Below are 56,207 nucleotides of genomic sequence, written 5' to 3'. Positions count from 1 at the left end.
GAGGGCTTTCCATCAACAACCCAGTCGACTAGCTGCATAACGTCGGCAAAGACGTGCTGCTCGGGTATATCGCGGTGCGCTCCTGTGATGTTCGGCAGAATCCATTCATTCCCACCAAACCCCGCGCGTGTTCCTCGATCGGGTGCGGAAATCGCGACCTCACGATTTTCGTAATCGAACGGCGTCCCGTTATGCAGTAATCCGGAGATTGTTCCCCGGGTTCCAAAATAAGTCCCGCTGAAGTCGAGGGAATCCCGCAAGCCGCCAGCCGCGGTGCCATAGACAACGGCAAACAGTCCGCGGCCGAAGTCCAGCAGCATGATAGTGTTGTCATCGCATTCGGTCACGATGGTTTTGTCTTTGAAGGTTCGCTCGGGAAGACGAACGGCGGAAAGCGCGGTCACGGCTCGCGCAGGACCGAGAATGCCTGTCAAACCATGCAAAGCGTAGACCGCCATGTCGTAGAGTGGTCCGCCGCCAGGTTTTTTGAAATACCAGCCCGGATCGATTGGCGTCTTTCCCGGCGCATTGTCTCGCTCAGGCTCGTCTTCATGGTAATTCTCGAATGCCGCGCCGCAGATCGCCCAAGCGAGCGTGCCCAGGGTACCATCTTCCACCATCCGCTTGATCGCTTGGTTGTGCGGCCTGAGCATTTCTCCTGGCGAAGCCACGATTCTGAGGTTGCGTTCATTTGCAAGCGCGATCAGTTCATCCGCCTCAGCCGTGCTCACCGTCATCGTCTTGTTGAAGTGAACATGCTTTCCGGCCAGCAGTGCTGCTTTGCCCTGCTCGAAGTGGATGCCAATCGGAGTGGCTAACGTGACTGCGTCGATATCAGCCTCGCTAAGAAATTGTTCATAACTCGTGAAGGCCTGCGCGATGCCAAATTTTTCGGCCGCGCCACGCACTCTCGTTTCAACGGGGTCACACAACGCCGTCAATTCCACTCTATGCGTGATGTCGCGTTGGATCAGATGTGGGATAACCCCTCGAAGGCTGACCGTTCCTACTCCGACGACGCCGATCTTAAGCGGTGTTGTCATTCTCTCTTGCTCCTTGCATACATAGATTGTCGTGGTATCGCATCAAGCTCGTTCGATGCTTACGCGCTTACCCGTTTTCATGGATTCGAGCACAGCTTCTGTCGCAAACAAGGCGCGCTGCGCCTCCGCTACGCTTACGGCGGGAGCACGGCGGGCGTCCAATGATTCGAAGAAATCCGTGAGTTGAGACAGGTAGGCATCCGCGTAGCGTTCGAGGAAGAAATTTAGCGGCCTTGCCGATGCCAGTCCTCGTGAACCGCCGTGCAGCACAAGCGACTCGAGCTTGTTTCCAGCCTGAAGCATGCCCCCCGAACCCAAGACTTCCACACGCTGGTCGTAGCCGTATGTCGACCGGCGACTCTCCGAGATCTGGACGAGCTTACCTGTGGTCGTAGTCAGCACGACCGCCAATGAATCGACATCACCGGCTTCGCCGATGCATGGATCGATAAGACAGCTCCCTGTTGCGAATGCCGTACAAAGATCTTCGCCAAGTAACCAACTGGCCAGGTCCACATCGTGACTGGTCATGTCTCGGACGAGGCCGCCCGATGCACGGACGAAATCGATGGGAGGAGGAGCCACGTCGCGATTAACGATGAACACCTGCTCGGGATTACCGATCTCTCCTGCGTCGATCCGGTTCTTCAGGTCTCGGTATATCGGGTCATACCTTCGCATGAAACCAAGTGCAAAGGGTACGCCTGAAGCCTCGACCACCCGAAGCGAGGACAGCACACGTTCCCGGTCGATGTCGACGGGTTTCTCGCAAAAAATCGCTTTGCCCGCTCGGGCAAGCGTCACAATCAGTTCCGCGTGAGTGTTCGTTGGCGTAGCGATTATGGCAGCCGAAACATCGGTATCAGCGAGTATTTCGTCGAGTGTACCGGGCTGTCCGCCAAAGCTCGCGGTCAGAGCGTTGCAACGATCCGCGTCTACGTCCATCACGTATTTCAGTTCGACTTGGCCCAGTTGCGAGAGCGCTCGGGCATGCACGACGCCGATTCTTCCGGCACCGAGCAACGCAACCTGCCTCTTCGATTCCTTTGCTGTCATCGGCATCATTTCCTAATCTATGGTTCCTTTGCGCGACGCTGCTTGAGCTAGCCGCGCAACTGCAACTGCAACCGCAGCGAGCAACCTTATTCAGTAATGGGCACTTCCTCCAGCACTTCGTCTTGGTAGCCTGGTTCCACTGGTTCCTGATAGCTCACCGAAAACGAGAATGCGCGCACACCTTCGTCGGTCGTCGGCCAGATGCTGTGCGGGACCTTCGGCGGGATGTAGATGAGATCGCCCGGTTTGACCTTTTTGGCCTCCTGTTCGATCTGCACGACAGCCTCGCCGATAAGGATGTAATAGAACTCGTGCGTATCATGTGAATGCGGCGTCGCTCGGGTGTGCGCAGCAATCGTCCACTCTTCGACCGCCTCGAGATAGGTTCCCTGAGTCTGCTCGAATAGCGAGAACTTCGGGAACAGACCCCAGACCTTGACGTTGTCATGCATCGATACCGGGGCTACCGTGTCTTTCGAGCGAATATCCATTTGCTAACTCCTTGTGAGGTTGATTCTTACGTGTTCATTCGGCAGTCCATCCGCCATCTACCATCAACGAACTGCCCGTTACCATGGCGGACGCATCGCTTGCGAGGTAGAGCACCGCGCCCATGACGTCTTCCATCGTCGCCATCCGGCCGAGTTTGATGCGGGCAAGCACGTCCTGTTTAAAGACTTCCGAAGCGAGAAAATCCCGCGTCATCGGCGTTTCGATGAAGGTTGGACATATTGCGTTCACCCGCACGCCGTGCGGCCCCAGTTCAACCGCCATGGCTTTCGTTAGACCCTGAATGGCATGCTTAGAACTGCAATAGACGGTTCTCATCGGCGCACCGACATGTCCCATCTGGGACGACATGTTGATGATGGAACCCGGCCGACCCGCGGCAATGAGCTTCACCGCCACGAACTGCGCCACGAAAAACGCGCTTCGTACGTTCAGACCCATAACAGCGTCGAAATCGTCCATGGTCACGTCGACGAATGCAGCAGGACGATTCGTTCCCGCGTTATTGACCAGAATATCGAAGGGCCCGTTCTCGCCCAGAATGTCATTCAACGCGGTGCGCAGCCGGGGTAGATCAGTGACGTCCAACTTCGCTGCATGTGCCATTCCGCCGCGTGCGCGCATCGCTTCGGCTACCGCCTCAGCTTCTAACAATGAGCGAGCTACGACGGTTACGTCCGCGCCGTATTCGCAAAGCACTGACGCAGCAGCAACGCCAATTCCCCTGCTGGCGCCAGTCACGAGCGCGCGTCTGCCCCCTAAAGAAAAGCTTGGCGCACGAGGGAGCGCGGATGTTTGCTGCATGATCTGGGATGAATCCATGGCAACTGCCTGTGCTCAGTTCAATTGATCTTTCCGCCCGCTATTTTTCGGACGAGGTGTTATCTGCCGATTCGTAGTTAACAGCAAAGTCGTCGGGTGGCTCCGGGCCCCATACATAAAAAGAATCTTCACCAGGATGATTGGCCCAAGGCCAATCGAGACCAGCAGGGATGAAGTCAATATCGAACGAATATTCTGCGTAGCTGCCCCATGGATCGCGCACGTAATGAAAATAGTTCGATCCCAACACGTGCCTGCCGAGGCCCCATCCGCGCTTATATCCGCTGCGCCTCATCTGTTCCGCACCCAGTCCAACCTCGTTAATGCTCCCGACGTCCCACGACATATGGTGGATGCCCGGTCCTTCTGATTTGACAAAGGCGGCGAGATGATGGTCGCTACCATATGCGCCATGCAAAAATGCAATATCGGAATCCGAATGATCGGACAGCTTGAGCCCGAGAACCTTGATGTAGAAGTCCATCGCCCTTCGCACATCGCCGGTAAAAAACAGGACATGCGAGAGATAACGCGGATAAACGCGAGGCGCCGCGCTTCGGCTAGGCGCGGCCCCTGTTCCCAGCGGCGTGGCCGCAACCTCGGCCGGAGACGACTTCGCGTCGGGGGAAGACTTTTCCCGTATCGCGATCTGCAACGGGACACCATCGGGATCCATTAGCCAGAAGCCGCCGGCTTCCGCGACTTCGATCGCTTGTTCGTGAGGTGCGCAGAGCGGTACATTCAGCAACGCCACTCTTCTCTCGACCGCCTCATAGTCAGCTGGATAGATGCCATAGCGCACGTACAAAAGCTTCTTCTCTAAGCCAGCGAGCACGCTGAGCCACACATGCTCGCTGTCGAACGTTCCAACATGCAACGCGTCCCGTGGGGAATCGCGGGTGCACCTGAGGCCGAACGCTTCAAAAAAGCGCTGTGCTTCCGTCAGATCTGGAACCGACATGACGACACGGTCGATAGAGTGGACCGACCCTAGTCGGTCCGTGCGAACGCCTGTTGCAAGCATTCCCATACGGCACCTTTTTTTAAGCTACCTGCTGCGACGAGTGCGCGTCAACGATGGTATTGCTCAGCACGCCAAGACCTTCGATCTCGACTTCAACTACGTCGCCGGGCTTCATGTACACACGCGGATTGCGCGCATGACCCACACCGGAAGGCGTCCCTGTGACAATGACATCGCCCGCTTCGAGCGTAATTGCCTGACTGATCGTCTCGATAAGCCGCGGCAGATTGAACACCATATCGTCGAGCAAGGCACGCTGCATCACCGTTCCGTTGAGCCGGGTTTCGAGCGTGCGCCCGCAGCCACCGTCGGGAAACTCGTCCGGCGTGACAAACCACGGTCCGAACGCTCCAGTGCCATCAAAATTCTTGCCGACAGTCCACTGCGGGGTCTTGAACTGAAATTCTCGGACCGTCACGTCGTTGAAGATCGCGTAGCCGGCCACATGCTCATAGGCGTCTGACGCAGGGATGTGACTTCCGCCTTTTCCGATCACCGCCGCGAGTTCGCCTTCGAAATCAAGCGAGTCGCTGAACGACGGACGATTGATATTGCAGCCATGCGCGGTGAGGCTCGTGCCAACCCGGATAAACAGCGTCGGATAGTCAGGCTGTTTGAACCCGGACTCCGCTGAATGGTCATGATAATTTAGACCCACGCAGATAATCTTCTTGCTTGCGGAAATCGGCGCAAGATAGGTTATTGCCTCCATATCCAGACGCTGACCGTCTCGTGCTACCGCATCGAACGCCTTCGAAAGCAACGCCGGATTCAGGAGCACCTTCTCCGCTCCGCCTTGCAGATCCGCGTGCGTCAGCGGCAAGCCCTGCCACGCATCATTGACGTATGCAGCAAGGCCTTCTCCATTACCGTTTCGATACCGAACAAATCTCATGAATGACAATCCCAAAAGTATTTTTCAACGTGATCAAAGTGCGAACCGGCTTTGCGTTATTTCACCAGACTCATTTTTCGTCGGTCGATCGTTGCGGTGACCGCCGCCAGAATCACGATGCCGTAGACCAGATCCTGACTGGTGGGCGGCAGTCCCACGACCACTGAACCCACTCGCAGAAACGCTGCAGAGATTCCGCCGATCACGCAGACCCCGACACCACCGATGCCGCCCGAGATTGACGTACCGCCTAGCACCACACCGACGATGGCAGGTAGAAGCATGGTCTGCGCAAGCGTCGGAGAACTGAAGAGAGTCTGCGATACGTACAGAATGCCCGCTAGCGCCGCGCACATGGAGCAAAGCGAGAACACGATGACTCTGACCTTGAGCGCATCGATGCCCGACATGCGCGCCGCGCGCTCGGATGTACCGATGGCGTAAATGTGTCTTCCGAGACGCAAGTAACGAAGCGTCAGCGAGAGAAGCAACCAGACAACGGCGACGAGGAAAACGCACGCGGGCACGCCGAACAATGTCCCGTTGAGCACGTCTAGAATCCGGAGGTTCCCTTCCACCGGAAGAGCCGTGGCTTTGGTCACAAAGAGAGCAACACCGGAAAGAAGGCCCAGGGTGCCAAGGCTGATCGCGAACGACGGGACCTGAAACTTTCCGTGAACATAGCCTTGTGTGGCCCCGACTATTCCGGCTAGCGCGACGGCGAGCGGAATCGACCACGACCCGAGTTGTGGCGCGGCCAGACTGACTATGACGCCCGACATGCTTGCCATCGCGGCCGCCGATAAATCGATGCCTCCCAGCAGAATCGGCAAGGCGCTGCCGAGCACGAGAAGCAAAAGCGGCGCGGCATCGATCGAGAATGAGACGAGCGATCCGGGAGACAATGTTCCCGGAGAAATCACGCCCACGACGAGCAGCATGATCGCGAGCACTAATGCCGGGGCGAGGCGACGTAATAGTTCCCGGCCGTGATCATGTCTCCGATCGCGCTTTCGCTCCACGACTTTGCTGGTCTCGATGGGAAGTTCATTGAGTCTCATACCATAGCCCTCACGATTTGCTCCTCGGTCGGCCGGTTTCGGCTAATGTCGCTGAAGACCTCGGAGAATTGCCCGTCGCGCATCACCGCAACCGTGTCGCTGAGCAAGAGCACTTCGTCTAGCGTGTCAGCGACGAAGACGATCGACAGCCCTTCGTCCGCCAGATGGCGCATCGTTTCGAACAGATCGGCGCGGGCGCCAGGGTCCAGACCTCGCGTCGGATGATCCAGCAGTAGCAACCTGAGATTCCGCCCCATGAGCCATTTGCCAAGCACCGCCTTTTGCTGGTTCCCGCCGCTCAGCTTCGAGATGTCTTCGTGTATCGACGCCGTCTTGACTTTCAGGCGCTTAGCCCAGTCGCTTGCGACCGCACGTTCCTTGCGCCGGTTCGCCACAAAGCCACCAAAGCCGAAATCGAAACCGAAACTGAGCGTCATGTTCTCCAGCACCGACATGCCCGCGAGCATTCCCTCTTTTTTGCGCTCGGCGGGCAGGTAGCCCACGCCCTTCTGTACGGCGTCCGTCGGCTTGTGCGGCCGGAACGGCTTGCCGTCGAGCACGATCTTGCCGTCGGTTACCTCGTCGATACCGAAGAGGCCACGACACAGCACTTCCGCGCCTGAGCGCTGCACGCCGATTAGCCCGAGTATTTCGCCCTCGTTGACGGTAATGGAGAAAGGTCCCGCATCATTGTTGAAACGCACGTCGTCGAGAACGAGCCGAATGTTCGTTGATCGTGGTGCTTCATTTTCTCGCGTCGCCGTGCTGCGCTGTTTGCCGACCATGAGTTCGTAGAGTTCATCGGCGTCGACTCCACCTCGCATGCGTTCGGCCACGCGACGACCGTCACTCATCACATAGACTCGATCTGAGAGCGTCAACACCTCGTCCATCCGATGACTAATGAAAACGATCGACGCGCGCGAGCGAATGCGATTGATTTGCGTGAAAAGATCATCGATCTCCCGGGACGTGAGCATCGACGTGGGCTCATCGAACATGATGACAAGGTCATCCTGGATCATTTCCTCTAGCGCGAGAACCTTGGCCAGTTCTACCATCTGACGCTGACCGAACGAGAGCTTCTCCACTAAAGTGTCTGGCTTGATATCGAGCTCGATCTTTTCGAGCTGACGCCGGGCCGCGTCGAGTAATGCGCGCCATCTATACCAGCCGTGCTGAACAAAGGACGCCGATTTGTCGATGAAGATGTTCTCGGCGACCGTCAGATTGGGAATTAGCGACTGCTCCTGATGCACGAGTCCCACGCCGCGGCTTGCGGCGTCGACGGTCGACCTGAACGAGACCGGTTTGCCCCTAAGAATGAGGCTACCGCTATCCGGGTGTTGGACGCCTGCCATCGTCTTCATCAGCGTGGACTTGCCCGAACCGTTCTGGCCGATAAGACCAACGACCTCGTTTCGTTCGAGCCGCACGCTGACGTCGTCGAGTGCCGTCACCGGGCCGAAGCGTTTAATCAGGCCTTTGACTTCATACACTGCGTCCGTCATTTCGCAACCCTCATCTTTTCGCGCAAGCTCCACGAGCCGCCGATGACTGCCAGAATGATCGTCGCGCCCTCGACGACCTGAGTGATCAACGGGTCGACGCCAATCTGCAAAAGGCCGTTCTGGATGACGTTGAGGATTAATACGCCGGTCAGCGACTGAAGAATGCCGCCTTTGCCACCGCTCAGAAGCGTCCCGCCGATAACTGCGCCGCTGATCGACGGAAACAGCAAGCCCTCTCCAGCCTGCGAGCTTCCGACGCCCAACTGCGCCGCCAACAGCACGCCGCACACGGCCGATAGCACGCCCGAGATCGCGAAGACAGCGATCTTCATCCGGTCGACGTGGAGACCGCCGAGCCGGCACAGATTTTCGTCGCCTCCTATGCCGAAACTCACACGGCCAATGGTCGTTCGCCTTTCGATCACCAGCCCCGCCAGCACGATGAACACCGCGCAATAGACGATGCCGCTCAAGCCCAAATGCTTGTCCAGCGCGATCGACAGAAAGGAGGCATCGTGGATTTGCGGCTGCATCGACGGAAACAGCATCGTGGCGAGACCGCGTGCGGCGAACCACGTTCCCAGCGTCACGATGAGCGACGGAACCCTTGCCTTCGCATACACGATTCCGTTGAAAAGCCCCAGCGCCAAGCCGCTGCCGATCGCAAGCAACAGCGCGAAGCCTAGACTGTCACGCGCGTTGACTGAGTTCGCGACGAAGAGCCCAGTGAGAATGCACGCGAGCGAGGCAAGCCCTTCGATCGACAGATCAATCGACCCCTGAACGATGACAAATGAAAGACCGACCACTGCGATGCAAGGAACGGCACTCGACTCGATGATCGCGACGAGATTGGCGACACTGGCGAAGTTGCTTCCGGCCAGGCTGAAGAACACCACGAGCGCAAGCAGGGCGACCAATGGTCCCGTGTTGCGAACCGGCAGGGTTAATTTGGAAGACATGACCCGTCCTTAAAAGCTATCGGAAATCGCCGACTCAAAACGTCCCTACTTGGCGGCGGTGTCTGTGATAGGGCCCGACGAATAAGTCCACATGTCGGTCTTCAGCTTCTGATAGGTGAATTGCGACGGATCGAATTTTTGGTCGAGGAATTGGTCGACGTTCGTCTTTGTGACGAGCGTCTGCTTGAGATAAAAGCTGCGTTGCGCATGCGTGAGCTTCATCAGATCGATATCTCCAGTCGCTACACCGTAGGCGAGCGCCGTCGAGACTGCGCCAAGCGCTGCCCCATCGACTTTCATCGTCGAGACGATCTCGCCTGACTTGATGAGTCGCAGGACGTCGGATTGCCCATCGCTGCCTGTCACGGGAATCTTTCCTGCCAAACCCTTCTCGCGCAGCGCGGCCAGGGCGCCGAGCGCCATCAGATCGTTCTCAGAGAAAATACCCTTCACCTTGTCGCCGTACTTCGCGAGCTGGCCGCGCACGATCGTCTGGGCCTTCGTTTGTCCCCAGTCGGCATACTGGTTATCGAGGATAGTCATGCCCGGGCATTCCTTCACTGCGCGCTGAAATCCCGCGAAGCGCTGCTTGGTAGGAGGGTTGTCTGCTACGCCCTGCAGCACCAGCACGCCACCGGTTCCGCCGATCGACTTGCAGAGTGCCATGCCGTTCTGATAGCCCGAGTCGACGCCATCGAAAGAAATATGAGCAACCCAGCTCTGCGGGTTCGTGTCCCACGGATGAATGTTCTCCGGACGATTCCAGAACGTGATGACCTTCGCGTCCGCGCGGCTCGCTCGGTCTACGATCGCCTTGGTGAATGCGTTGGATACGGGGTCCATCATCGCGACGCAATCCTTGCAACCGGCTGAGAAAATCGCGCCATAGTCCTGGAGAAACTTCTGCCCTTGAAATTCGCTCACGAGCACGTTGAGTTTCGTGTTCACCGAATCTGCGACCGCTTTCGCTCCCTGCACCTGCGCATTGCAGTACTCGCTCGACTCGGTGGCGATGCCATAGTAAATTCCGGGTACTTTTGCGGCCATGGCGGACATGTGAGCCAAGCTCGTGGCGAGTAACGCGACGGACACCGTGCGCTTGATGACCGCGTAACGGCGATGGTTTAACTGCAGCAGGCTGGGCTTCATTGCGTGTCTCCTTGAAACGAGTGTTTATTCTGTTAAGGCGCGCATTCGCGTCGCCTTGACTTAACGTTCGACCAACGTGTCATGGCGATGCACAGGGGCAAGCCTGATTACGTAAGCCGAGGGCAATCGAAATACCTAGCGGAATGAAGCCGCAAATGGCGAGCGCCGCGCCGATCCACACTACTCCGATCACCGGCAACCCCGAAGCGACGAAAATACCGGCGAGCCACGCGCCAAGCCCGTTGGCTACGTTGAATGCCGAGTGAGTCAATGCGGAAGACAAGGTCTGTGCACGCCCGGCAACGTCGATGAGACGTGCCTGCACTGCCGGCACGATGGCGAGGAATCCGCCGATCGCGAAAATATTCGCGAGCGCTAACGGCAGATGCGCACTCGTCACCGCAAAGGTTGCCAGCATCGCCGCACCGAAGAAGAGCGAGCCTGCGATCGTCCGGTCGCGAGACCAATCCGCGAGCCGTCCGCCGACGAGCGAGCCAATAGTCATTCCAACGCCCAGCAAAGCCAGGCACCAGGGCACGGCAAGCGGCGGCACGTGCGTGATGCCCGTCAGAATGGGCGTGAGATAGGTGTAGAAGGCGAACATGCCGCCGAACCCCACTGCGACGATGCCGAGCGTGAGCCACACGTGCACGTTACGAAATGCGGAGAGTTCGTTCATGACAGTTGAGCCGTCCGAAGGCGCACGCGGCACGACGAGCAGAATCGCCGCACAAGTAATTAGCGCGATGGCCGCAACGAGCAGGTACACGATCCGCCATCCGAGCGACTGGCCAATCCAGTTGACAAGCGGCACCCCGACGATATTGGCGACAGTCAGCCCTAACATGACATGCGCGATTGCACGGCCACGCCGGTGGCGGGGCACAAGACCGGCAGCAACTAAGGCCGCGACGCCAAAGTAGGCACCGTGTGGAAAGCCAGCAAGCATCCGAGCAGCCAGCAACGAATCGTAATTCGGTGCAATGGCGCTCAGCAGATTACCTATCGCATAAGCCAGCATGAATACGACCAGCAGCTTGCGTCGCTCGATGCGAGGAAAGATCAATGTCAGCACAGGCGATCCGATCACCACACCCAATGCATAAGCGGTCACGATCCACCCTGCTTTGGGGAGTGACACCGCCATTGAGTCCGCGACCGCCGGCACAATGGTCATCGACGCGAATTCGCCAATACCGATTGCTAGCGTGCCGAGCGCTAAAGCGGCTTCGGCAAGCATGCTGACGGAGCGAGCGTCGCGGGCAGGATCGGTCATTCGTCTTTCCAGTGTCATCGGGAGGATGTGCCTAACGGATTTCCAAACGGTCACGCGCGGACGCAAGGAAGTGCACGATGCTGCTCATTCCTGCGGGCGCGACCTTGAAAGCGTCCCCGGCGTCTTCAATCAATCCGCACTCGATCAGGTCACCTAACTCCTGCCGACCGGGAAAGCCGGATGCTCCGAGTTGCAACAGCAGGTCCGGCGTTAGCAAGGCTCCCGGTGCGAGTCTCGCGCTCTGGATGGCGACAACAAGTTCGCGACAGGCTGTACCTGAAGCGATCGCAAGGCGGTGCTTGGTCAATTCCGTTGGTAGCTTCTTCACGACCGTCTCCGGAGTGCCATTGAATGTCATGAGTCAAAATATATTATTTGCTTCACAATACATTAATTAGGAAAAACCCGAGCTTTGTGCGCGAGCGTAAGCTTGGTGTACAATTTCATCGAAAAATATATTTTTGTAGTTGAGCGTCTCGTATCCGCCCAATGCGGGGTGCGCTCTCAACCGGATGCGTTAATGGCCCACAAAAAAACCTTGTCCGAGACCGTCTTCGACGGATTGCGGGCGGACATCCTCAGTTGCCGGCTTGCCCCTGGCACGCGACTTCGTATCAGTGACTTTTGCGAGCGCTTCGAAGTCAGCCTGCCCGCCGTACGAGAAGCGCTGTCGAAGCTTTCCGCCGAAGGGTCAGTCATTTCGGAGCCGCAACGCGGTTACCGAGTGGCGCCGGTGTCGCTGGAGGATCTGCAGGATTTGACCGAGACGCGGATTGACTTGGAGACGCTCTGTCTTGCCAGATCCATCGCGCGCGGCAACATCGATTGGGAAACGCGGATTGTGGCTGCCATGCACCGACTGGGGAGAACGGCGTACCGAACTCCCGACGACCCGACTCGCCTCAACGACGCCTGGTCGGAGGCTCATCATTCGCTGCATGAATCGCTCGTGTCCGCGTGCGGCAGCGAACGGCTTTTGCGCGTTCGTGCGCAGATGTACGAGCAGGGAGAGCGGTATCGCCGGTTATCCGTTCCGCTCTACAAACACGACCGGGATGTGCACGCGGAGCACACGGCCATCGCGACCGCTGCGCTCGAACGCGATACCGAGACGGCTACCGCATTGATGACAGAGCATCTACGCACGACGGCCAATATCCTCGTCGAGGGGCTAAAGGCATTGCTGGTCGAAGACACGCTAGGCAAGGATGCCATTACCGCTTGAGGCGGACGTGGGTTCAGCCCGCGTACAGGCGGGTACCGTCCATGTCAAATCCGGCCAGACTCATGGCGTTTCGGACGGACAGTGCGCTCTTACGTCCGGCTTCGCTGGGTGTCAGCGTGGCGGCGACATCGGAGAACACCTCAGCGCCCACGCGCTGCAGACCACCCTTCTCTCTGAGTACCTTCAGCGCGGGTGTGATCGGGAGTTCGCCCTCTCCCGCAAACAGCCGATATCGCAGGGTGTCTTCCATCATCGTCGGCGCCTGCTGTTTCGTCAGGGCGTCGCTGATCTGGACGGTGGTAACCCTGCCGGCCGCAAGCGATTGCAGCAGCGCAAGATCCGGATTGCCGCGGTTAAAGTGCCACGTGTCCAACACGATTCCGGCTTGGATCGCCCCCGCAGCGTCAAGAATCGCAACCGCAGCTTGCAGATCAGGCACACCGAGAAATGGCATCGGTTCGAGGTCTACCCAGATACCGAGTTCATGCGCCCTGCGGTACAGATCAGCAAAGCCTTCGACGACGATCTCCGGAGCCACTGTGTTCGCTTCGAACGCGGCGCACGCGAGGATGCTCGTTATGTTCATCGACACGCAGATCTCGACGGACTCATCGAGCGAGATCATGTACCGCGCACGCATCTCGTCGTCGTAACCCTCCATCCGGCCACTCGGCGCCCAGCCCGTGAGAGAGTCCAGATGACGGACGGGAACACCGTGATTCTCGGCGTAGGCACGAAGATCTTGCGCGCTTTGTCCGCGCGCTACCTCGTCGATATAGGTGATCGGAGAAATTGCCACACTGGAGAAGCCGCCGGCTACCGCCGCGTCGACGTGATCGCGAAAGCGCAGATGCCTGATCGGCGCGGGCCAGAAAACGAAGTCGATATTGGAATCCATGGCACTTTGGTCCCGAGTGTTTGAGAAGGTCGTACGTCGGTTGATGTCTCCAATTTAACGCTAAACCGCTGTGCAAACAGTTTGCAAATGCTAACTACTTTCCCTATCGGGGAATCTCAATGACGGACCACGATGCAGCAGGGGCGAAAGAAACGAGCAGGCACAACGGGCCCAATACGGGCGAGCGCGTACGGTTAAGCGACATCGCCACGTATGTGGGGCTTTCGATATCGACCGTCTCGCGCGCTTTAAGCGGACACGCGGGGATCAGGGACGAGACGCGACAGGCCGTGCACGACGCGGCGGCAAGTCTCGGCTTCCGGTTGCCGGTCACCGGCCGCCGCCCTCGCAAGGCCGCGACTCGGCTTGTCGGCGTCGTGGTGAGTGCACTTCATAACAGCTTCATAACCCAGCTTCTGACGAGCCTAGATGACGAGCTAAAGTCGGTCGGATACCAGATGATGCTGATGATCGATTCGATGGACGATTCGCGAAATCTGTTCGCATTTCGCCCCCTTATCGATGGGTATCTCGATGGCCTCATCTTCGCTACTGCGACGCTGGATTCGATCTTCGTTCAAGAGATGCATCAACGAGGCATGCCGATGGTCCTCGTCGTGCGGGGAGTGGACGACGTCGATGTCGATCTAGTCGAGATCGATAACGCGCGCGCCGGGGCGATGGCCGTCGAGCATCTTCTTTTGCTAGGCCATCGCCGGATCGGTCTGATCCTCGGCCCGGAAAATACGTCGACCAGCCGGGACCGGTTGATTGGCATCGAGCGACGGATGGGGGAATTAGGGTTTTCTACCACTTCGCTCAACGCCCGCTGGGGCGACTACACGACCGGAGCCGGGCTGGCTCACGCGCTCTCGATGTTCGACTCCGATTTGCCTGTGACTGCCATCATTGCCGGCAACGATACGATCGCGCTGGGTGTGCTTGACGCAGCACGACGGCGGGACATCTCGGTCCCCAAGGAACTGTCTGTAATCGGTTTCGACGACATGCCGCTCGCATCTTCGGCGCTAGTGGAACTCACGTCGATCCGACAACCTGTTGAGACGATGGCGCGCGTTGCAACGCGTCGGTTGATCGAGCGCATCCAACATCGAGGACTCGTTGAACCGTCCCGCGACATTTTGCCAATCACGTTAATTAAAAGAGGGTCGACGGACTTAGCTCGACAGCTGAAGCGTTGATGCGGAGGTGAGCGGTTTTCAAGGTGACGTTCCAGACGAGTTAGGCCGTTAGAGCCGACTTCGGACCGTGCAGGTATTGGCGCACATTCCCGACATAACCACATGGCCGGATTCCATCCGATACGTCGCAGACGACGAGGAACGTGGCCGACCGTCCGCCTCCGGCTCAAATCGACCCCTTTCTGTCAATCATCATTCACGGCTGAATGACGGCTATGCGGCGGGTTCCGGTCGGTGAGGACGGCACACTCAGTTCACCGTCTCGTCTGGATTGCGGTCACCGGGGGCCAGCAATCTCCTGCGTCCAATGATAGGTCTCAAGCGTACCGCTGACATTGACAACGCTCCGGCAGTTGCCTGGACATCGCAAGATGCGCAACGGCATAAGGCGCACAGCGCGACGCCTCGTACCCTCGTCTAGTTCAAGCAGCACTTCTTGTACTTGCGCCCACTGCCACAGTGGCACGGCTCGTTTCTCCCGAGTTTTACGCGCCCGACCTCTTTTATGTATTGAGGAAGCACATCGCGAACTCGAGCCGCCGGCTTCATGTCCGCGGTTAACCCGTCCATCTCTTCCGAGGGCTCCCACGGAAAGTCCAACGTGACACCGAACTGGACTTTGCCATCCGGGTTCACGGAGACTCCGAACCACTGCGCTGCGTGTTGCCGATACTTGCGTTTGGCACAGTGGGTCTCCAGCACGGTAATCGCCTCGGGAGACGGAGTTGGATTGCAATGGAAACTAACCCCGCACGCTGGTGCGCTGCTCGATGCAAGGGTCACGTCGTGTCGCCTCCCGTCGAGCCGCGTTTGCCGCGTGATGGCCTCAAGCGCGCGATGGACGTTCATACACGAATCTTCGTCCATCGAAAGCAGATGGAATCCGAGCTCTAGCGTTGCCGGGTCCGCCTTGTTTTCGATCTCCTTGACGAGTCGCTCGTAGTGCGTTCCGCGCATCTTGGTAAGAATGCCAACCGGCGTTTCGTCTCCTGGCTGGTTATCCCTGCGGACCAGCATCGCCGTGTCTAAGTCTTGCGCGATGGAGTCCTCGAGTATGACACTGTCGTGCTCTTCGTCCAGCCACAGATTCTGCTTCAGGTGGTAGCCCAGCACAGTCAACTCGTGCCCACTCATCAGCTTGTCCGAGACGCCCACACGCAGCTTGACATAGCTCAGGAGTCGCAGCGGCGCCGTCAGCATCTCCGTCAGCGTGTCGAGAAAGAACACGTCCATTACGAATGGCGGCCGGATAACATTGGTGGTCTGGAATTTCAGGAACTGGCTCGCCTGAAAGGCCAGAGCCGGATAGTGTTCCGACACGAGGCTGAACAGGAAGACCTCTTTGATGCTCGCGGGCAAGCCGATTTCTTTCTCTTTGTCGTCCACTAACCGACATCCACCAGCGAGAATCTCATTGGCGCAAGTCCAACCCTGATTGTAGGAATCTTGGATGGCGGCAGCGAAGTCCGCCTTCAACTGGTTGTCGTTTCCCTTTCGCGCCGCGATGGTGAGCTTCTTCGCCTTCGCCTGCACGATGATGAGTCGGTCTGCGTAAATGACCATAACATCAGCCTCACTCACGATGTCCTTGCCGCGATGCAGATTCACATTTGTATAGACGTGCTCGTGGCCGAAAACCCCGGCTAGTCGGCGCGCAGCGAACTGCTCGGTGAAGGCGCCGCGGTGCTTGGCGGCCGTCGGGCGGTAGGGCTTATCGTCCCACATCCAGAAGAATGGAGACTCATACAGCGCTTCGTAGATGGCGTAATGCGAGAAAAGTAAAACTGTCTCACGATCGGTCGGAAGTAGCGGCCAGGCGGTGACCTCATTGAAGTCACCTACTTCTTGGAACGAAGCGTTGCCGCCTGTATAGAGGAAAGCTTGGAAGAACGCTTCAGCGACATCCCGCGCAAGTCCACTGCGGAATGCCACTTCATCCAAAGAGAACTCGAATGCAGGCAGCCAAGTCTCCGGCTGGATCTTGGTAGCTCTTGCCTCCGCGAAGAGCCGCGTTCCCTTTTCGTCCATCAGCGTACACATCGTCTTGGCGATGGTCCTCGCTTGACCAGAGGTAAAGCCCTTTGCTTTGAGCATCCAGTCGTCATCGGCCCCGTACTTCTCGGGCACAAGGTCCCTGTACTGAAAGGCGTAGGCCGACTCGGTACCATAAAAGATGGGCTCTCGTATCCCCGGGCCGTGCCACGGGTCTGGCAGTTCAGTCCCATCCTTCATCGCTTCAAACATCGCCGAAAACATCGGATAGGACATCGCATTGTGAAGCTCTAGCATAAGCGCGTCGGTGCGTTCGACGTAGCTCTCGACCACATCAGACGGCAGCGGAGACAAGTCCAACGGCCTCTTGGCCATTAAGCCTATGAGCGTTGTCAATTCCGTCCGAATCAGCCGCTCGCTACTGAACAATCTGTCCATGTCGGACGATTTCAGATCGCCCTCCACATGGATAACGTTGTCGCGATTACAGATGTACGCGACCACGTGAACGTATCCAGACGACGCAGTTAGCGTGGCAAGGTCCTCAAGAATTTGGGACTCTTCCCGCGGTTTCTTCATGGCTCATCCTTTCGGAATTAAAGGAATTTCTTGCGAACTCACCTCGTGCTGAAACAACTGCTACTCGTGAAAATTTGTGATTATTGCTGTGCGGCTTCGCTACTCCCGCTAAATCATATGATCCAGCCCTTTAAATCAACCATGCCGCCTCCACATATACGTTCCGCTTGCGAAAAGACAGGCTGACAAACTTGCCCACTGCGCGTGACGTCGTCACGCAACGTTATCGAGGAGAGACCACCGTGCTGAACATGAATTTCTGGATCACAAACCTGCTCATGCCTGGCGACCCGCAGAACGTGAGCGTCGCCACTCCGCACGGTGGCTGGCAATTCGTGCAGGTGCCCGGGTTCGCGAAGCACAGCGCAGCCATCCGGGGTGCAACCGCTGCGCGTCCGACGATGCCGCCTGTCGCCGAGACCTATTTCCTGCAGGACACCGCCGGCGCAGACGATTTCCACCGCATCGAAACCGAGGTGACGCCGATCCTGCTCGCGGCGACTTACGCCACCGGCCTGAGCGTCACGAGCGAGCGCGCCACGAGAAATGGCGGGCCAGCCCTTGTCCAGCCATCGGAGCACTGGCCCCGCGCCCGCGGGCTGGGCGCACCGTCCCCCGTGGTCAACACCCTCAGCGAATTCGTCCATCTTGTGGAGGCCTTTGTACGCGCATGGCCGGCGGCCGGGCAGACCGAGAAGGCATTGCTGCTCGTACACCACTGGCTCGATTCGCTGGGCTGTTGGTCGATGGAGGACCTGTACCTGAGCGCGACAACGTTGCTTCAGGTCGTCGTCGCGACCGAGGCGACGAAGCAGGGCAAGGATGATTTGAAATTCTATCGCGGTCTCACGGATGCCGCGACCCGCATGGGCATCACTGCGCTAGGCCCGAACTTCAAGGACATGCGTAACGAGCTCGTGCACGACGGGCGGCTGATCGGCTCGCGTTTTGCAGGGCCGGACAAGGCCGCGTGTGCCGCAGTGGTGGTCGACGTGCTGAACTGGTTCGACACATACGTGCACGCGGCTCTGGCCCTCGGTCCGGTCGCGAAGACGCGTTTTCGCGCGATCGACCTCGCCTCGCTGAACGCCTATTCGATTTAAGCCGGCCACGCCTCGGGGCACGCACTCCGGCGGCACCAATTGGGCACACACATGAAGAACTTAGGCATCGACCAGGCACTTCAGACCAAGAACCGGTCGAAGCGGGGCGTGGCTCTCCATGAAGCCGGACACTTTGCCGTGGCGAAGCAACTAGGATTTGCGGTGCTGGGCCTGACGATTCGCCGTGATCATCCGCGACTTGAGCTCCACTCGGGCCACGCGCACATCGGTACTATTTCTCCGATCGCCAACGATACGGACCTCGAGAACTACCTCCGTGCGCGGATCGCCGTTCTACTCGCGGGCGGTCTGGCGCAGGCTTTCGATGGCAGCACCGTCAATGCGCGACGCTTGGTCGAGATTCGCGAGGACAACGCTGCCAACGACATGGGCAAGGCGCGTGAATTGTTTGTGCTCCACCTGAACCGGCGAATCGCGGAGGGGGAAGACCATGAGTTCGCCCAGTCCGACAGTTGGGAGCGACACCCCTTCTGGCAGCAATGCGAGGACTATGCCCTTACGATCCTACGGGAGCACTGGTTGGCGATCGAGCGTATCGCGGCTGATATCGAGAAGAATGTGCATAGTCACTGTTGGAACTACGACCCGCCGCTTGAACGGATACTTGCGCTTGGATGGCCCGGTGACGGCGCAGCCACGACGTGATTTTCCTGCCCGTCCGGCGATAACTCTCGCGCGGTAGTTCAGCAGATTCCAGCGACGCAGTGAAGGATGCGCCAGGCTAGCGTCGGCTTCACGATGGAAGCTCGTTCACCGCTATTTCATCGCTCGGGGCTACCAGTCGGAAGAATCCCTCGACCCCAAGATGAGAGCGTGCGGCTGGTGGCGGCCGCATGTATCAGGCAGGTCATGCGGTATCTCGAACTCGCATTCCTAGCCTCATCGCGCTTGCGGGAGCCGCTTTGATGAGCAGGGCCACAGGGCCGGTATGCGACAAACTTTGGTCACTCGACGTCACGGCGCGAACGGCCCTTGATGGCCGGGATGAGACCGACGAGCGACTATTCTGAGTTCTGGAAAGCAGTGGGTATTAGTTTATTAGTTCGCCGATGAACGAAGTTCAAACTCCTCCGTTCGCGCCGTTGCGCAGACCAATTTGAAGGCTGGCATTTCCAAGTACATAAAAAACGACATCGTGTGATCCGTGAAAACTCGACGTGTGGGGGTCGGGATTGGCTTTGGGCTAACAGCAGCTCGACTTAGGCTAGTGCGCGCTCAGGTGCTGAGACGGATCCATGCGCTGATGAAGGATACGGATGACATCAATCAGCTCGTCTGTTTCCTTGAAAAACAGTACGTGTGATCCGACAAGCACGCGGCGGTAATCGGCACGTATATGCGAAACCGACTGACTTGGTTGTGTGCCTTTCGCCAATCCAATGATTGTGTCTTGAATCATCCGGACGTACCGCTCGGCCTGGCTCAAACCCCAGTGTTCGGCCGAATAGTCCCAAACGTCGTCAAGATCTAACTCTGCTAAAGGCGATAGAACAAAATTTCTCACGTCGCCAACTTCCGCTTTCGTTCAATGAAGGCATCAAAGTCGAACGGCTTGGACGGTCCAGACTGTTCACCACGCTGGAGTTCGGCGCGCAGGACATCAAGTTTCGCCTCTTGCTCTTCGAGCAGGCGCAGACCGGCGCGAACTACGTCGCTTGCGGTGTTGTATCGGCCCACACGCACGCGGTTTTCGACAAATTCGGCGAAGTGGTCGCCGAGCGAGACAGATGTATTCTTGCTCATGATATCGACTCCAAGAAGATCAATGATACCAAGATTTGGTATTTCGCAACACTCTTGGAAGAATTATGGAGGTGCTGCCGGACTTAATGGTCCTCTCTGTCACGAACCAAGTCGCCCTGCGTGCGTCGTGCGTAGTAGCGGGCAACCTTCTCGACCACCCGCGGCTTTTCCGCCTAGACGTAGATCGTAGTTGTCTGGAGCGACGCGTGTCCTAGAACCTACTGCACGACACCCACCGGCACTTCATCGGCAACCGACTGCGTGCCGAACGTGTGCCGAAACGCGTGGGCATTCGCCTGGCCGAGCCGCATCCGATAATCCAGGCCAACCCATGCCAACCCATGCATCTTCTCGACCAGATCGTTCAACATCCGTCCGATCAGCCGGTTTAGACCATCGGCGGTGTACCCCGCTTCCTTCTCCCCCGGTGAAACCTCAGGCTCGACTTTGAGAGCGTCAGTGTTCTGGCTCTGCCGGTGCCGCCGCCGTGACGCGTCGGTCCACGGAATGATGACTGGCGCGAGCAGCGGCCCACCTGGCCTTTCGCTCAAAACCGAATCATCGAATGCTTTTTGCCGGTCGGTCCAGTGAGCGCGCAGCGCTTCGAGCGTGGCGCCGCTCACTGGTACTGTGCGCTCACGCCGTCCCTTGCCGACGATTGTCAGCTCCCACACCGGCCGCACGAGTGTCCCGTAGGATGACGGGCTCAAGTTTTCACGTCGAGCAATCGCCGCTTCCTCACGCCGCAGACCTGAGTCACCCATCAACAGGATCGCCGCCCGCACCGCTCGCCACTGTACCGCTCCCTCACTGGTAGATCGCGTATCCAGTTCATCACGCAACTTACGCCACAGCGCGGCCGGCAACGCGCGCTCGATCTTCATCGCACTGGCGCGCTTAAACACGACCGGATCATTGGCCCCCTTCCAAGGATTGCCGCCGAGATGGCGAGGCGACGTCACGAGGTTCATTGGCACCACGCGGCAAGTGTCTGGGGCTGCTACCCAATCATCCGTCACAACAATCTCAAACATTTTTTAGGATGCGACTGTCCGTGTGATGCGGATTAAAGTGATGAATTAGGCTCCGCATGCCAACGTTCAAGGATGACCTGCTGTTGAGCGTAGAGCTCTTTGAGAAGCGTTTCCGCGCGCGCCAAATGCACCGCATCTGTCGCGGGAAAAGTACCCTGATCCAACAGCCTTTGAAACGCTACGATCGACACCTCAACCTCAGCAATGCGTTGCTTTACCGCTTCGAGACTGCGTCCGTCACCTGTACTGTTTGTCATGGGCCCCCCCAACGTTTGGGAACGCGACCGGTCGTGCTTTGCACGTCAGCTGGCGAGAATAACCTGTCGGCGCTCAAACAATGATTCCAAAAGCATCTTTTCTCCGCGAAGCGCTTGCGCTTCTATTGACGTGAGCAAATCGATCTCTGCCAATAGCTCTGCAATGCGCTCTGCAGTATGCGCGATATGCAGCTCAATTCGCGCAAGGCGTTCCCGTTCTGTTGCATCGTCTGGCACGGCTTGTTGTTCTATGTGAGGACGTCATGCCTTGGATCCATGTTCGCCCGTGGATCGGACGAACACACGGTACATCGCTACTGAGCTGAGGCTTTGTAAATCTGAGTTTGGATCTCGGATATTAGCTTGTCTGAGTGCTGGCTTCAGGCCGACATCACTCTTGGTGTGTGTCGTCAAGAATCCTTCGCTGTCGAGACCGACGGACGGCCAGTTTGTTTTTAAGAACCTCCGCCACCGGTCGAGAACCGATGGCTTGCTCAGCCGCTAATGCGCTGGGCTTTCATTGCTTCAAGTCTGAGCAAGCACCGAGATTCAACGAGACGTTCGCGAGTCACGTTTTCTCGATAGAAGCAGGCAATCGCCAAAAGTTTCGTGAAAATCATGAGGCGCGAGTGCGTGGCCTTCTTGCCCTGCGCTCGATCCAGCGACGGCCTTGGGCAATCGGGTGATAGCGTTTCAGCGCGACGACGAAGGCATTCGCACAGCGCCCTGGAAAATTGCTCGTCGCGTCAATTAACGCGCACGACCTATTCACCAACTCAAGAGCAAGACCGTGTCCGAAAGCAGGAGGGAAATCCATACCACGGCTCCGTGGCCACATTCTCACTGGCGCCCCGCGCTATGGCTTCGAGGTTTCCGGTCGCAATTATTAGTCGTTCAGTCTGTAGGCCTACCTTCTCGCGCTGAACGGTAAATTGCAGCCATCAAAACAAGATCTTTAAGACCCTCTTCGCCCGACGTTGATGGAGCCACGTCGCATCGGATGCACTCCGCGAAATGGTCGATCTCCATCGTGAACTGATCCTTGAACTCGAGGCGCAATTCTTCGATCGCTTCGATATCGCCTCGACGCTGTGCGACGCGCATTCGCTGTCCCTTGTAGGCGAAAGCATTTTCCACGTCGATCCAGCAGTTTTCGAGCCGTATTCGCATGTCCTTCGACTCATGGGCGCCATAGCTCGTTACTTGTTGGCAATTGCACCCGACTGAATTTGAAGCATGAAAGCCGCGGTCTCTTCGATCTCGCTATATCTCGGGTCACCCGCAGAATTGATGATCTGTGCGTAGACCTCAACCGGTTCTTCACCAAGTATGTATCGGGCGCCACTCAGACAATACAAGCTGATATCAGGCAAGGCCCCGCTGCCCGCAAGCGCTGCTCGATGTCGCCATTGCTCACCTGAGACCTGCACTTGCGTATTGGTCGCTTCGATGATTCGTGCCCGCCCGAGCTCGCCCGATTGAACGATGCGGGCCGCTTCGTTATTGAACACGTCGAACTGACAACAATATCCGGAGGCATGCGGCACGCCGGAATGTCGTCATTGGCCGAGGCGCTTGCTGCGGTCAATGTCGCCACATTGCGCTATCAGTTTCCGTACATGGAGCGGGGTTCGAAGCGAGTGGACTCGCCCGCCGTTGCACATGCTGCTGTGCTGGCAGCCGCGGCAGAGGCCCGCCGGCGGTTGCCAGCTCTGCCGCTCTTCGCGGGCGGCAGATCGTTCGGCGGCCGCATGACGTCCCAGGCCCAGGCGATCTCGCCGCTCGACGGCGTGCGTGGCCTCGCTTTTGTCGCGTTCCCGCTGCATCCGGCGGGCGCGCCCAACGTAGAGCGGGCACGCCATCTGTCGGACGTCACAGTGCCGATTCTTTTTCTGCAGGGCACGCGCGATAAACTGGCCGAGCTTCACCTGCTGAAGTCGGTGGTCGAGACGCTGGGGCCACGTGTCAAGCTGCATGTGGTAGACGACCCAGATCACTCGTTCCATGTGCGCGCGTCCTCCGGCCGAACCGACGCGGAGGCCGTGCTCGAGCTGGCGCGGACGATGTCGACGTGGTTCTTCGCTGAGAGAGATTTCGTGCGTGTAACCTGAGTAACGCCGGTATTGCCCAGTCCACGCTGTGATCTATTTCGAAGTTTCGTAATGAGCCGAATGTTCGTTAAGGGATCGGATCCTATGTTTGTATGACCGTTCTTTACTCCAGTTCAACGGCAGAAAGCGGTCGACTTTTGCAGCTCGCGGAAGCCGGCCCAACTGAGAAAGAGCTCTTCCTGACAGCTGGTTGGCTGGCCAGCATGAGGCGGCGTTATGACTAAATGCGGGTACTCGTTACCTTCGATCTCGCCACGTGTTACTATTAATCGTGAAAATCTCATCAAAAAGGCGCACGATGAAAACCCTCGACGTCTCCCAGGCCACCGCCGCAGCTCAAGCCGGTGGCGTGCTCAACGCCATCCTGCGGGCCGACGGCGGTCAATTCTTTATCGAGCTGGAGACCCGCAATGCCGGCACCGCTGTGCTCGTTACCTCGAACAATCGCCGACCGCGCGCCTTCCGCAATCCGATCAAGGCACTCGAGGTGATTCGGGATCTCGGCTTGGAAAACGGACGCTTCTCGCTTGAAGCGTGGCGCCCCGCCGAGGCTGAACGCGAGCGAGCGAGCCGGCCCGATCGTGCGGAGGCGATGAAGCAAACGCATTCGAACGCTGCCGCCTACGAAAAGTGGTTCCGCGAGCAGGTCAAGGAATCGCTGGACGATCCGCGACCGAATCTATCGCATGCCCAAGTGCACGAGGAGATGGCGGAGAAGAAGGCCGCCTTACGCAAGCGGCTCGCTGCCAGCGGGGCTAAGTCTTGATCGTCGAGTGGCGCGCTCGAGCCCATGAGGACCGCATTAAGCTTTTTGACTACATCGCAGAGGACAAACCCACCGCTGCGCTCGAGATGGATGACGAGATCGAAGTAAAAACCGACGCCCTACCCGACCATCCCGAGCTTTACCGCATTGGTCGAATACGTGGGACGCGTGAGATGGTCTTGGCGGAAAATTACGTGTTGGTGTACCGAATATTCAAACGAAAGGGCATCATAGAAATCGTACGGATCGTTGGCGCACGACAGAACTATAGGTCGCGGAAGAAGGAGTGAGAAGCGTCTTCGTCAGCGCTCGATTGTCCGCTCGCGCAGACGCTCGCCAGATGAAACAAGCGTTCGAAGCACGATAGTGAGTCAGGTCAGCCTCGAGCCAGTGGCCGAGTCCGACCATGAGAAGCCACTCAGGTTGGACCCGACATGAGCGGCCGCACGTACGAGCATGCGCAAGAGATCCACCAAAGCGCAGACGCAGACGGAAATCCCGACCGCCAGCCAAAAGGCTCAGTCGCCCTGCTTATCAAGATTTTTGCTTGAAGAGTTCGAGCGTTCAGTGTCCTCGTCTTGCGACTGGTCTTGCCCGGATTCCGTCTTCGAGACATTCAGTTCTTCAAGGGTCCTATCAATTTTATCTTTATCGCCGTTTTCAAGCCCTTGGGCTGCCTCATTCTCGGCGTCTGCCTCAGCCTTCGTGTGTTGATCGGAGCCATTTCCACCGTAAGCAGCCTGAATCGTCATATCCACTCCTGTTCAAAATTTAGTAGATCGTGCATCGACCGCGCTGAATTTGCGCGAGTTCGACTAGGCCGTTTAAGCGCCAATCACGACAGGCAAACCCCGAGTAGGTTGACTGGGTTGCGATGAGCCGCAATTTTCCTATCGGTGTACAGTTGGCCAACCCAAAAACTTCAGCATGCTGACCACTCTTTCACCAGCCGCGCTGTTGCTGCGCAGTCGGCTTCTAACTTATAGGAGAAGGCTTAAAGTGTCATTGCGTGGCTTGTGTAGCCATATCCGCACCCAACTCAGCACCTGTGGTCGGCTCCGCCGACGGGTCCGATGCAGTGCGCGTGGCCATAGTTTAAAGAACCTGAAGTTACTGGTCTGAGACGTTCACGGTCGCCGTACCGTCGCCACCATCAACGGCCGGCTGCGGATCCTCGACATTCTCCCAGTCACCGCCTTCATTCCACGAACCACGCATATCACCACCCTTCGACATATTGAAGTAGACGCTCGTGAATTCCGGCATGCCCGGCAACTTGCCTTGGGGGAAGTTTGGCGGGATTGAATGTAATGCTTTTTCGAAGGATTTCTAATGCGCGATTTCACGCGTCATTAGAAAGTTGAGGGTGTCCTTGACGCCTATGTCGTCGGTCACATTGATAAGCCGCTCATAAAAAATCTTCGCGCGCGCCTCGGCAGCGATATTCGAGCGCAGATCCGCGGTGGGGTCGCCGATCGTGTCGATATATGCGGCGGTCCAAGGCACGCCAGCGGAATTGGTTAGAGCAGGTCCGCCGCCATACGATAAAGCGGTTGTGTGTGAGCCATTCCCATGACCGGTCATCGAACGATACAATTCGGCTTCTGTTTCCACCGCTTCGGCGAGCTGCCCCTTTGTTCCCTTGTTCAACATTGCCACGATCGAGCCAATGATTTCAAGATGACTCAATTCTTCAGTCGCGATATCGAAAAGTAAGTCCTTACGGCCCGGATCTTCTTCTGATACTGCCTGCGTGAAATAGCGGCACGCAGCGGCCAGTTCGCCCTGTGGGCCGCCAAATTGCTCAAGAAGCAAATTGGCAAGCCCGGGATTGGGAGCCGCAACGCGGACCGTGTATTGCATGCGCTTATTGTGTATGAACATAGTAACGTCCTTATCCGTCTCGAGTGCGATCGTCGTCCCGCGAAGGACAGTCGCATTCGTCCGGTTGAGTTGGGTGATCTCGCAGGGGCCGGGAAGACGCGTACGCATCGTTGGCAGCATGTTCCTGCACGCCTCAGCGCGACAATTGCGCTGGCTGGGGCGGCCGAAAGTGGGCCGTCGTGGAAGGTGCGAAAATGACCAACAATCGGTTGGCTGAGTTGTGTGCCACGACATGGGAACAACGTTGTAGGTGCAAGGGTTGTGCCGCTACCTTTAAATGCTGCGGCCACATTGATCCCTCTAAGCGTGCTTGCTCTCGCGGCCCCGCAGCTTCAACGAATGTTGCGCAAAGAAGCGAACGATCTCTTTTGTGGCGCTCGGACCTTGAGCGTCCGTATAGGTGCCATCTGGATGGCCGCCGGACCAAGCATGCTTCAAACCGTGCACGACCCATTGTTCGCCAATCAACAGGCCTGCATGATCGTGGTGAATGTGTCGTGTATGGCTTTTACTCCCGCAAGTGTCAATCACGTAAGTCGCGACTTGGCCGTCTCGACAATCGTCGGGATCACCCGAAAGCATTGCGCTCATTGCAACGATTTGGTCGCCGTTACGAGGATGCACCGTGTCGTCGGCATCGCCATGAAAGACGATGAACGGGACGGCACGTGCGCTTGCATAGGGCCTATCAACCGGAACGCAAATCTTTCCTTTCCCGTCGTTCATGGCGCACAACGCGGCAAATGGCTCATTTGCCACTCCGTACGCCATGCCTGAGTGAAAGGCGGCGGCAGCAAAGAGATCCGGCTGAGTCACCGCGAGGTTGACTGCCATCGCGCCGCCCGCTGATAAACCGGCTACATAGACACGTGATTCATCGACGTTGTACAGCGCGATGACATGTCGGGTCATCGCCGCGATCATGGCAGCTTCACCCGATTCACGTTGTTGGTCGCCCGGTCGAAACCAATTCCAGCAGCGCATCGGATTAGCGCTTTCGGATTGTTCGGGATACAACACGATGTAGCCTCCGGAGGCTGCCTCGGCGTTCATCTGCGTACCAGCGGCAAAGTCGTCGGGGTCTTGCTGCGCGCCATGAAGCATGACGATCAGCGGAAGTGCGCGTTCACGCGCCTGGTCGGGCACGAAAAGCTTGAAGTGGTAGGTCTGCTCTTCAAAGACGACGCGTTCCCATGACCATTTTGGGCCTGCAGTGTCTAGGCGCGCATATGAGTCGCCCTGTTCGTTCGTTGTAGAGTCCAGCAAAACAGGAAGCGTCGCCAAGGAGTTTTCGAGCGCGATAGGCGTGGCGACGCTTACCGGGGGCTCAATGGCGGGCCGAGCTTCGGCTCCAGCCGTGTCGGGAGTGGCAAACCACCACAGCGCATGGTTTGCCACACTGAATAGAGTAAATGGATTCATTTCCGCCCCGAGTGCCAGCGAGTAATTGTGGGATCTTCGCTGGCTGAGTAAATGAAAGCTATAACCTGTAACCAGATTCACCTGAAGCAGGGAGCGCGCCCGACGGGCCGCTTTTTTTGTTCATCAGCAGCGCGTGCGCGTAAGCAACCTTCGCCAATCTCTGAGACATCCCGAGAGAAAGGACCTTCCTACTGGCGTCAAGGGCGCTCGATAGCAGGACGCTTATCGGGACCCGTCAAAAATAGTAGCTGGATCACCCAAAAAATTCTTAGGCATACGGAATGCGACGAACATTTGCGCCGCGTCTTAACGCATAACCTCACTTGGATCTGTATATGTCTTTGATTATTGCTGGTCGATTTGATACGTTCGAAAGAGCAGAGGGTGCGCTTCAGCGCCTTTTGGAAACTGGAATTACAGAGGAAGACTTGTCGGTTGTCTATGTCTCCCCGCAAGGTCAGCATTCCCGGACCCCCATCGGGGGCGACGCGATGAGCGATCGCGGCGCAAAAGTCGCGCATGAGGGCGAATGGAAAGGCATCGTCGCCGGAGCCTTTTTGGTGGTGCCGTGGGGTTCGCAATCTTTGTCGGATTCAAAACCCACTGGGTAACCATGTTCGTCGGTGCTGGAATCGGTGCGTATATTGGTTCTCTGGCCGGCGCGATGTCGCACACACGAAAGTCTAAACAGGGCGCAGTCAGCCCCGTGGACACGGAGGAACGCGCTCGACACGCTGGCGTATTGCTTGCCGTCCATGTTTCCGAAGAAACTGCGCAGCGCGCCGCTTCTCGGTTGAAGGCGCAGGGCCCCATGGACGTTGAGCGAGCATCCGGAAAGTGGCAGCAAGGTGAGTGGGCGGATTTTGATCCGACTACGACACCTTTGCCGGTCTAGCTTCATCGGTTGGGTCAGTCGTCGTGCATCACGTACTGATCGCGCGCGTCCGAAAGAACTGCCGTGACCGTTGTCATCTCTTTGATGCCACCAGTCAGCACATCAATAAAATGCCAATTCTGTCCGTCGGGCGCCGGCGGGTCCAGGCGCGCGGGCAAACCAACCCGATACGTCTCGCCAAGTCCAGCAGTTTCGAGATTCGAGTTGATTATTTGCTGGATCTCACGGGCGGAGCGGGATTCCTTGATCATAAAGGGCTCCTTAAGATCCTTCGTCGTCAGGTGAGGGCGCTGCTTTTGTTTCCTCGTGCTTGATATGTGGCTTTTTGCCCGGCTGCGGCGTATGTTCCGCATCAGGCGCAATATCTTCGCCGTGATGCTTTTTTTCTTGCTGCACTTTCTTATCGTGCGCAACGTTGCGGGGGTCGGTCATGGAATTCCTCGAAGAATAAATAAGAATGCGCGGGCCAACAGCGCCCACTGAGAAGCGCACGTTTTGGACCCGCCGCTGATTGATGCTGACAGCACCGAGCAAGTGCTTGCATTGAAACGCTTGCAGCGAAGTGACCTCACTTTGAACGTTGTGGTGGTGTCGGATCTTAGACGCGGCTGCCGCCGCTGAAGTTTGAGCGACGTGGTATCAGCTTTGACCGGATCCTGAAACGAGAGGCATGACGATCCTCAGTCGCATTGAGATGTCGTACACACCGGCCAACGAAATATCGTCCGTTTGGCCCGAAGCGAGGGACCTAGGCACTTTCCTCCAGTATGGTGCCAAGAGCACGACACGATCGCTCAATGGGAGCCTTTACATTTCTCCGAATTTCGAGTCGATCAAACGCCGAAAGCTTTCTTGTTGAGCGTTTAACGCGTCCCATTTCACCTCCTTCGATGCTTTGACCAGATGGACAGATGGACAGGCGTTGCTCGCGCGCATGACGCGCGAAAACCTGCAAATAGGCAAGCGCACTGCGGCGAGGGGCACTGAGTTGATTCGGGCGCTACCTCGGATGCCCGCGTGCGCGTCATTCCGCGTCGATGGGATGGTAGTCAGCCGCTGCCTCGAGCATTCTGCGCCGCTCGGCACGAAATGCGTGCGCCGAGGTATTGATGAGTTGAACCAGCTCGTCGGTCGTCATGTTTTTTAGCGCCTCGCTAGCGAGGCCACCGGCTTTCGCCAGCCGCCGCATCGCCATGCGTACCAGCCGACCGAGCGCATCGGGTGTGTAGGCGACGGAGCCTTCGTCGTTGTCGTGTTGTTCGAGTGCGGCATCCGTGGCGGGGATCCAGAACGGTGAGATGAGCGGACTGATTGCCGACGCCGCATCAAATCCTGACCGTAATCGGCCCACTGCGCACGCAATGCATTGAGTGCCGCACCGGTTACCGGCACCGTTCGCTGCTGACCACCCGTCGGGCAGCCAACAAGCCAACTCAAGGAAGCTGCGTCCGTTCTGAACTTTTTCAACAACGAGATCTATCTTCGTACGCTGCAACCAGGGCGCTTCACACACATAAGTCATCCCAGTCCGTGATAGTAATGTCGGCCAACCTAAGCATCTCCGATAGTGTTTACGTTTCATCAACAGGTCTTCGACGGCGGACACGCTTCGCCAGCATCCGGCGATCTACGCCGTATTCAAAGTAGCGATAGCAGCTCATACTCGACACACAGCGCGATGATGGCTTTCGTTGGAACGCTCGTTGGCAGTGTGCCGATCCGCTTCATTCGAAACCACCGGCATTCTTGGATTTCGCTTTGCCCGACCGCAGCCTGTGATTGATCCAGATTGGCAAGGAACACATAATGTCGCTTGCTGAGACCGCCGAAGTGAAACAAGTAAGCGAGCTTCGACGCCTGCATTGAAGTCTCCTCGCGCAATTCGCGACCCGCCGCTGCGATAGGCGTCTCTGAAGACTTGATGGTGCCCCCCGGTAGGCTCCACCGCGAGCGATTGCGCGCGACCAAGAGGATTCGGTCGTCGCGCCTGCAAATGATTGTTGCCCTATCCTTCATCGATGTTCATATTAAGACTCGACCAAGTTTCCATATCGTCCTGATCCAGGATGTTATAGCCTAAATAAATCTGAGTATCGATGGGCGAAGAGATGAAGTCGCGCTCAGCCTTCGAAATCTGCCTGCCGACCCTGATTCTGGGTCTTGTTTGCCTGTTGTCTACGCCAACCCTGATCCTCTCGTTTCTCTGGATGTTCGTGGGCGCGGTGTGTGTCGGTCATCGCGACATCGGGAGTTTTTCCGAACGGGGCGTGCCTTATCGCTGGCGATACGGCTGGCGCAGCGCCTTTCTCTGGGTCTACCACTTGGCCTGGTGGCCATGGTACATGCGCGTCGAGCTCTCGCAAATCCTCCAAAAATCGTTGCAGCGGATCAATGCGGTTCGAATGCGGCATGGGACGACCGATCGAACGACACGCCTCGGCACAACGACGACTGAGCGCTTCTTGGGACCAATCTGCGCCCGAATTAACTCCGACAGTGTGGCTTCATAGCGCGCTGTCAAATAAATGTCACAGTAACCCGTTTCGTATTAGGTCCGCACCCCCCGTGGGTCAAAATTTAGTGCAAACCAACAACGAGCACGCTGGACGCGGTTTCGTAATGCATCGATCAATCGCTTCATAAAACGAGCCGTGACAGATTCATCGAAGTCAATCAGGTCAATGTTCCTGTGCATCTTTAACCCACAGAACGCACACAGGACTCCCCGTTTCTTGCGAAGCCATACCTCAGAGTAGTGTGCTGTCCGTAGACGATCAAGAAATGCATCGATGTGACGGGCCAGCAGCCCGCCGGATTCGCCAGCTGTGCGTGTCGAATTCATCTGATCTCTCTAGCAGCGCGATAGCCAGCCTGAGAAATCACAGTTTTACGCCGACACAGTGATCATGAAAGGACACCCTCACCGCGTGCATGCGTGACGCGGCATAATCGGAGAGTTGGCATAACTGGGTATCAGATCCGTCCATGGGCCATCGGGAGGGCCAACTGGTTTTTCGCCGGTTCACTACGGGCAGGCCAACGCGCTGCCGCCATCATGAGCCTGATTTGCTCGGCGCATCTCAAGCGACACGACACACACGCCTATCTGAAGGACGTTCTCAAGCGGCCGCCGAGACATAAGGCCAGCGACATCTCGGCATTGTTGCCGCATCGCTGTCAACCGCCGGTGATCGTCGACTAAACCGACCCGTCAAGATGGGTTCGCAGCGCGCTTACTCCGGGTGTTCGACAGGCACGGAAATTTGCTAACGGTTCACAATATGAAGAGAACGTTTTGGCCGTTATGCCGCGTTCCCTGGTCGTGGGTGCCGGGGAGCGATACGCATAAGTTGTACAAAACGCACCATTATTCGGATAATGATGCAACGTAAAGGAAAGCATCGACGCGGGGGTTGTCCGCTTCCAGGGTTACGGAGTCTTTTGGCCGACTATGAAAGACGATCGGCGAACAAGCAAAACTAGCCGAGAGCGGCGATACCCTCGGCCTCCCGACCGCCGCTAAGCCGCAGGATGGCACAACCCAAACTACGATTTTTTTGCCAAGCCAACAACGTGACCAAGTTTTCCGTAACTGGGATCGATGCTTAGCTCAGGCACGGCTTTAAACGCCGGTTTTGCAAACAGATAACCCTGCATAAGGGACACGCCGTTGGCGAGAAAGAAGTCGCGTTCACTTGCAGTTTCGATGCCCTCCGCGATCACTTTAACGCCCAGCTCCTGGCATATCTTGATGACCCCACAAGCGATTCGTTGTCGAGCGTAGTTTTGATCGATATTGCGCACCAAATCCATATCCAGCTTGATCAGATCTGGCTGGAAATCGGCTAATAAAGCCAAGCCCGAATAACCAGCCCCGAAGTCGTCGATCGCAGTTTGGAAGCCAAAACGCTGATAGGCCTTGAAGATCTCAACGAGATGAGAACGGCTGGTGATGCTTTCGCCTTCGACGGTTTCAAAGATGATTCGCTCGATCGGAAAAGCGTACTTCTCCGCTGCTGCTAAGGTGCTACGGATGCATGCTTCCGGCCGATATACTGCGTTCGGCATGAAGTTGATCGATAGGTTGCTAGGAATTTTAAGTGCTGCTGCCTGTTCGATCGCCCCGGTTCTGCAAAGCTGATCAAACTGGTAACGATTGCTGTGATCTACCTGTCCTAGGACAGTAGCTGCAGACTCGCCATTCGGCCCACGAACGAGTGCCTCGTGGGCGAACACTGCACCCGTGGGCACATGAACAATCGGCTGAAATGCGAAGGCCAAATCGATGGGGGTCGTCGAGGTTTTGCATCCGACGCACCCGGCTGAAGAAGCCAGTCCGGGCGATTTTTTCAACACGGCTGGAATGTCGTTGCTCATCGTAGGCTGCCACATCTAGGTTAGATCTGGTTTATCGGCAGCAGCTATGGTTTCTTTACTTCAGACCACGTGCTCGTTTTTATTCGGCATGGTGTCGCAAAGTTACGTGTCTACTTTTAGTCGATTCCTAGCAACACATCAGAGTTCATGGATCACCTTCGGCCGACTGCTTGAGCACAACGTGACGATTGCGCCAGCGGCCACTGCGCTTGCTATCGTTTTGAGGCCGACTGTACCGCGGGTATATTCGGTCGCACCACACAAGACCATTTGGACATGTATTTGACGGCAGCCTGATTCGCGTGTTGAGACCCTTGTGAACAAACACCGCTGACATTTAAACAAGGTTCAATCTTGTCCTCATCGCGCGACGCCTTCTGATCATCTTTGCAAGAAGGCGGTCCGCAGTCGAAATAAATGATCTACTGTTCGAAAGCGTCCACGCATTGCTTTGTTAGCAGAATCGCAAAATGCCAGCTTTGAAAAGGAATCGTAAGGAGTGGGATGGACAGCGCGACGTTTTCGGAGATTGGTGTCATCCGGGCGCTTCCAAATTTGCGGGATAGCAAATAGCCAGGATTGAGCAAGATCCCGTCCATAGCTACCTTAAATTCGATGATGGCTTCGATTCCCTAGTTTCATTATCGCGAAAGCACTGTTGTCTTTGAAGCTCCGCATGCCTATATTCTTCATGTCGGCAGATTTAAACGTCTATTCCAATATCAAACGGACATTTTCAAGTTCCATAAGACTTCGCTTGAGGCAGTAAAGGACTGCCCTCGCGTCGCGACTGTTATCGCCGCTACTAATGCTGCTCTCGATGCGCCTGCATTCCGCTCGAACCATGTCACAGCAGTCCTCGACACTCTCTCGGATGATATCAATGCCGGGCAGCCATTCGCTTGTTGCCATCGGTTCTCTCTCGAATTCGTTTTTATTCGACGAATGTACTCGATTTAAAACTAAACCTGAACGTACGGAAAGCACACGTTTCGAACAACTTTCGGACATGTGCCACGGTACGTCCGTTGGCATGCCTATAGTTCCTTTAACAAGCTCACGCCCTCGAGCTGTGAACGTTTACGCCACACGGCATCGCGCTGGTTTTTCTCACCCATGACAGGGACAAACGCTTGCGCTCGCGCGTTAATAAATCAGTAGCGGAAATTACCGAGCTGTGTAAGACGAATTTATTGCCTTTGATCTACGTATTCTGTCGTCGTATTCCGTGCGCATCCCGGATCATGCAAACACGTGCCGAATGACAAAAAAAGACGCCAAAAGGATCAAGAGCTAATTTGGCAGGCTTCTAGCATCTTGTATTTTTTACGAGTTAGACAGAGAAGGCCATCAGACGACCGTACGGCGTTCGCTGCATTCGGTAAGCGTGCTGCGCGCAAATGGATTCGTACCCCTCTGGACCGCTGGAGCCGTGTCAACCTCGATGATGTGGCTTGAAATGCTCACGGCCGCGCTATTCACCTTCCGGGCGACGAATTCGCGGTGGTTTCTGCTTGCAGGAGTCTGCCGCTCCTTTTAAGCGGAGCGGTCATAGGCGTGGTTGCTGATGTAGTCGACCGAAGAAAGATCGTGCTCGTTGGATTAATCTTTGCGAGCGCTTCGTCAGCGACCGTCGCAGTCCTGTCTTTGTTCGGCGTCTTGTCTACTTGGCAACTTTGCGCTGCCGCGAATACGAGCGGTATCACTTATGCCTCCGAGATGCCCGCACGACGACGCATGATTGCCGAGACGGTATGTACTGCAATGGCGTCTCGCGCGATAGCGATCGACAGCATGACAACTACGCGACCCGATGCGTCGGGCCGCTGCTGGGAGGATGGACCTACGGAGCGCTCGGCCTTGCTTCCTCATATTTTCGCTCTGCGGCGGCGTCTCTTTGCGCCGCTGCGCTAATCTTTAAGCTTAAGACCGCGCAGGTGTCGACCGGGGGGCTTTCCGTGCCCGAATTCGTCGGGACCTCATCGAGGCAGGACGTTATGCGCGCGACAGCCGAGTGATCACCGCGCTTCTCATCGTGACGATCATCACAAACTTGTGCGGCTATAGCTACAACGTTCTGCTTACACCTTCTTGGAAGAGAGACCCTTAACCTGTCCGCGGCCATGATTGGCGTGCTTTCCTCTGCGGAGCCAGCGGGTTCGTTTGTCGCCGGTGCCATCATAGCAAGCTCACGAATGCGCCATCAGCCTCTTCGTTTTTTGTTGTCGGGGTCGATTCTGCTCTTTCTCGCTGTAACTTGTAGCCGGATTGGCGAGCGCATATCAGTGCTCGGTTGCTTGGCTGCTCGTTATACTCTTCACCGGCGGGTTCGGAAGGGCCGCATACAACATTTATCAGGCGACGATCGTGATCGAGTCAGTTCCCGATGCCATGCGCAGCCGTGTCTTCGGTCTCGTGACTGTGGGAATTGGATGTTGGCCAATCGGAACGTCATTGGCCGGCATGCCTGTGCGCATTTTTGCTGGCGCGGGCGACAAAGTCGTTGATCCGGAATCTCAATCGGCGCGTTTGCATGGTGTCTTGCCGAACAGCACCCTCGATGTCGAAATGGATGCAGGCCACCTGGTGCATTACAAGATCGCGACGCTCATCAGCGCAGCGGTAACCGACATTGAAGCGCAGACATCGCATCTCCCGATGTCCGACGAAAGCAATTTAGCAATGCCAACAAGATCGACTCCCTAGGCGCATCGTAACGAGGGCAAAGCTTTTTGTGTAGGAGTTACTTAGAGCGACGTCCATGCTCGAAGCGACGCAATTCTTCGTTCCAGGAGCGTGCTTATCGGCACCCGTGCATAACCACAATCGTGCGGGATGTCCCTGTCGCCCGGAGTTTAGTCGCAACTTGGAATTCTATGGCTGCCGCCGCCGTCTGGCCTATCTTGAATATTTGGAGCGGGCGTGGCTTGAGAAAATGTCTGTTGCCCGTATGTGGTGACCAACCGTGCGCGTCCTACCTATTTGATCAGGCGGCTACGCCTGAGCCTGAGCCTGAGCAGCAATTGACTGTTTAACTTGGTTGCGAGCGAATCGTATTTGGATGGTCCTAGAGTGTCGCACGCCCCAACATGCGGGCAAATAGTTAAGCACTTCGTCGGCACGGTTAGAGCACGGTGTAACTCCGGGCGCGGACACATAGTCAATGTAATTTCTGTTAAAGACTACCCTTACGAGGGTGCGTCGCAAGCTCATCCAAATGCTCCAACATGTTCGACGGATCAACGAATACGTGTAGGGCACCCGCTTGCTGAAGCTCTGCCTCGCATACGCCACCCGACTGCAGGCCGATTCCCAAAGCATGGCATCGTCGCGCACCAATAAGATCCCATGTGCTGTCTCCAACAACATAGCTATACTCAATATCCACACCCAACTTTTTGGCGGCTGCCATAAAGACGTCCGGTTCAGGTTTTCCGAGTTCGACTTCACCGCTGGTCGCGACAACGGTTTTTGTCAAATCGATGCCTAGTTTGTTAAGGCTTGCCGCCGTCGCATCCGGGCTTCCGCTTGTTGCAATCGCCCAAGGGATCGCGGCGTCGCTTAGCGCATGAAGCAGCGCTCGCGCGCCGGGCAAAGGCAAAATCTGCGATGATCGTTCTTTCAACAGTTCGCCCTGTCGGTGCTTTATACGCGCGATACAATCTGCTGATACGTGACCCGAAATTTCTCCGAAGATTTGGGTAGCAAAAAGTTCGCTGCTCATTCCGATTTTTCGGTGAATCCTGAATGCGGGGAGCGTGAGGCCTTCGCTCGCTAATGACTCGCTCCAAGCCGAAACATGTTGATAGACACTGTCGATGAGGGTCCCATCTAAATCAAAAATGAATGCTGTTTTCATATTAATCCTCGATACTGTGAACATCGCCTTGCGGCCGCAACCAACTTATCTTTATCAAAAACCGGATCGAAATTTCGTACCATCAGATATTCGGTGCAAGCACGATGAGCCGCGCAATCAACGCATTCGCAAGCTTTCTCGAGCGCTCGACCTAATGGCTATTCGCGGAGAGGAGCAGGAGCGTCTCGGACCACCTCGAAGATTCTCCGCACCGTCCGGTACATGAAGCGAGGCGCAACATAGGCCTGCATCGGATTTGTTCGGCCGCTCACTTATGGTGATCGACTAATCGCACCTATGTGGTTAGCCTAGATCGCGAACGATGTATCATTTATAAATTTCAAACGCCACAGTCTGCTGTATTAGCGTCGGAAGCCTGTGTGTTTGGGCCCTCTGCGGCCGCGCGAAGCGTCGCACCAAAGCCCCAAGGAGCGCGATGTTTCAGTCGCGAACTGGTGGTGACGCGGACCTGATTTGTCCAAGCGATTGACGCATTAGTAGAAATTAGTGCATCGACAAGTGCGACGTCTTCATCGAAGGTCAGCGGCTGAAAACCGCCGGCACGTTGATACGCCACAACTGAGCACGCCAGGTTTGCGCCATGGATGTGCCGATGACCCTCAATGTCTTGGTACGTCTTGTAGAATTCATCGCGTACAAACCGTGCATGGTCTGTCCAATCGACGACGTTAATTACCCCGCAGACCGCGTCGGTGCCACATGCAAATTGGTTGGCGAGCCAGTCAGAAGGAACGACCGTGTCTGCATCAGTAAAAGCGAGCCAGTGGACGCCGTAGGCAATAGCCAGGTCCGCACCAAAGGATCGGGAGGCTCCAACATTGCGCTTGTTCACGCTTAGAACGACTGCATTTACAGCGGCGGCCAAAGGTTCTGTCCGGTCCGAACAAGCATCGGCCACGACGATCACTAGCACCTTCTCGCCGGAAAGCACTTCGTGACTGCCCGCCATATGCACGGAACGCACGCATGCTTCGATGACACCTTCTTCGTTATGTGCCGGAATGACGACGCCGATCATATCGCTCCCAAAAAACGTCGAGTGTGCTATGCGAAAATTCCAAAGAATGCGGCTCTTGCGTTTAGCCTTGCGGAAATCAAGCAAGTGGCAATCAGCCGAATATCCAAAGCAAACGGTGAGCGCAGGTCGTGCACCGTTTGCCGAGATACTCACTTGCCCTGCTTGTCAAGATTTTTGCTTGACGAGTTAGAGCCTTCAGTGTCCTCCTCTTGCGATTGATCTTGCCCGGCGTTTGTTGTGGAGACGTTTAGCTCGTCGAGCGTTTGGTCGATCTTCTCTTTAGTTCCGTTTTAAGCCCATCAGCGGCCTCTGTTTTGCCAATGGCTGTAGCGCGCGATTGGTCGGAGCGATCTGTTCCTTGAGGGGTCTGCGTTGCCATGGCATATCCGACTCGAAATTGCATTGTGCTTTGAGCCGGGCGATCTCTTGCGATCCGACTTAAGCAATGTGGGTTGCGATCAGGGAGTCATAACGACTTTAATGCAACCGTCTTTCTTGTCACGAAATGTCTCATACATTGCCGGACCGTCCGCAAGGGATACGCGGTGCGTGATCACAAAGGAAGGATCGATCTGGCCTTCCTGAATACGATTGAGCAAGTCGTTCGTCCAACGGGCAACGTGTGTCTGCCCCATCCGCCAGGTCAGGCCCTTGTTCATCGCTGCCCCGAACGGCATTTTATCGATCAGGCCACCATACACGCCAGGCACTGACAAGATCCCAGCCGGACGGCATACATAAATCATTTCGCGCAGTACGTGCGGACGGTCCGTTTCGAGCATGACCGCTTGTTTCGCCCGGTCGTATATGGCATCGATCGAACGGGTTGCGTGCGACTCCATGCCGACGGCGTCAATACACTTCTCGGGACCCTTGCCGTGCGTCAGCTCATTGAGACGATCAAGAACGCTTTCATCCTTGAAATTGATAGTGATCGCACCGGCTATACGTGCCATGGCGAGACGCTCCGGCACATGATCGATCACGATCACTTGTCGCGCCCCGAGGATGATTGCGCTGCGGATCGCCATTTGTCCGACGGGGCCAGCACCCCATATCGCCACCGTATCGGTTGGCTCAATCTCGCAGTTGATGGCAGCTTGCCACCCGGTCGGAAAAATATCCCCAAGAAACAGCACTTGCTCGTCCGTGAGGCCGCTGGGAATCTTGATATGGGTTGTGTCCGCAAAGGGGACTCGAACATACTCAGCCTGCCCACCCGCGTACCCTCCGGTGAGATGTGTATATCCAAAAAGCCCGGCAGTTGCGTGCCCAAACATCTTGTTGGCCGCATCCTTATTGCGGTTGGTACGCTCGCAAACTGAGAAGTTGCCCCGTTTACACTGATCACACGCACCACAAAAGATGGTGAACGGCACAACAACCCGATCACCCACCTTGAGCGCACGGTTCTCCGCACCGACCTCAACCACCTCTCCCATAAACTCATGACCCATGATGTCGCCGGATTCCATACCCGGCATGAATCCGTCGAAGAGATGCAGATCAGAACCACAGATGGCGCAACTTGATACCTTGATGATGGCGTCACGCGGCGCTTCTATCCGAGGATCCGGCACAGTGTCGTAGCGAATGTCCTTCTTCCCATGCCATGTCAGCGCTTTCATCTTCGTCTCCAATAGTTGATGCCGTCCTGGATAGCGTGCCCGTAAGCGTGGAACGGTTAGGAAGTGGACAGCGTTCGATCCCGCATCATGAAGGTCCGAGCGAGCACGTACAGCCCCGCAACTCCAACAAGCACGTAGACAAGGCGGGCCAGGATAGAGCCCGGTCCGAAAATCGCAGCGACGAGGTCTAGCTGTGCAAGCCCAACCAAGCCCCAGTTCAATGCGCCAATCACGACGAGTGCACCTGCAACCCAGTCGATCGGGCTGCGATGAATCGTGACGGTTCCTTTCGATGTAACAGTGGCCATAATCAATATTCCGTAACTGTTGTATTCGTGGTCGCCGGCCACGATGCCATCATCCGGCCAGCGTTTGATCAACTTGTGCGGCCTAACGTCGTTATTCAGATGCTTGCGTCGCCATACCTGCACCCAGATCAGCGCCTGTGGTCGGCTCAGCCGACGGGTCCGATGCAGTGCGCGTGGCCATAGTTTGAAGAACCTGGAGTTCCTGGTCTGAGACGTTCACGGTCGCCATACCATCGCCACCATCAACGGCCGGCTGCGGATCCTCGACATACTCCCAGTCACCGCCTTCATTCCACGAACCACGCATATCATTACCCTTCGACATATTGAAGTAGACGCTTGTGAATTCCGGCATGCCTGGCAACTTGCCTTGGGGGAAGTTGGGCTGGATCGAATGCAACGCCTTCTCGAACGACTTTTGATGCGCAATTTCCCGTGTCATCAAAAAGTTGAGGGTTTCCTTGATGCCCGGATCGTCGGTGACGTTGATGAGCCGCTCATAGACAATCTTCGCGCGCGCCTCAGCGGCAATATTCGAGCGCAAATCTGCGGTCGGATCACCAATCGTATCGATATACGCAGCCGTCCAAGGCACTCCCGCCGAACTGGTTAAAGCGGGACCGCCGCCGTACAGCAAGGCGGTTGTATGCGAGTCGTTGCCATGGCCGGTCATCGAGCGATACAGTTCAGCTTCCGTTTCCACCGCTTCGGCGAGCTGCCCCTTTGCGCCCTTGTTCAACATCGCCACGATCGAGCCGATGATTTCAAGGTGACTCAATTCTTCAGTCGCGATATCGAAAAGCAAGTCCTTACGGCCCGGATCATCTTCCGATACTGCTTGTGTGAAATAGCGGCACGCGGCGGCCAGCTCCCCCTGCGGCCCCCCGAATTGCTCAAGGAGCAAATTGGCAAGACCGGGATTGGGGGCCGCAACGCGAACCGTGTATTGCATGCGCTTGTTATGAATAAACATAGTAGTTTCCGTTTCTGTTCCGAGCGCGAGCGCCGTCCTGCGGTGGAAGTCGCATTCGTTTTGGTTGAGTGAAAAATCTCACAGGGGCCGGGAAGATGCGTACGCATCGTTGGCGGCCATGTTCCTGCAAGCCTCAGCGCGGCAATTGCGCTGGCTGGGACGCCCAGACTCCGGCAGTCGTGGAAGGTGCGAAAGATAAGGAGGACCAGATGGCTGAGTTCGCATAACTTGCCATCAGTGCGACGGTGATAAGCGCAAGGGTTGTGCCGCTACCTTTTACAGGTTGCAACGATGCGGCGAAGCGTCAATCCCTAAGCTCGCTCGATCTCGCTGCGGCCGCCTCGACGATGCTACGCAAATTGGCCCATAGCTAAACACGCGATTTGCCGATCGCCATATGAATGCGACGCGTTGGGCTCCGCTCGCCAACGAAATAGGATGGCTTGCCTTTGCTCATATAGCTCCGTGAGAAGCCTTTCTGTTCTTACCGTATACGTTACATCTGTTGGATGAATACAACCCTGATTTAACAACCTTTGTAATGTCAGCATGACGTTTTCATGGCCAACGATTTTTTGAGTTATCGCGTCAAGGCTGCGGGAGTCAGCAAAACTGTTTGACATGTGTCTTCCTTATCGCGTAACAACCCGATGAGTGTGCTTTGTGCGCCAAGTATCCTACCTAGAGAGAGCACCCGATTTCGCACACGAAAAACGGGCGCGAAAGCAAGCCGTGGAATGGTATTTGCGGCGACAAACGTTGTGTTGTAACCGCATCCAGATCGATTCGCAACCCGTCATAGCGACGATCTAGCAGCTCGGGCGCCACCGGTAAGCCGTAGGTCGAATCTGTCGTCGCCCAGTACGGGCGTGTATAGACCAGCTGCAGCCCAAGCTGGTGTTGTCTACGGCGTGCACGTCCGGCGCCCACCAGCTTGCCTTGGGCTCTTGTTGATCGACAACATCCGCTGGGCGACACCGTTGAGACGTGACACAGCCGAGTAACACGTTACTGGTCGCAGTGCGTGTCTATTTAGGCGCACTTAACCCGCGACTCCTCCACAAAGTACGGCGCTGCTTTTCGAAGGATCTCAATATCGAGTTTTGCATTTGCGAGTTCTTTCCGAAGTCGACTGTTCTCCGTCGCCAGCTCGTCGATTGCGCGTCCATTACGTGCTCTTATTTCTAAAAATTTCGACGATACCGTTAACATTGCGACTGCGTCGACTCTCATTGCCCAATGGGTTGTCACGGATACTCGGAACCCTGATAGCCTCGACTTTGGACTCCTCCATGTACCGCCGCTTTCGCACCAGCTTTTCTGACATTGGAACCTCCCAACAGCGGAAATTAGCATATTCATGCTGTACATAAAATCGATGCGCAGTCAGATGCTTAAACCCTCGAGCACCAGCGGGCGCAATTCCCGCTCATCTCGATTTTTCCCGTGTCAAGTGCACCTGCTAGCCGCGATCCTGAAGTGTCGCTTCATTCACGATTTGCGGCGCAATTGACGCGTGATTGATGAGCGCAACTAAAGACATACCGCCAATTACGTTGCCTACAAACGTGGGGATAAAGAATCGAAGGAAGTAGTCACCTAGAGCTGCCCTGCCGTTCATCACGGCGTAGAAAGCTTCTACAGAACCTGCGATAACATGAGAAAGTTTGCAAATGGCCACGACATAGGTGATCAAAAGGATCGTCAAAAGTTTTGCCGATTTCGCGCTGGGCAGCAACCACACCATCAAGGCGATTAGCCACCCAGCAAATACCGCACGCGCCAGCGTGACATTAAAACTTCCGGAAAAGGGAGCCTGCGAGATGTGGTCGAGTGCTATGTGGACTTCCACGGAAAACACGCCTGGCATTTGTAACACCGCCGCGAAGATGGCGGTGCCCACCAGATTAGCCGTCAACACGACCGCCCACAAGCGTAACGCCTTGCCCATTGTGCCGGCATCCCACCGAGTCAGCACCGGTAGAACGACGCTAAGCGTACTTTCAGTGAACAGCTGCTGGCGCCCGAGGATTACGATCACAAAACCGATCGTATAACCAAACCCGCTCACAAGTGGGCGCCATGTTGCATCTGGTAATAGACTTTCGAGCACTGCCTGTACTAGGAACGAAAACCCCATCGACAGTCCCGCTGCCAGCGCAGACCATGCGAGCGCCGAAGCAGTGCGCTGCATCGCCGCCTCGCCCTCTTCTCTGACAATCTCATGGATGACAAGCGCCGGAGGCGTTGCGTGGTCAGCTGCTTGGTCTTGTTCCCCTTCGTTTAGATGGGGTGAATTCGAACCTGCTTCGGAGTCGGACATCATGGTCTCAGTGACGATCGATTTCAAGAATGCTATGACAGCAGTCACGGCCCACTCAGTCGCACGCGCTACGTTGATAACTATCGAACGTACTGCGCTGGGTCAGCCAATGCGTGATATGCCGCTAATGACGCTGCCGGCTGACAGGTTCACGAGCCGTCACGTGAGCGCGTCGGACCCATAAGCACGGTTACAAACCTGCAATAACTGGACCCTCTCATCGAAAAGTGATCCTATTGATTCTCATTCACTAGGTCCCATCGATTTTTTTGCTGCAGTGTGCGTCATGCTGAAGCGCGGACACATCGACCGGGCAAATCGATTTGGAACCCGCCTTGTTTGCTAGTCGCGCGCAGCAAAGCGTTAACCCTTTGTCCCACAAGATCTCGCCCAGGTCACATGCCGGCCTCTACGATCTGGGATTTTGCAGCGGTACGGCGATCTACGCGGGTATTGTTCGTTGCCAGCGTCCGTCAACGGCTAGAACCGCGCATTCATGTTCTTCGAGTTGCGGCAGGACTATAGGTGGAAGCGCTACTTTTCCCGCTCCAAACCGGTGCTTTCCGCGCCCTGCAGCTCCCAATGGGTAGATCGGCCTTATTTAGGTCTTATGCGAACTATCGGCCCTTAATGTTATGCCGATGCTTGATAATAGGTAGATTGTATGAATGTTTTGTCCCGCCCCTCAATATCGAACTCTTGCTGTCTTTTGGCGAAGTAGCAAAACGTCCATCTTAGATCGCTCGTTTTGATTGAGCGTCGTCGTTTCTTTAGTCGTCCTACATGCAAGGCGGCTCAGGTCATCCTACTTTTTGATAGTCGATGAAGCTGTGCGCACGTTGCCAAGAGAAATGCCATGATGCATAACTTTCTGTCGAACAACAGGGCCATTATTCTTGAGCGTTGCAAAGCTCGGGTAGCGAGCCGGACCGGTCGGGCGGTGACTTATCAGCAACTCGATAACGGCGTGCCGATGTTTCTCGATCAGCTCATCAAGACGCTTCGTCTTGAGCAGAGTGACGACCCGCTCGCGAGCCGCGAAGTCTCGGGCGCCAATATTGGCATCGTGACCGAATCCGAAATGGGGGCAACGGCAAGCCTTCACGGGAATTTGATGTATGACCTCGGCTATTCAATCGATCAGGTCGTGAATGATTACGGAGATCTCTGCCAGGTCATTACTGCTTTGGGCCAAGAACGCGATGTTCCTTTCAAAATCGAGGAGTTTCAAAGCCTGAATCGTTGTCTAGACACCGCGATTGCTAAGGCGGTTACTGAATTCGCCTATCAACAGTCGCGTGACGCGTCGCAGCGGGAACAAGAAATTCTTAAGGAGAAGTTGGGTGAGTTCGCACATGAACTGCGAAACGCGTTAGGCGTCGCAAGGACGGCCTTCGATGCTCTCAAGATTGGAAACCTCACCCTGAGCGGTGCGACTGGATCAGTGCTGGAGCGAGGCCTCACCATGGCGACCACCCTTATCGACCGATCCGTTGCCGAAGTTAAAGCGGTTGAAAGCGAGCAACCAGCATCCCTTGCCGAATTCATCGCCGAAGTGGCGAACGCGGCGCATCTCGCGTCGATGGTCAGAGGCGTGAAGCTTAAAGTGATCTCCGTGGACGATACTTTGGCGTTCGTCGCCGATCGGGACGCGCTGTATTCAGCGCTCGGGAACTTGCTGCAAAACGCATTCAAATTCACGCGTCCTCGTAGCGTGGTGACGCTCAGTGCTTACGCCGCCGCCGACCGGATTTTGATCGACGTGAAGGACCATTGCGGTGGGCTTCCGCCGGATACACACGGCATGTTCGAACCCTTTACACAGCAATCGGAAGATAGAACGGGGCTTGGTCTTGGCCTGTCCATAACGAAAAAGATTGTCGAGACCTATGCGGGAACGCTTCGTGTGAAAAACCGACCAGGCGTCGGTTGCATATTTACCATCGATCTGCCTCGGCACCATTTGCAGTAGCAATTAGGGCAATATTGCACCTCAGATTCACGGAAGATGCTCGTTAAAGAATCGCAAGCTGTAAGCACACGCCGACACGAGTGCCGTCTCATGTTAGGGCGCTTTGCGCCAATCCCTCGAGTAGCGGTTCGGGCGACTGACGCCTTGCTCAAGCGGATCTTTATCAACTATATGGTAGGCCTACCAGGGAGCGATTTAATGAGGGCAAGGAATGCTTCAACTTGCACGGGCTTCTCGACCACCCTGTCGGCCCACCCATGAGCATCAACGCCTCTCGCCGCTGACCACAAAACGATTGCTGTACCCTTTAAAGTCTCGTCTTCGCGTATTTGACGGCAGACCTCTAGTCCATTCAGGTCAGGCATCATGAAGTCGCAGATGACGACGTCGGGTCGGAGTGTACGCGCCTTGGACAACCCGTCACGTCCGTTTGCCGCAGTCGTCACCATCAAGCCTTCCATCTCGAGCACCATCGTCCAGACGTTAAGGATGTCGGGTTCATCGTCAATTACCAAGACAGACTTGGGACGAGCGGTTAATGGACCGTAGGAAGACGACATCTTTAGGCCTGCGGGAGACGTGCAATTTTCCGTTCCGCGCACGCCGCATGCCCGAGCCAAAAGGCTACCGTGCTAAGTGCTATGAGCCGAGCGCAAAAACTGCTAAAAAGTCGGGCGGTTTGCGAGGCTGCTCGTGGAGCGGTTTTCGTTCTAACTTTGTCTGTCATCCTCCGCGTAGCAATTCGCGGCGGCTTCTAGCATTCGACGCCGTTCTGCCCGCACGTAGATCGACGTCGTCTGCAGCGACGCGTGGCTGAGAATTGCCTGCACCACGTCAGTCGGCATATCGCGCGCGACGGCCCGCGTGCCGAAGGTGTGGCGAAACGCATGCGCGGAGGTATTGACGAGTTGAACCAACTCATCGGTCGTCATGTCTTTGAGCGCGGCGGTCGTGAGACCTCCGGCTTTCGCCAGGCGCCGCATCGCCGTGTGTACCAGCCGACCGAGCGCATCGGGCGTGTAGGCCACCGACCCTTCATTCGAATCGTGTCGCCCGAGCGCGGCGTCCGTGGCCGGAATCCACAACGGTGAGATGAGCGGGCCCATTGCTGACGCCGCATCAAAATCTCGCCCGTGATCCGCCCAGTGCGCACGCAAGGCAGTCAGTGTTGCGCTGCTCACCGGCACCGTGCGTTGCTTGCGCCGCTTGCCGACGATCGTCAGGGTCCACACGGTCACGCCTTTTACTGACTGATTCGATGCCTCCTCCTCCGTGACGCCCCGTTTGGACGACCAGATTTTGATGGTTGGGCGGAGACCTCGAATGGCCGGAGAGCTTCTCGACGCGCTTGGGCCGCCTCGACCCGGCGTAGTCCCGAGTCGCCCATCAATAAAATCGCCGCGCGTGCAGCCCGCCATTGTCGAGCGACATCTTCAGCGTCTTTCGCACGGCTTCGCCTCAGCATGTTGTCCATTGAGGTGAGCGTCGCTGTCGCCGAATTTGACGACAGCGACGATGATATAAGCGCAGGACTGCATCGCTCATCGAGTGCCGCCCGCACCTGTGCCCATAGTGTGGCCGGCTGCGCACGATGCACCTGCACTCTGGGCCGCAAGCAGTACGACGCGGGTGCTCGACCCTCGCCGGTGACATGCTTATTTCGCGACTTTTAAGCGCTTGCCGGGCAGAGATGATCTGGTAACTGAGCCAATCGGCAGCACCATGTGACCGTACTGTCGGCATGGTGACCGGCTTAATACGGTCTACGATCGTTGAGCTCGATAAGACGAGCCCATCTTGCAGTCACACAAAGCCGAATGCGTTCTACTGTTGCGAACGCTCCTTCGCATAAAGTACCAGCATGCTATTGCCAGCAATGCCGATTGCGCCTAACGCGGCGAGTGCCAATGCGGGTCCAAGCATGTCGGAAAGTAGCCCAGCCAACAACGTTCCAAGGGGCCAGCATCCGATACCGATGGTGATAAGACCGAACACGCGACTGCGCATGACCGCGGGCACAGACTCGATTACGAAAGTGGTTTGGTGAATGTTGTAGGCGGCGCTTCCAAATCCACCAATGAAAAGGATAACGAACAAGGAAACCATGGGAAATCTAGAAAAGCTCGCAATTCCTGCGATCGTGATGGCGAGAAAGAAGACACTCGATCCGGCTATCAGCCACACGAGGGATCGCGCTCTTATCCGGGCGCATCCGATAATCCCGCCGGCGACGAAGGATCCTGCTGGCTCGGCGGACGAAAGCATGCCTATCATCAGCGCTGACATACTAAACGTTTCTCGTCCTAGCGGTGTCAGCAGCACGTTATAGCTGTAACCGCACAAGTTCGTGATGATCGTGACGATAAGGAGCATCATGATCGTCTTGCTTTTGCGAGCGTAAAGCGATGCCTCTTTCAGGTCTTGGCGCATCCGGTTCAATGATAGGGGTTCTGAAGGCACTTGCACCGTCGGGAGCCGGCCGATGCACGCCGCTGCGCACAACGACGCTAATGCGGAGAGAAAGTAGGACGCCGAAACGCCTAGTGTTCCGTACAACAAGCCTCCGAGTAGAGGTCCGATGCATCGCGTGGCGTAATTGGTCATGCTATCAATGGCGACTGCACGAGAGGCCAGTTCGACACCTGCCGTCTCCGCAATCATGCGCCGTCGCGCTGGCATTTCCGTGGCGTAGACAACGCCGCTTACTAGCGCGGCGGCGCACAGGTACCATACAGAAAGTATTTGAAGAGCAGACAAGGTTGCGACCGTCGCCGACGAGGCGCTCGCCAATAGTAAGCCGCACAGCACGATCTTTTTGCGGTCTATCGCATCTGCAGCCACGCCCATGACCGCGCCGCTGACGAGAAGCGGCAAACTACGACACGCGGAAACCAACGCAACGTCGATGGACGAATGCGTGGCCTTGAACGTGAACAATGCGGCGGCGAGCATTTCCAGCCACATCATTGCATTGGAAACCGCGCCTGCGGTCCAGAGCGGTAGAAATCCGCGGGTGCGCATCACGCTTAAAGGGAGCATCCAGTGCCTATACCGTGTTAAGTCGTGACGCATAGTGTCCCGGATGAGCACACGCGTTCAAGCGCACGCACGGACCGGCGCAATTTAGCCGCATCGTCATCGTCTCGCCCCCATCACCCATGTGCTTGGTCGACGCCGACTGAAACCCCGCACCAGGAAGTTAAACCCAACGTTGACAGCGCTCCCTACCTACCGTATTGAACCTACCCTTTGCCGGGCGTTTTCGCACGGTAGAGCGCAGCATCCGCTCGAGAGATGATTCCTCCCGGCGATCGTCGTCGAGAAACTGGGAAATGCCTGCCGAGAAGGATAGGTGGATCATGTGCTGCGCCTTCGATCCACCTAAAGTCAACTCAGGAAGACTACTCAAAACTCGCTCAACGATCTGCCCGGCAGTTATCGGAAGCGTCTCGGGCAGCAAGAGGATAAATTCCTTGCCACCGATTCGGCCCAGCATGTCCGAGGTTCGGATACACGACATGTAGCGTCTGGCAAAAAGACGAAGTGCATGATCGGCATCGTGCCCGTACGTGTCATTGATCGATTTAAAGTGGACAAGGTCGATAAGTGCAATGCACGGCGGTGCGCTTGACAGCTTCGCCCGGCGAATGAGCTTGTCAAGACGCGCCATTGCGAAGCGCCGATTTGGAACATCGGTGAGTTCACCGACATGACTAAGCAGTACCGCGCGATCGCGAGCATCCTCCAGATCTTTTTCGTGTCTCCTTAAGGTTGTGATGTCACTTCTCGACAGTACGATCCAGCCGTTTGAAAAAACATCTCCGTGCACCAGTACAATCACCATTGACGAAATCGACGGGAAATGAACGTTGCCGCGGTGCTTTCGCCAAGATACGACGGCGGACTTGCGCATCCGCGATAAAAGCATGCGGATCGATGGCGTTGATCTGTACACTCGTGCGCCGCTCAAATGCTCGAAGCTCAATTCCGGCAAAAGTAATCTGCTCGCCGGGTTTGACCTCAAACACACTTGAGAAAGCTTCGTTGGCATAGCGAAGATAGTCCTGATCGTCATAGATCCCAACGATAGCGCTACCGAAGGAGAGCGCATCGAGCAGCGTCTGCACGGCATCTGGCGGACCGTCGCCTTGCTCAAAACGAACGACTTGCAAGCTAATCACACACCTATCCGTGAAAGTTAGCGTTCGCACGCTCAGTGGCACGCGGCGGCAACCTACATGAAACTTAATACGTGGTCGTAGCCTCCAGGTCACGCGAACATCCGAGCCAGCATGTCGCGCTTCGCCAGCGCGGTTCTACCGGCAACCGTCAGAGAGGCTTCCACTTCGTAATCGAGACGTAGGTCCCTTCCCCCACGGAAGAGCGAATTTCGAAATCATCGCACAGGCGCTTTGAGCCACCGAGGCCCAAGCCCATTCCACCTCCGGATGTGAACCCGTCGGTGAGCGCTTGTTTGATATCTACGATTCCTGGTCCTTTGTCAATGAACTCCAGCTTGATACCACGGCGTCCATTGCGCTGGACGGACAAACATCGCATTTCGCCCCCGCCGCCGTATATGAACGTATTGCGCGCCAACTCGCTTGCAGCAGTAACGAACTTCGTTTGGTCAATCAATGACAGACCGTACGCGAGCGCTTTCTCGCGAAGAAATTGACGCACCTGTACGATGTGTTCGTTGGAGCGGATCGGCAACACATCGCACTCGACTGCAACGATGTCGGAGGAGTCCGCCATCGTCAAAAATTTCCTTGTCTGCCATCAAGCGAAGCTTGATCTTCGTTCAGCAATGCCATGCCCTTCTCAACATTGAGCGCGGTGCGTACGCCAGAGAGCGTAAGCCCTAGCTCGACAAGTGTGATCGCGACGGAAGGCTGCATACCAACGACGACAGTCTCGGCATCGAGTACCCGCGCCATGGCGGCCGTATTGCCGATCATGCGTCCGATGAACGAATCGACGACATCGAGAGACGAGATGTCGATTAGCACGCCCCTTGCGCCGTCCTTGACGATTCGACTCGTCAGGTCGTCTTGAAGCGCCAGCGCGAGTCGGTCATGCATATCAACCTGGATCGTGACCAGCAGGAGCTTGCCCATTCTGAGAATTGGAATGCGTTCCATCGCTAGACCTTATTCGGCGTGTTGGGCACTGACGTTTGCTCGCCCGTCACCATCGCTTTGCGCCGATGCGACAGACTGCTTGGTTCGCTGAAGTGCAACGACAAAGGCTGCGGCAAGCGTTGCCTTAGTCGTCACGTCTTTGAGATCGACACCGAGATGCACAATTGTCTGCGCTATTTGCGGCCGCACACCGCTGACAATGCAGTCCGCGCCCATCAGCCGCGCCGCGGCAACCGTTTTGAGCAGGTGCTGTGCGACCAGTGTATCCACCGTGGGCACGCCCGTAATATCGATGATGGCAATGGCAGCGCCGGTCTCCACGATCTTTTGCAGCAGGTTCTCCATGACGACTTGCGTGCGGGCGGAATCCAGTGTACCGATGAGCGGTAGAGCGAGGATGTTGTCCCAGAGCTGGACGACCGGCGTGGAAAGCTCGAGCAACTCCTGCTGTTGACGGACGACCACCTGCTCGCGAGCAGCTTGGAATACCTCCGTCGTATAAAGCCCCAGTTCGTCAAAGAGGGTGCTGACTGTCCACGTCATTGCCGCAAGCTTTTCAGCGTCGCCCGAAAGCGACTCGCGCAAACGCGCAAACAAAGGCTGCTTCAAAGAAAATACAAAAATCGCTATTTCTGCGGGCGTAAAGCCTTGCCGCGCTCGTTGCGTCGACATCGAGGCCAAGAACGCGCGAACCTCGTGCCACGCCGGTGACTTCGTATCAATCTGCTGCTCCGATGCATTTAGCGCAGCCACAAGCAGCGACAAGAGTTCGGCGAACTGGTTGCGCAATTCCGCCTCACCGATCAGACCGCGCCTTGAAGCGATAGCATGCTGATGAGTCAACCACTCATTGAACAGCTCGCTCTGGTTACTGCCAAACATCTGGGCAACCTGTGCCCCACCTATGTTATTCATACCGCGATTCCTATTTATGGTGGCGCGGCGCGCGCGCTTATTTTTGCCATCCCGTCACCGGACGCTGATGGATCAAAGTGAGCGGAAATGTAACACGCGCTTGTTCATGACGGGATGATGGCTTCTCGCCATCCAAAGTCGATATCACAACAGCTTGGGCAGGTAGCGGAATGGAGACCTGGAAGTCGCCGTTACGCGTCTGAGCAGTTGCAATCGCATCATCATCGTTGCGAGGGGGCGGCTACACGGACTCAGTGCGACCCACCCCGAATGCGTCATGTGGCAGTTTGCAAGTGGATATCTTGCGGCGCGGGTCGCCCAGGATCGCAACGTGGCGAGTACGATGGAAAAACAGCTCAACGCCTATCGCCGCCACGGTCCTGTTAGAAAAGGGATGCGCATTCGTCAAATGTTCCGCTGACAAGCGACAAGGACGAGACCGCCCTGAGCGGCCACTGTCTTGGCGGCGAAGGCATCACCTTTGCGACAAGTTGAGAAGGTCGGGCTTGCGTTGCCCGCGAAACTTGATTTTCATTGGCGCCCGAACCCAAAATCTTCCACCAACGAGCATTCCGACCCAAGCCTGAATGCTCATCTCCTTGGACTTCAATTTCATGCCAACGCTTACGCTAAATGACCTTGCCGAAAAGATGGCCGACATCGACTTTGCCATGCTTTCCACACGCACGACGAACGGAAAGATTGCTAGCCGGCCGATGAGTAACAACCGCGACGTGACTTATGATGGCGAGAGTTACTATTTCACGTCCGAAGAAACACACACCGTGAAGGAAATTCAAGCCGATGCAAACATCAGTCTCACTTTCGTCGGATCGCACCAACCATCGCTGTTTGTCGCGGTAGAAGGCCGGGCGGAGCTGATTCGCGAAAAACCGGCGATGAAGGGTCACTGGAACGAAGACATCGACAAATGGTTTTCTGACGGTTTAAGCACACCCGGTATCGTGCTCATCAAGGTCACGGCCGAGCGGATCCATTATTGGCTCGGCAAAGACGCGGGCGAAGTCGAACTGTAAAACTTTCAAGGGTTGCCGGAAGGCGGTCCAGCGACCGCCGCCTCTTGGGCCGCCCCCTATTTTGGTCACAATCGCCCGCAATGTCCTTGAGAATTTTCTTGCGATTATCAACGGGCAAAATGACGGCAAATACGATGAGGAAAATCGTCCGATCACACTTGGCCCCAAAGGTTCGGAGCGTGGGACCTTTCTTGAACATGCACCGCCAGCGGGCCTTTGGTGGTCGCTCGGAATGCCGCTGTTGCGAGCCGAGAATCCGCCAGCTCAGAAGCTTGACGATCGGCTTCGACCATAGGGTTTGGCCGAATCTATTGCTGGCTGCTCCGACGTGCATTCAGCAGCGGGAAGAATACGCACTTGCACGTTCGGTCCGAGTGAGCGCGCGAACGTCAACGCATCCTGCTCGGTCGGAGCCGTTTTGAGGCGTCTACCCTCCGAGGTCGGTATTTCGATCTGCCAGCCTCCGCTTTTGCATGGCCGAACGATGATTTCGGCGTCGTCGGCGCCTTCCTGCGTCAGCACTCGATATCCTCCTTGGTGGCCGGGGGAGCGATGAGACTTATATTTTAGTAGAAGGCGGCGATCCATCAAAAAGGACTTGTACCGGAATCGTACCGATGCGAACGCGAGCCACATAGCCTGCTTGCATTGCTTCGGGTCCGCATGATGCTCCAAATCACGAAAAGGTTCTTCCTTTCGCCATGACCACCACCATCACAGCCCACCAAGCGGCGGCCACGGCGACCGTGGGTTGCACCTTTTAACGGTCCAGATTGACGGCGATGACGTATCACGGTCCCAACAAGTGACGGTACGCACGGCCCGAGTACTCGCGCGCGAACTCGGTAAGCGCACCGCCCTGGATGCGCCGATGCAAGCCGTCGCCAGCGCCGAATCGAGTGACTACGGCGCGTTGGTCGACACGCATTGCGGGGAGACGTAGTTAGCCTGCGGGCGGACGCATCGCGAGCCGTAGAAATTTTCGCGTCACCAACCATTGCCGGTTGCCCGCGATTGCAGCCCATGCCGCACGGCTTCAGGCGTCCCCCTCGGCGTAATAGCGGGCGGCCGCTTCCAGCATGCGGCGTTTTTCCGCTTTCACGTAAATAGAGGTAGTCTGCAGCGATGCGTGTCCTAGGATCGACTGCACGACGTCCGTCGGCATGTCGCGCGCAACGGCCCGCGTGCCGAAGGTGTGGCGAAACGCATGCGCTGAGGTGTTTACTAATTGCACGAGGTGTTCCGTGGTCATATCGGCGAGCGTCGCCGGATCGGCGCGCAACTTGATCACCAGCCGCCTGACCGCCATGCGCACCAGCCGGCCAAGCGCATCGGCCGTGTAAGAAACGCCGGTTGACTTTTCACCTGCATCGCCGTTCCCACTGGATTCGTGGCGGATCTGAGCCGCGTCAGTCTCCGGAATCCAGGTTGGTGCGATCAGCGGACCTGCCGCATCGGATTCAAAATTCAAACCGCGATCGACCCAGTGTGCGCGCAGTGCTTCAATCGTGGCTGCGCTCACGGGCACCGTTCGTTGTTTGCGCCGCTTGCCTACGATGTTCAGCGTCCATACGGTCCGTGCGCCCGCGACCGGCCCAGCGTTCGCCGGGTCGCTCGCTTTCGATTTTCGTGCGGGCTTGTTTTCAGTAGCGACATCCGACGGCCGCAAATCCTCGCGCCGCGCGTGCGCTGCTTCTGCGCGTCGCAGTCCCGAATCGCCCATCAACAGAATCGCGGCACGCGCGGCCCGCCACTGACGCCCCGCGTCCCGTAAAATCCGCGCAGTCGCCGGCTCGCCCGCATCCTTCGTCATCGACTGCAATGTGGTTGACGCCACGAAGTCGAACGGTGTGTCGCATTGCGCATCAAGCAGTCGCCTCACCCTCGTCCACAACTCGGCCGACAGCGCGCGATCCACCTGCACGGTCGACTCGCGAATGATCGTTGCCGGCTCGTGTACGGCCATCCACGGGTTGCCGGCCAGATAGCGCACTTCGACCAGCCAGGCGAAGGCCGCGCGGATCACGCGAACCGCATACGCCTGACTGTCGGGCGACAATCCCTCGGGGGCGAACGGTCGCCAGCGGCCGCTGCTGCGTGGGCGCTTCGGTCCCGTAAAAGCCGGCAACGGCCTCTCCAAAAAATCCTTAAACGCTTCGCAGTCTTCGACCATCATCGATGAGAGCGGCTTGCGCCTTACTACCACGCTCCACAGGATCAGCCGCTCGAGTTCGCGCGTATAGGCGCGCAAGGTGACGGGCCGGTCGCGATACCGATGCAGGTAAGCGTGCACCGCCGCCAGATCGTGTTCCGCGCGAATGAAGGCGAAGCTCGAAGCGCGGTTGATGCCGCGGCTCGCACCGCTGCCACCCGAGAGTTCAGCGGGCACGGCGAGCTGTTCGAAGGGCGCGAGACGCGGTGCGGCCGGATCACCGCCCACCACGATCGGATTTTTCTTATCGCTCGATTGCAAGGCGAGCTCGAGCGGGCGCGCATCGACGTCGTCAGCCACGCGCGTGCCGAGCACGTGCTCGTGACGGCGCAGCCACGCGACGAGCGTCGACGCGCGCAACGCTCCAATGCGCGGCACTGATCGCCACCAGCTACCGCCGCGTGCGTTGCAATAATCGATCAAGGCACCCAGCGTCGTGATGCCCTCCCCGATCAAGCGTCGCGCGATCAACGGCCGGAACCACAGCTCGACCGGGTGCGTCGCGGTCGGTGGTGCGGCCGCCAGGCTCGAGGCCTGTTCAACCATGCGCAGTGTGATGGCCGTGAGCCGCGCGTTACCGTGCTGTTTGATGGACGCCTTCAGGTGATCTGCGAGTACGGCTGAACCGTGCTTGAGTGCGAGGCTCACCAGGTCATCGCGCATTTGCCGCAGATACCGTTCGGTGGCTTCGGCACTCGCCGCGTGGGGTGTCCGCTCGATGTCGTAGTAGAGCCGCGCGATGGTGGCCGCCGGCACGCGCTGCACGAACGCACGCAGCGCCGTGAAATCGGTGCGCGTATAGGTGCGCGGTGCGGGCAGCGTCAGTTGTTGGGGTTGATTGGCCATCGACGGTTCGTTTTCAGACTCGGCGCCCTTGCGTTGATCACGATCCTGCTCCCGAAACCGCTCACCTTGGACCGGCGCTCGGCGCAATCAAATCGAGCAGTGCCTTTAGGTCCGCGATTGCTTTTTTCGAAGCGCCCGCGTTCGACGCGTGCGAAATGGCGCGAAGCCCCGTACGCCAAGGCTTGCGCCCTCCCTTACCGCGATTTTCAACAGACGTAAAACGCGAACCTAGTCATTTTACCGATTAAAACGTTCACTGCTAATGATAATTAGCAGACAAAGCTGCTCTTGCTGAAGGTCGCGATTTCAGAGCTTAGATGCGGTCTTTTCGCCTGCGCCCTACCCTGCTCGCGCCCCGACAACCGGTTAATCGCCGGGGCGCTGCGTGCGATTGCCGCTTAGGCCGGCTTGATGTTGCCTGCCTGCTTACCCTTCGGGCCCATCTTCTCGTCGAAGCTTACCTTCTGCCCTTCTGCAAGCGACTTGAATCCGTTCGACTGAATTTCCGAGAAATGCGCGAACAGATCTTCACCGCCCGCGTCGGGCGTGATGAATCCAAAACCCTTTGCATCGTTGAACCACTTGACCGTACCGGTTGCCATTGTTTGACCTTGAAAGTTGAAGTTGGCGCCGCCCTCGCAGACGCCGGTCGCTATCTTCACCCCTTAAGATCGACAAGGCAACTCACAAAGGTCCGGCGACATTGCAAGCTCAAGGACGAGTACACGTCCGCAGCCATCTTGGCGGCGAACTGGGACGATCGTTTGATCGAACAAGATACGGGTATACCCGCTTATGATAATTTCGACGTTAGACGTTATCTGGCTTGCCGAGATACTTCCGGATCAGTTTTGCGCAACATCAAATCGACAACCTCCCACGATTGGACGTGCGTACGCCAACGTCCAAGCACGTCAAACCAGCCCAGCAAGATCCAACCTGTTCGCTCGGCACGCGCTGGCACTCGCGCTGGTGTTGTTACGCAGAGTGGGAGTCTGAGTAAGAGACGAGTAAGCATGACTGACACGCGCCATAGGCTGCGGCGTCGGGCAGACGGGCGACCGCCCTCCCCTATCGATGATTGGATGGCCCTGATTGCGGCGCGGCTGCGATGAAACGCGAGCGGACTGAGC

General features: G+C 56.8%; 59 protein-coding genes and 2 pseudogenes (1 of these 61 only partly in view). 16 read left to right on the top strand and 45 right to left on the bottom strand.

What is annotated here, in order from left to right:
• The 12 genes from ACZCWR_RS36175 to ACZCWR_RS36120 form a co-directional block, all read right to left on the bottom strand.
• A protein-coding gene (locus ACZCWR_RS36175) for a Gfo/Idh/MocA family protein (RefSeq protein WP_487307140.1) crosses the window boundary here: on the bottom strand, positions 1-1,043 show its 5' portion. The gene continues 103 nt to the left of window position 1, outside the view; only the first 1,043 of its 1,146 coding nucleotides appear in the window; its start codon is at positions 1,041-1,043; the stop codon falls past the left edge of the window.
• A gap of 42 nt (positions 1,044-1,085) precedes the next feature.
• Positions 1,086-2,099: a Gfo/Idh/MocA family protein gene (locus tag ACZCWR_RS36170; protein WP_487307139.1), complete on the bottom strand. Its 1,014-nt coding sequence runs from the start codon at positions 2,097-2,099 to the stop codon at positions 1,086-1,088.
• 86 nt (positions 2,100-2,185) lie between these two features.
• Entirely contained in the window at positions 2,186-2,590 is a 405-nt protein-coding gene (locus ACZCWR_RS36165) for a cupin domain-containing protein (protein ID WP_487307138.1), read from the bottom strand.
• Between the two features lie 34 nt (positions 2,591-2,624).
• Positions 2,625-3,431, bottom strand: a complete 807-nt coding sequence (locus ACZCWR_RS36160) for an SDR family NAD(P)-dependent oxidoreductase (RefSeq protein WP_487307137.1) — start codon at positions 3,429-3,431, stop codon at positions 2,625-2,627.
• 40 nt (positions 3,432-3,471) lie between these two features.
• On the bottom strand, positions 3,472-4,392 hold the full coding sequence (locus tag ACZCWR_RS36155; protein WP_487307136.1) for a VOC family protein: 921 nt from the start codon (positions 4,390-4,392) through the stop codon (positions 3,472-3,474).
• An 82-nt stretch (positions 4,393-4,474) separates the two neighbouring features.
• Positions 4,475-5,350, bottom strand: a complete 876-nt coding sequence (locus ACZCWR_RS36150) for a fumarylacetoacetate hydrolase family protein (RefSeq protein ID WP_487307135.1) — start codon at positions 5,348-5,350, stop codon at positions 4,475-4,477.
• A gap of 56 nt (positions 5,351-5,406) precedes the next feature.
• Positions 5,407-6,411 carry an ABC transporter permease gene (locus ACZCWR_RS36145; RefSeq protein ID WP_487307134.1) on the bottom strand — a complete coding sequence of 335 codons (1,005 nt, stop codon included), beginning with the start codon at positions 6,409-6,411 and terminating at the stop codon, positions 5,407-5,409.
• Positions 6,408-7,922, bottom strand: a complete 1,515-nt coding sequence (locus ACZCWR_RS36140; RefSeq protein ID WP_487307133.1) for a sugar ABC transporter ATP-binding protein — start codon at positions 7,920-7,922, stop codon at positions 6,408-6,410. The genes ACZCWR_RS36145 and ACZCWR_RS36140 overlap by 4 nt, the downstream gene beginning before the upstream one ends.
• Positions 7,919-8,884 carry an ABC transporter permease gene (locus ACZCWR_RS36135; RefSeq protein WP_487307132.1) on the bottom strand — a complete coding sequence of 322 codons (966 nt, stop codon included), beginning with the start codon at positions 8,882-8,884 and terminating at the stop codon, positions 7,919-7,921. The genes ACZCWR_RS36140 and ACZCWR_RS36135 overlap by 4 nt, the downstream gene beginning before the upstream one ends.
• Before the next feature lie 45 nt (positions 8,885-8,929).
• A complete protein-coding gene (locus ACZCWR_RS36130; protein ID WP_487307131.1) occupies positions 8,930-10,033 on the bottom strand; it encodes a sugar ABC transporter substrate-binding protein in 1,104 nt (367 codons plus the stop codon).
• A gap of 79 nt (positions 10,034-10,112) precedes the next feature.
• Positions 10,113-11,309 (bottom strand): MFS transporter, encoded by a 1,197-nt coding sequence (locus ACZCWR_RS36125; protein ID WP_487307130.1) that lies wholly within the window; start codon positions 11,307-11,309, stop codon positions 10,113-10,115.
• Between the two features lie 31 nt (positions 11,310-11,340).
• Positions 11,341-11,637 (bottom strand): hypothetical protein, encoded by a 297-nt coding sequence (locus ACZCWR_RS36120; RefSeq protein ID WP_487307129.1) that lies wholly within the window; start codon positions 11,635-11,637, stop codon positions 11,341-11,343.
• Positions 11,638-11,742: 105 nt separating this feature from the next.
• Here ACZCWR_RS36120 and ACZCWR_RS36115 point away from each other — a divergent pair, with 105 nt between their 5' ends.
• The gene (locus tag ACZCWR_RS36115) at positions 11,743-12,534 is read left to right on the top strand and encodes a GntR family transcriptional regulator (protein ID WP_487307244.1); all 792 of its coding nucleotides are present in this window, start codon (positions 11,743-11,745) and stop codon (positions 12,532-12,534) included.
• Between the two features lie 13 nt (positions 12,535-12,547).
• On the opposite strand, the gene ACZCWR_RS36110 is transcribed toward ACZCWR_RS36115, so the two are convergent.
• On the bottom strand, positions 12,548-13,432 hold the full coding sequence (locus tag ACZCWR_RS36110) for a sugar phosphate isomerase/epimerase family protein (RefSeq protein WP_487307128.1): 885 nt from the start codon (positions 13,430-13,432) through the stop codon (positions 12,548-12,550).
• 119 nt (positions 13,433-13,551) lie between these two features.
• Here ACZCWR_RS36110 and ACZCWR_RS36105 point away from each other — a divergent pair, with 119 nt between their 5' ends.
• The gene (locus ACZCWR_RS36105) at positions 13,552-14,634 is read left to right on the top strand and encodes a LacI family DNA-binding transcriptional regulator (RefSeq protein ID WP_487307127.1); all 1,083 of its coding nucleotides are present in this window, start codon (positions 13,552-13,554) and stop codon (positions 14,632-14,634) included.
• A 417-nt stretch (positions 14,635-15,051) separates the two neighbouring features.
• On the opposite strand, the gene ACZCWR_RS36100 is transcribed toward ACZCWR_RS36105, so the two are convergent.
• The gene (locus tag ACZCWR_RS36100; protein WP_487307126.1) at positions 15,052-17,205 is read right to left on the bottom strand and encodes an SEC-C metal-binding domain-containing protein; all 2,154 of its coding nucleotides are present in this window, start codon (positions 17,203-17,205) and stop codon (positions 15,052-15,054) included.
• Between the two features lie 242 nt (positions 17,206-17,447).
• Here ACZCWR_RS36100 and ACZCWR_RS36095 point away from each other — a divergent pair, with 242 nt between their 5' ends.
• Positions 17,448-18,308: a hypothetical protein gene (locus ACZCWR_RS36095; protein WP_487307125.1), complete on the top strand. Its 861-nt coding sequence runs from the start codon at positions 17,448-17,450 to the stop codon at positions 18,306-18,308.
• A 51-nt stretch (positions 18,309-18,359) separates the two neighbouring features.
• Entirely contained in the window at positions 18,360-18,974 is a 615-nt protein-coding gene (locus ACZCWR_RS36090; protein ID WP_487307124.1) for a hypothetical protein, read from the top strand.
• 559 nt (positions 18,975-19,533) lie between these two features.
• Here ACZCWR_RS36090 and ACZCWR_RS36085 read toward each other — a convergent pair.
• The 6 genes from ACZCWR_RS36085 to ACZCWR_RS36060 all read right to left on the bottom strand — a co-directional run bounded on the left by ACZCWR_RS36085 (position 19,534) and on the right by ACZCWR_RS36060 (position 22,467).
• Positions 19,534-19,833, bottom strand: a complete 300-nt coding sequence (locus ACZCWR_RS36085; RefSeq protein WP_487307123.1) for a type II toxin-antitoxin system RelE/ParE family toxin — start codon at positions 19,831-19,833, stop codon at positions 19,534-19,536.
• A complete protein-coding gene (locus ACZCWR_RS36080) occupies positions 19,830-20,072 on the bottom strand; it encodes a type II toxin-antitoxin system ParD family antitoxin (protein WP_487307122.1) in 243 nt (80 codons plus the stop codon). Before ACZCWR_RS36080 ends, ACZCWR_RS36085 begins: the two co-directional genes overlap by 4 nt.
• 218 nt (positions 20,073-20,290) lie before the next feature.
• Positions 20,291-21,043 carry a hypothetical protein gene (locus tag ACZCWR_RS36075; RefSeq protein ID WP_487307121.1) on the bottom strand — a complete coding sequence of 251 codons (753 nt, stop codon included), beginning with the start codon at positions 21,041-21,043 and terminating at the stop codon, positions 20,291-20,293.
• A gap of 95 nt (positions 21,044-21,138) precedes the next feature.
• Positions 21,139-21,363, bottom strand: a complete 225-nt coding sequence (locus ACZCWR_RS36070) for a hypothetical protein (RefSeq protein ID WP_487307120.1) — start codon at positions 21,361-21,363, stop codon at positions 21,139-21,141.
• A gap of 45 nt (positions 21,364-21,408) precedes the next feature.
• Positions 21,409-21,600: a hypothetical protein gene (locus tag ACZCWR_RS36065; protein WP_487307119.1), complete on the bottom strand. Its 192-nt coding sequence runs from the start codon at positions 21,598-21,600 to the stop codon at positions 21,409-21,411.
• Between the two features lie 657 nt (positions 21,601-22,257).
• On the bottom strand, positions 22,258-22,467 hold the full coding sequence (locus ACZCWR_RS36060; RefSeq protein WP_487307243.1) for a Gfo/Idh/MocA family oxidoreductase: 210 nt from the start codon (positions 22,465-22,467) through the stop codon (positions 22,258-22,260).
• Here ACZCWR_RS36060 and ACZCWR_RS36055 point away from each other — a divergent pair.
• Positions 22,378-22,590, top strand: a complete 213-nt coding sequence (locus ACZCWR_RS36055; RefSeq protein ID WP_487307246.1) for a hypothetical protein — start codon at positions 22,378-22,380, stop codon at positions 22,588-22,590. The two genes, ACZCWR_RS36060 and ACZCWR_RS36055, sit on opposite strands and share 90 nt — an antisense overlap.
• Here ACZCWR_RS36055 and ACZCWR_RS36050 read toward each other — a convergent pair.
• Entirely contained in the window at positions 22,563-22,874 is a 312-nt protein-coding gene (locus ACZCWR_RS36050) for a Gfo/Idh/MocA family protein (RefSeq protein ID WP_487307118.1), read from the bottom strand. The two genes, ACZCWR_RS36055 and ACZCWR_RS36050, sit on opposite strands and share 28 nt — an antisense overlap.
• Before the next feature lie 27 nt (positions 22,875-22,901).
• Between ACZCWR_RS36050 and ACZCWR_RS36045 the strand changes: the two genes are divergently transcribed.
• The 3 genes from ACZCWR_RS36045 (at position 22,902) to ACZCWR_RS36035 (ending at position 24,530) form a co-directional block, all read left to right on the top strand.
• Positions 22,902-23,474 carry an alpha/beta hydrolase family protein gene (locus tag ACZCWR_RS36045; protein WP_487307242.1) on the top strand — a complete coding sequence of 191 codons (573 nt, stop codon included), beginning with the start codon at positions 22,902-22,904 and terminating at the stop codon, positions 23,472-23,474.
• 298 nt (positions 23,475-23,772) lie between these two features.
• Entirely contained in the window at positions 23,773-24,240 is a 468-nt protein-coding gene (locus ACZCWR_RS36040) for an antitoxin PaaA2 family protein (protein ID WP_487307117.1), read from the top strand.
• The gene (locus tag ACZCWR_RS36035) at positions 24,237-24,530 is read left to right on the top strand and encodes a type II toxin-antitoxin system RelE/ParE family toxin (RefSeq protein ID WP_487307116.1); all 294 of its coding nucleotides are present in this window, start codon (positions 24,237-24,239) and stop codon (positions 24,528-24,530) included. The genes ACZCWR_RS36040 and ACZCWR_RS36035 overlap by 4 nt, the downstream gene beginning before the upstream one ends.
• A 228-nt stretch (positions 24,531-24,758) precedes the next feature.
• On the opposite strand, the gene ACZCWR_RS36030 is transcribed toward ACZCWR_RS36035, so the two are convergent.
• From ACZCWR_RS36030 to ACZCWR_RS36020, 3 genes and pseudogenes are all read right to left on the bottom strand, one after another.
• A complete protein-coding gene (locus ACZCWR_RS36030; RefSeq protein WP_487307115.1) occupies positions 24,759-24,992 on the bottom strand; it encodes a hypothetical protein in 234 nt (77 codons plus the stop codon).
• A gap of 250 nt (positions 24,993-25,242) precedes the next feature.
• Positions 25,243-26,124: pseudogene (locus tag ACZCWR_RS36025) on the bottom strand (manganese catalase family protein).
• A gap of 300 nt (positions 26,125-26,424) precedes the next feature.
• Positions 26,425-27,546: an extracellular catalytic domain type 1 short-chain-length polyhydroxyalkanoate depolymerase gene (locus tag ACZCWR_RS36020; RefSeq protein ID WP_487307114.1), complete on the bottom strand. Its 1,122-nt coding sequence runs from the start codon at positions 27,544-27,546 to the stop codon at positions 26,425-26,427.
• 335 nt (positions 27,547-27,881) lie between these two features.
• Here ACZCWR_RS36020 and ACZCWR_RS36015 point away from each other — a divergent pair, with 335 nt between their 5' ends.
• Positions 27,882-28,157, top strand: coding sequence for a hypothetical protein (locus ACZCWR_RS36015; RefSeq protein ID WP_487307113.1), 276 nt, complete (start codon positions 27,882-27,884; stop codon positions 28,155-28,157).
• Positions 28,158-28,455: 298 nt separating this feature from the next.
• On the opposite strand, the gene ACZCWR_RS36010 is transcribed toward ACZCWR_RS36015, so the two are convergent.
• From ACZCWR_RS36010 to ACZCWR_RS35995, 4 genes are all read right to left on the bottom strand, one after another.
• Positions 28,456-28,692 (bottom strand): hypothetical protein, encoded by a 237-nt coding sequence (locus tag ACZCWR_RS36010; RefSeq protein ID WP_487307112.1) that lies wholly within the window; start codon positions 28,690-28,692, stop codon positions 28,456-28,458.
• 10 nt (positions 28,693-28,702) lie between these two features.
• On the bottom strand, positions 28,703-28,873 hold the full coding sequence (locus tag ACZCWR_RS36005; RefSeq protein ID WP_487307111.1) for a hypothetical protein: 171 nt from the start codon (positions 28,871-28,873) through the stop codon (positions 28,703-28,705).
• 592 nt (positions 28,874-29,465) lie between these two features.
• Complete coding sequence (locus tag ACZCWR_RS36000) at positions 29,466-29,963, bottom strand: hypothetical protein (protein ID WP_487307110.1); 498 nt, start codon at positions 29,961-29,963, stop codon at positions 29,466-29,468.
• Positions 29,964-30,079: 116 nt separating this feature from the next.
• Complete coding sequence (locus ACZCWR_RS35995) at positions 30,080-30,457, bottom strand: NUDIX hydrolase (RefSeq protein ID WP_487307109.1); 378 nt, start codon at positions 30,455-30,457, stop codon at positions 30,080-30,082.
• A gap of 80 nt (positions 30,458-30,537) precedes the next feature.
• Between ACZCWR_RS35995 and ACZCWR_RS35990 the strand changes: the two genes are divergently transcribed.
• Both ACZCWR_RS35990 and ACZCWR_RS35985 read left to right on the top strand, forming a co-directional pair.
• A complete protein-coding gene (locus ACZCWR_RS35990) occupies positions 30,538-30,951 on the top strand; it encodes a hypothetical protein (RefSeq protein ID WP_487307108.1) in 414 nt (137 codons plus the stop codon).
• A gap of 464 nt (positions 30,952-31,415) precedes the next feature.
• A pseudogene (locus ACZCWR_RS35985) lies at positions 31,416-31,643 on the top strand (transposase domain-containing protein); the annotation flags it as partial.
• 344 nt (positions 31,644-31,987) lie between these two features.
• On the opposite strand, the gene ACZCWR_RS35980 reads toward ACZCWR_RS35985, so the two are convergent.
• Positions 31,988-32,818: an EAL domain-containing protein gene (locus tag ACZCWR_RS35980; RefSeq protein ID WP_487307107.1), complete on the bottom strand. Its 831-nt coding sequence runs from the start codon at positions 32,816-32,818 to the stop codon at positions 31,988-31,990.
• 1,503 nt (positions 32,819-34,321) lie between these two features.
• On the opposite strand from ACZCWR_RS35980, the gene ACZCWR_RS35975 reads away from it, so the two are divergent.
• A complete protein-coding gene (locus tag ACZCWR_RS35975) occupies positions 34,322-34,732 on the top strand; it encodes an MFS transporter (RefSeq protein ID WP_487307236.1) in 411 nt (136 codons plus the stop codon).
• A 453-nt stretch (positions 34,733-35,185) separates the two neighbouring features.
• Positions 35,186-35,524 carry an alpha/beta fold hydrolase gene (locus tag ACZCWR_RS35970; protein WP_487307235.1) on the top strand — a complete coding sequence of 113 codons (339 nt, stop codon included), beginning with the start codon at positions 35,186-35,188 and terminating at the stop codon, positions 35,522-35,524.
• A gap of 469 nt (positions 35,525-35,993) precedes the next feature.
• Here the strand turns inward: ACZCWR_RS35970 and ACZCWR_RS35965 are convergent, their stop codons facing one another.
• The 6 genes from ACZCWR_RS35965 to ACZCWR_RS35940 all read right to left on the bottom strand — a co-directional run bounded on the left by ACZCWR_RS35965 (position 35,994) and on the right by ACZCWR_RS35940 (position 42,948).
• Complete coding sequence (locus ACZCWR_RS35965; protein WP_487307241.1) at positions 35,994-36,683, bottom strand: HAD family hydrolase; 690 nt, start codon at positions 36,681-36,683, stop codon at positions 35,994-35,996.
• A gap of 334 nt (positions 36,684-37,017) precedes the next feature.
• On the bottom strand, positions 37,018-37,869 hold the full coding sequence (locus tag ACZCWR_RS35960) for a glycosyltransferase family 2 protein (protein ID WP_487307234.1): 852 nt from the start codon (positions 37,867-37,869) through the stop codon (positions 37,018-37,020).
• Positions 37,870-38,174: 305 nt separating this feature from the next.
• Entirely contained in the window at positions 38,175-39,344 is a 1,170-nt protein-coding gene (locus ACZCWR_RS35955; RefSeq protein WP_487307233.1) for a zinc-dependent alcohol dehydrogenase, read from the bottom strand.
• A gap of 56 nt (positions 39,345-39,400) precedes the next feature.
• Complete coding sequence (locus ACZCWR_RS35950; RefSeq protein WP_487307232.1) at positions 39,401-39,724, bottom strand: DUF378 domain-containing protein; 324 nt, start codon at positions 39,722-39,724, stop codon at positions 39,401-39,403.
• A gap of 19 nt (positions 39,725-39,743) precedes the next feature.
• Entirely contained in the window at positions 39,744-40,625 is an 882-nt protein-coding gene (locus ACZCWR_RS35945) for a manganese catalase family protein (RefSeq protein WP_487307231.1), read from the bottom strand.
• Positions 40,626-42,087: 1,462 nt separating this feature from the next.
• A complete protein-coding gene (locus ACZCWR_RS35940) occupies positions 42,088-42,948 on the bottom strand; it encodes a formate/nitrite transporter family protein (RefSeq protein WP_487307240.1) in 861 nt (286 codons plus the stop codon).
• 856 nt (positions 42,949-43,804) lie between these two features.
• On the opposite strand from ACZCWR_RS35940, the gene ACZCWR_RS35935 reads away from it, so the two are divergent.
• Entirely contained in the window at positions 43,805-44,920 is a 1,116-nt protein-coding gene (locus ACZCWR_RS35935; protein ID WP_487307230.1) for a sensor histidine kinase, read from the top strand.
• A gap of 167 nt (positions 44,921-45,087) precedes the next feature.
• Here the strand turns inward: ACZCWR_RS35935 and ACZCWR_RS35930 are convergent, their stop codons facing one another.
• The 8 genes from ACZCWR_RS35930 to ACZCWR_RS35895 form a co-directional block, all read right to left on the bottom strand.
• Positions 45,088-45,480, bottom strand: coding sequence for a response regulator (locus ACZCWR_RS35930; RefSeq protein ID WP_487307229.1), 393 nt, complete (start codon positions 45,478-45,480; stop codon positions 45,088-45,090).
• Between the two features lie 150 nt (positions 45,481-45,630).
• Complete coding sequence (locus ACZCWR_RS35925) at positions 45,631-46,152, bottom strand: tyrosine-type recombinase/integrase (RefSeq protein WP_487307228.1); 522 nt, start codon at positions 46,150-46,152, stop codon at positions 45,631-45,633.
• Positions 46,153-46,744: 592 nt separating this feature from the next.
• A complete protein-coding gene (locus ACZCWR_RS35920) occupies positions 46,745-47,941 on the bottom strand; it encodes an MFS transporter (RefSeq protein ID WP_487307239.1) in 1,197 nt (398 codons plus the stop codon).
• 178 nt (positions 47,942-48,119) lie between these two features.
• Positions 48,120-48,764, bottom strand: coding sequence for a GGDEF domain-containing protein (locus ACZCWR_RS35915; protein WP_487307227.1), 645 nt, complete (start codon positions 48,762-48,764; stop codon positions 48,120-48,122).
• The gene (locus ACZCWR_RS35910) at positions 48,700-49,101 is read right to left on the bottom strand and encodes a hypothetical protein (RefSeq protein WP_487307226.1); all 402 of its coding nucleotides are present in this window, start codon (positions 49,099-49,101) and stop codon (positions 48,700-48,702) included. Before ACZCWR_RS35910 ends, ACZCWR_RS35915 begins: the two co-directional genes overlap by 65 nt.
• 148 nt (positions 49,102-49,249) lie before the next feature.
• Positions 49,250-49,678, bottom strand: coding sequence for an anti-sigma regulatory factor (locus ACZCWR_RS35905; RefSeq protein WP_487307225.1), 429 nt, complete (start codon positions 49,676-49,678; stop codon positions 49,250-49,252).
• Between the two features lie 2 nt (positions 49,679-49,680).
• On the bottom strand, positions 49,681-50,064 hold the full coding sequence (locus ACZCWR_RS35900) for an STAS domain-containing protein (RefSeq protein ID WP_487307224.1): 384 nt from the start codon (positions 50,062-50,064) through the stop codon (positions 49,681-49,683).
• 9 nt (positions 50,065-50,073) lie between these two features.
• Positions 50,074-50,979 carry an STAS domain-containing protein gene (locus ACZCWR_RS35895; protein ID WP_487307223.1) on the bottom strand — a complete coding sequence of 302 codons (906 nt, stop codon included), beginning with the start codon at positions 50,977-50,979 and terminating at the stop codon, positions 50,074-50,076.
• 277 nt (positions 50,980-51,256) lie between these two features.
• Here ACZCWR_RS35895 and ACZCWR_RS35890 point away from each other — a divergent pair, with 277 nt between their 5' ends.
• Both ACZCWR_RS35890 and ACZCWR_RS35885 read left to right on the top strand, forming a co-directional pair.
• Positions 51,257-51,400 (top strand): hypothetical protein, encoded by a 144-nt coding sequence (locus ACZCWR_RS35890; protein ID WP_487307222.1) that lies wholly within the window; start codon positions 51,257-51,259, stop codon positions 51,398-51,400.
• Between the two features lie 166 nt (positions 51,401-51,566).
• The gene (locus ACZCWR_RS35885) at positions 51,567-52,016 is read left to right on the top strand and encodes a pyridoxamine 5'-phosphate oxidase family protein (protein WP_487307221.1); all 450 of its coding nucleotides are present in this window, start codon (positions 51,567-51,569) and stop codon (positions 52,014-52,016) included.
• A 1,036-nt stretch (positions 52,017-53,052) separates the two neighbouring features.
• Here the strand turns inward: ACZCWR_RS35885 and ACZCWR_RS35880 are convergent.
• Together ACZCWR_RS35880 and ACZCWR_RS35875 are read right to left on the bottom strand one after the other, a co-directional pair.
• Positions 53,053-55,074: a site-specific integrase gene (locus ACZCWR_RS35880; RefSeq protein WP_487307220.1), complete on the bottom strand. Its 2,022-nt coding sequence runs from the start codon at positions 55,072-55,074 to the stop codon at positions 53,053-53,055.
• A 398-nt stretch (positions 55,075-55,472) separates the two neighbouring features.
• A complete protein-coding gene (locus tag ACZCWR_RS35875) occupies positions 55,473-55,676 on the bottom strand; it encodes a cold-shock protein (protein ID WP_487307219.1) in 204 nt (67 codons plus the stop codon).
• Positions 55,677-56,207 lie beyond the last annotated feature (531 nt).

Source organism: Caballeronia sp. A2-2 (genome assembly GCF_057612605.2).
Note: the sequence above shows the minus strand (reverse complement) of the source record. Positions and strands in the feature narration are given on the sequence as shown.

Excerpts from the sequence above, each read along its gene's own strand:
- ACZCWR_RS36000 (WP_487307110.1), bottom strand. The coding sequence starts at position 29,963 with ATGACTTATGTGTGTGAAGCGCCCTGGTTGCAGCGTACGAAGATAGAT.
- ACZCWR_RS35945 (WP_487307231.1), bottom strand. The coding sequence starts at position 40,625 with ATGTTTATTCATAACAAGCGCATGCAATACACGGTTCGCGTTGCGGCC.
- ACZCWR_RS35900 (WP_487307224.1), bottom strand. The coding sequence starts at position 50,064 with ATGGAACGCATTCCAATTCTCAGAATGGGCAAGCTCCTGCTGGTCACG.
- ACZCWR_RS35955 (WP_487307233.1), bottom strand. The coding sequence starts at position 39,344 with ATGAAAGCGCTGACATGGCATGGGAAGAAGGACATTCGCTACGACACT.
- ACZCWR_RS35940 (WP_487307240.1), bottom strand. The coding sequence starts at position 42,948 with ATGTCCGACTCCGAAGCAGGTTCGAATTCACCCCATCTAAACGAAGGG.
- ACZCWR_RS36105 (WP_487307127.1), top strand. The coding sequence starts at position 13,552 with ATGACGGACCACGATGCAGCAGGGGCGAAAGAAACGAGCAGGCACAAC.
- ACZCWR_RS36100 (WP_487307126.1), bottom strand. The coding sequence starts at position 17,205 with ATGAAGAAACCGCGGGAAGAGTCCCAAATTCTTGAGGACCTTGCCACG.
- ACZCWR_RS35935 (WP_487307230.1), top strand. The coding sequence starts at position 43,805 with ATGATGCATAACTTTCTGTCGAACAACAGGGCCATTATTCTTGAGCGT.
- ACZCWR_RS36005 (WP_487307111.1), bottom strand. The coding sequence starts at position 28,873 with ATGACCGACCCCCGCAACGTTGCGCACGATAAGAAAGTGCAGCAAGAA.
- ACZCWR_RS35905 (WP_487307225.1), bottom strand. The coding sequence starts at position 49,678 with ATGGCGGACTCCTCCGACATCGTTGCAGTCGAGTGCGATGTGTTGCCG.
- ACZCWR_RS36045 (WP_487307242.1), top strand. The coding sequence starts at position 22,902 with ATGCGGCACGCCGGAATGTCGTCATTGGCCGAGGCGCTTGCTGCGGTC.
- ACZCWR_RS35995 (WP_487307109.1), bottom strand. The coding sequence starts at position 30,457 with ATGAAGGATAGGGCAACAATCATTTGCAGGCGCGACGACCGAATCCTC.
- ACZCWR_RS36165 (WP_487307138.1), bottom strand. The coding sequence starts at position 2,590 with ATGGATATTCGCTCGAAAGACACGGTAGCCCCGGTATCGATGCATGAC.
- ACZCWR_RS36090 (WP_487307124.1), top strand. The coding sequence starts at position 18,360 with ATGAAGAACTTAGGCATCGACCAGGCACTTCAGACCAAGAACCGGTCG.
- ACZCWR_RS36140 (WP_487307133.1), bottom strand. The coding sequence starts at position 7,922 with ATGACGGACGCAGTGTATGAAGTCAAAGGCCTGATTAAACGCTTCGGC.
- ACZCWR_RS36015 (WP_487307113.1), top strand. The coding sequence starts at position 27,882 with ATGTCTTTGATTATTGCTGGTCGATTTGATACGTTCGAAAGAGCAGAG.
- ACZCWR_RS35915 (WP_487307227.1), bottom strand. The coding sequence starts at position 48,764 with ATGGTGATTGTACTGGTGCACGGAGATGTTTTTTCAAACGGCTGGATC.
- ACZCWR_RS35930 (WP_487307229.1), bottom strand. The coding sequence starts at position 45,480 with ATGTCGTCTTCCTACGGTCCATTAACCGCTCGTCCCAAGTCTGTCTTG.
- ACZCWR_RS36030 (WP_487307115.1), bottom strand. The coding sequence starts at position 24,992 with ATGACGATTCAGGCTGCTTACGGTGGAAATGGCTCCGATCAACACACG.
- ACZCWR_RS36020 (WP_487307114.1), bottom strand. The coding sequence starts at position 27,546 with ATGAATCCATTTACTCTATTCAGTGTGGCAAACCATGCGCTGTGGTGG.
- ACZCWR_RS36135 (WP_487307132.1), bottom strand. The coding sequence starts at position 8,884 with ATGTCTTCCAAATTAACCCTGCCGGTTCGCAACACGGGACCATTGGTC.
- ACZCWR_RS35920 (WP_487307239.1), bottom strand. The coding sequence starts at position 47,941 with ATGCGCACCCGCGGATTTCTACCGCTCTGGACCGCAGGCGCGGTTTCC.
- ACZCWR_RS35990 (WP_487307108.1), top strand. The coding sequence starts at position 30,538 with ATGGGCGAAGAGATGAAGTCGCGCTCAGCCTTCGAAATCTGCCTGCCG.
- ACZCWR_RS35895 (WP_487307223.1), bottom strand. The coding sequence starts at position 50,979 with ATGAATAACATAGGTGGGGCACAGGTTGCCCAGATGTTTGGCAGTAAC.
- ACZCWR_RS36125 (WP_487307130.1), bottom strand. The coding sequence starts at position 11,309 with ATGACCGATCCTGCCCGCGACGCTCGCTCCGTCAGCATGCTTGCCGAA.
- ACZCWR_RS36160 (WP_487307137.1), bottom strand. The coding sequence starts at position 3,431 with ATGGATTCATCCCAGATCATGCAGCAAACATCCGCGCTCCCTCGTGCG.
- ACZCWR_RS36075 (WP_487307121.1), bottom strand. The coding sequence starts at position 21,043 with ATGAACCTCGTGACGTCGCCTCGCCATCTCGGCGGCAATCCTTGGAAG.
- ACZCWR_RS35880 (WP_487307220.1), bottom strand. The coding sequence starts at position 55,074 with ATGGCCAATCAACCCCAACAACTGACGCTGCCCGCACCGCGCACCTAT.
- ACZCWR_RS35875 (WP_487307219.1), bottom strand. The coding sequence starts at position 55,676 with ATGGCAACCGGTACGGTCAAGTGGTTCAACGATGCAAAGGGTTTTGGA.
- ACZCWR_RS36145 (WP_487307134.1), bottom strand. The coding sequence starts at position 6,411 with ATGAGACTCAATGAACTTCCCATCGAGACCAGCAAAGTCGTGGAGCGA.
- ACZCWR_RS35885 (WP_487307221.1), top strand. The coding sequence starts at position 51,567 with ATGCTCATCTCCTTGGACTTCAATTTCATGCCAACGCTTACGCTAAAT.
- ACZCWR_RS36080 (WP_487307122.1), bottom strand. The coding sequence starts at position 20,072 with ATGAGCAAGAATACATCTGTCTCGCTCGGCGACCACTTCGCCGAATTT.
- ACZCWR_RS36130 (WP_487307131.1), bottom strand. The coding sequence starts at position 10,033 with ATGAAGCCCAGCCTGCTGCAGTTAAACCATCGCCGTTACGCGGTCATC.
- ACZCWR_RS36150 (WP_487307135.1), bottom strand. The coding sequence starts at position 5,350 with ATGAGATTTGTTCGGTATCGAAACGGTAATGGAGAAGGCCTTGCTGCA.
- ACZCWR_RS36060 (WP_487307243.1), bottom strand. The coding sequence starts at position 22,467 with ATGCGCGTCGCACAGCGTCGAGGCGATATCGAAGCGATCGAAGAATTG.
- ACZCWR_RS36040 (WP_487307117.1), top strand. The coding sequence starts at position 23,773 with ATGAAAACCCTCGACGTCTCCCAGGCCACCGCCGCAGCTCAAGCCGGT.
- ACZCWR_RS36155 (WP_487307136.1), bottom strand. The coding sequence starts at position 4,392 with ATGTCGGTTCCAGATCTGACGGAAGCACAGCGCTTTTTTGAAGCGTTC.
- ACZCWR_RS35890 (WP_487307222.1), top strand. The coding sequence starts at position 51,257 with ATGTGGCAGTTTGCAAGTGGATATCTTGCGGCGCGGGTCGCCCAGGAT.
- ACZCWR_RS36170 (WP_487307139.1), bottom strand. The coding sequence starts at position 2,099 with ATGACAGCAAAGGAATCGAAGAGGCAGGTTGCGTTGCTCGGTGCCGGA.
- ACZCWR_RS36110 (WP_487307128.1), bottom strand. The coding sequence starts at position 13,432 with ATGGATTCCAATATCGACTTCGTTTTCTGGCCCGCGCCGATCAGGCAT.
- ACZCWR_RS36070 (WP_487307120.1), bottom strand. The coding sequence starts at position 21,363 with ATGACAAACAGTACAGGTGACGGACGCAGTCTCGAAGCGGTAAAGCAA.
- ACZCWR_RS36055 (WP_487307246.1), top strand. The coding sequence starts at position 22,378 with ATGGTCGATCTCCATCGTGAACTGATCCTTGAACTCGAGGCGCAATTC.
- ACZCWR_RS36010 (WP_487307112.1), bottom strand. The coding sequence starts at position 28,692 with ATGATCAAGGAATCCCGCTCCGCCCGTGAGATCCAGCAAATAATCAAC.
- ACZCWR_RS35980 (WP_487307107.1), bottom strand. The coding sequence starts at position 32,818 with ATGAGCAACGACATTCCAGCCGTGTTGAAAAAATCGCCCGGACTGGCT.